Annotated in this window: 55 protein-coding genes (1 of these 55 only partly in view); 19 read left to right on the top strand and 36 right to left on the bottom strand. The window is 74.1% G+C overall.

Features of this window, described 5'->3' with window-relative positions:
• The 4 genes from ACFYU9_RS02445 to ACFYU9_RS02430 form a co-directional block, all read right to left on the bottom strand.
• Positions 1 to 166, bottom strand: partial view of an acyl-CoA dehydrogenase family protein gene (locus ACFYU9_RS02445; RefSeq protein WP_389341618.1) — the 5' end (the start) only. It extends 911 nt beyond the left edge of the window; 166 of the gene's 1,077 nt are visible here — the first part of the coding sequence; it begins with the start codon at positions 164 to 166; the stop codon falls past the left edge of the window.
• Entirely contained in the window at positions 163 to 1,371 is a 1,209-nt protein-coding gene (locus tag ACFYU9_RS02440; protein ID WP_389210135.1) for an acyl-CoA dehydrogenase family protein, read from the bottom strand. Before ACFYU9_RS02440 ends, ACFYU9_RS02445 begins: the two co-directional genes overlap by 4 nt.
• Positions 1,368 to 2,336 carry an NADPH:quinone oxidoreductase family protein gene (locus tag ACFYU9_RS02435; RefSeq protein ID WP_389341615.1) on the bottom strand — a complete coding sequence of 323 codons (969 nt, stop codon included), beginning with the start codon at positions 2,334 to 2,336 and terminating at the stop codon, positions 1,368 to 1,370. Before ACFYU9_RS02435 ends, ACFYU9_RS02440 begins: the two co-directional genes overlap by 4 nt.
• A 244-nt stretch (positions 2,337 to 2,580) precedes the next feature.
• Entirely contained in the window at positions 2,581 to 3,183 is a 603-nt protein-coding gene (locus tag ACFYU9_RS02430; RefSeq protein ID WP_389210131.1) for a helix-turn-helix domain-containing protein, read from the bottom strand.
• 66 nt (positions 3,184 to 3,249) lie between these two features.
• On the opposite strand from ACFYU9_RS02430, the gene ACFYU9_RS02425 reads away from it, so the two are divergent.
• Positions 3,250 to 3,405, top strand: coding sequence for a hypothetical protein (locus ACFYU9_RS02425; RefSeq protein WP_389341612.1), 156 nt, complete (start codon positions 3,250 to 3,252; stop codon positions 3,403 to 3,405).
• Positions 3,406 to 3,605: 200 nt separating this feature from the next.
• Positions 3,606 to 4,385 (top strand): VOC family protein, encoded by a 780-nt coding sequence (locus ACFYU9_RS02420; RefSeq protein ID WP_389341609.1) that lies wholly within the window; start codon positions 3,606 to 3,608, stop codon positions 4,383 to 4,385.
• 70 nt (positions 4,386 to 4,455) lie between these two features.
• Here the strand turns inward: ACFYU9_RS02420 and ACFYU9_RS02415 are convergent, their stop codons facing one another.
• From ACFYU9_RS02415 to ACFYU9_RS02360, 12 genes are all read right to left on the bottom strand, one after another.
• Positions 4,456 to 5,199, bottom strand: a complete 744-nt coding sequence (locus tag ACFYU9_RS02415) for a PIG-L deacetylase family protein (protein ID WP_389210127.1) — start codon at positions 5,197 to 5,199, stop codon at positions 4,456 to 4,458.
• A gap of 129 nt (positions 5,200 to 5,328) precedes the next feature.
• A complete protein-coding gene (locus ACFYU9_RS02410) occupies positions 5,329 to 6,222 on the bottom strand; it encodes an SIS domain-containing protein (RefSeq protein WP_389210125.1) in 894 nt (297 codons plus the stop codon).
• Between the two features lie 181 nt (positions 6,223 to 6,403).
• A complete protein-coding gene (locus ACFYU9_RS02405) occupies positions 6,404 to 7,720 on the bottom strand; it encodes an alpha/beta fold hydrolase (protein ID WP_389342948.1) in 1,317 nt (438 codons plus the stop codon).
• Positions 7,721 to 7,813: 93 nt separating this feature from the next.
• Positions 7,814 to 8,203 (bottom strand): VOC family protein, encoded by a 390-nt coding sequence (locus ACFYU9_RS02400; RefSeq protein ID WP_389210123.1) that lies wholly within the window; start codon positions 8,201 to 8,203, stop codon positions 7,814 to 7,816.
• Between the two features lie 159 nt (positions 8,204 to 8,362).
• A complete protein-coding gene (nadE, locus tag ACFYU9_RS02395; RefSeq protein ID WP_389210122.1) occupies positions 8,363 to 9,193 on the bottom strand; it encodes an ammonia-dependent NAD(+) synthetase in 831 nt (276 codons plus the stop codon).
• Between the two features lie 96 nt (positions 9,194 to 9,289).
• Entirely contained in the window at positions 9,290 to 10,417 is a 1,128-nt protein-coding gene (locus ACFYU9_RS02390; protein ID WP_389341606.1) for a sulfite oxidase, read from the bottom strand.
• Between the two features lie 208 nt (positions 10,418 to 10,625).
• Positions 10,626 to 12,215, bottom strand: coding sequence for a molybdopterin-dependent oxidoreductase (locus ACFYU9_RS02385; RefSeq protein WP_389341603.1), 1,590 nt, complete (start codon positions 12,213 to 12,215; stop codon positions 10,626 to 10,628).
• Positions 12,216 to 12,260: 45 nt separating this feature from the next.
• The gene (locus ACFYU9_RS02380; protein WP_389210115.1) at positions 12,261 to 13,178 is read right to left on the bottom strand and encodes an amino acid ABC transporter permease; all 918 of its coding nucleotides are present in this window, start codon (positions 13,176 to 13,178) and stop codon (positions 12,261 to 12,263) included.
• Positions 13,179 to 13,275: 97 nt separating this feature from the next.
• Complete coding sequence (locus ACFYU9_RS02375; RefSeq protein ID WP_389210114.1) at positions 13,276 to 13,941, bottom strand: amino acid ABC transporter permease; 666 nt, start codon at positions 13,939 to 13,941, stop codon at positions 13,276 to 13,278.
• A gap of 10 nt (positions 13,942 to 13,951) precedes the next feature.
• Positions 13,952 to 14,848: a glutamate ABC transporter substrate-binding protein gene (locus ACFYU9_RS02370; RefSeq protein ID WP_389210112.1), complete on the bottom strand. Its 897-nt coding sequence runs from the start codon at positions 14,846 to 14,848 to the stop codon at positions 13,952 to 13,954.
• A gap of 11 nt (positions 14,849 to 14,859) precedes the next feature.
• Positions 14,860 to 15,615 (bottom strand): amino acid ABC transporter ATP-binding protein, encoded by a 756-nt coding sequence (locus ACFYU9_RS02365; RefSeq protein WP_389341600.1) that lies wholly within the window; start codon positions 15,613 to 15,615, stop codon positions 14,860 to 14,862.
• Between the two features lie 150 nt (positions 15,616 to 15,765).
• The gene (locus tag ACFYU9_RS02360) at positions 15,766 to 16,461 is read right to left on the bottom strand and encodes an alpha/beta hydrolase (protein ID WP_389341597.1); all 696 of its coding nucleotides are present in this window, start codon (positions 16,459 to 16,461) and stop codon (positions 15,766 to 15,768) included.
• Positions 16,462 to 16,674: 213 nt separating this feature from the next.
• Here ACFYU9_RS02360 and ACFYU9_RS02355 point away from each other — a divergent pair, with 213 nt between their 5' ends.
• A complete protein-coding gene (locus tag ACFYU9_RS02355; protein ID WP_389210106.1) occupies positions 16,675 to 17,133 on the top strand; it encodes a Crp/Fnr family transcriptional regulator in 459 nt (152 codons plus the stop codon).
• Between the two features lie 63 nt (positions 17,134 to 17,196).
• Here ACFYU9_RS02355 and ACFYU9_RS02350 read toward each other — a convergent pair whose 3' ends face one another.
• A complete protein-coding gene (locus ACFYU9_RS02350; protein WP_389341594.1) occupies positions 17,197 to 17,754 on the bottom strand; it encodes a hypothetical protein in 558 nt (185 codons plus the stop codon).
• 47 nt (positions 17,755 to 17,801) lie between these two features.
• Positions 17,802 to 18,260 carry a GNAT family N-acetyltransferase gene (locus ACFYU9_RS02345; RefSeq protein ID WP_389341591.1) on the bottom strand — a complete coding sequence of 153 codons (459 nt, stop codon included), beginning with the start codon at positions 18,258 to 18,260 and terminating at the stop codon, positions 17,802 to 17,804.
• Positions 18,261 to 18,431: 171 nt separating this feature from the next.
• On the opposite strand from ACFYU9_RS02345, the gene ACFYU9_RS02340 reads away from it, so the two are divergent.
• The 4 genes from ACFYU9_RS02340 to ACFYU9_RS02325 all read left to right on the top strand — a co-directional run bounded on the left by ACFYU9_RS02340 (position 18,432) and on the right by ACFYU9_RS02325 (position 21,410).
• The gene (locus ACFYU9_RS02340) at positions 18,432 to 19,802 is read left to right on the top strand and encodes a diacylglycerol/lipid kinase family protein (RefSeq protein WP_389210100.1); all 1,371 of its coding nucleotides are present in this window, start codon (positions 18,432 to 18,434) and stop codon (positions 19,800 to 19,802) included.
• Entirely contained in the window at positions 19,762 to 20,433 is a 672-nt protein-coding gene (locus ACFYU9_RS02335) for a phosphatase PAP2 family protein (RefSeq protein WP_389210098.1), read from the top strand. Before ACFYU9_RS02340 ends, ACFYU9_RS02335 begins: the two co-directional genes overlap by 41 nt.
• Before the next feature lie 26 nt (positions 20,434 to 20,459).
• Positions 20,460 to 20,822 (top strand): zinc ribbon domain-containing protein YjdM, encoded by a 363-nt coding sequence (locus tag ACFYU9_RS02330; RefSeq protein WP_389210096.1) that lies wholly within the window; start codon positions 20,460 to 20,462, stop codon positions 20,820 to 20,822.
• 156 nt (positions 20,823 to 20,978) lie between these two features.
• Positions 20,979 to 21,410: a PPOX class F420-dependent oxidoreductase gene (locus ACFYU9_RS02325; protein WP_389210094.1), complete on the top strand. Its 432-nt coding sequence runs from the start codon at positions 20,979 to 20,981 to the stop codon at positions 21,408 to 21,410.
• Positions 21,411 to 21,423: 13 nt separating this feature from the next.
• Here the strand turns inward: ACFYU9_RS02325 and ACFYU9_RS02320 are convergent, their stop codons facing one another.
• The 9 genes from ACFYU9_RS02320 to ACFYU9_RS02280 all read right to left on the bottom strand — a co-directional run bounded on the left by ACFYU9_RS02320 (position 21,424) and on the right by ACFYU9_RS02280 (position 31,633).
• Positions 21,424 to 22,140, bottom strand: a complete 717-nt coding sequence (locus tag ACFYU9_RS02320; RefSeq protein WP_389210092.1) for a GntR family transcriptional regulator — start codon at positions 22,138 to 22,140, stop codon at positions 21,424 to 21,426.
• Positions 22,141 to 22,180: 40 nt separating this feature from the next.
• Positions 22,181 to 23,161 (bottom strand): ornithine cyclodeaminase family protein, encoded by a 981-nt coding sequence (locus ACFYU9_RS02315; protein ID WP_389341588.1) that lies wholly within the window; start codon positions 23,159 to 23,161, stop codon positions 22,181 to 22,183.
• Entirely contained in the window at positions 23,158 to 24,225 is a 1,068-nt protein-coding gene (locus tag ACFYU9_RS02310; RefSeq protein ID WP_389341585.1) for a proline racemase family protein, read from the bottom strand. The genes ACFYU9_RS02315 and ACFYU9_RS02310 overlap by 4 nt, the downstream gene beginning before the upstream one ends.
• Positions 24,222 to 25,226: a proline racemase family protein gene (locus tag ACFYU9_RS02305; protein ID WP_389341582.1), complete on the bottom strand. Its 1,005-nt coding sequence runs from the start codon at positions 25,224 to 25,226 to the stop codon at positions 24,222 to 24,224. Before ACFYU9_RS02305 ends, ACFYU9_RS02310 begins: the two co-directional genes overlap by 4 nt.
• Positions 25,227 to 25,287: 61 nt before the next feature.
• Positions 25,288 to 26,196: a dihydrodipicolinate synthase family protein gene (locus ACFYU9_RS02300; RefSeq protein WP_389210084.1), complete on the bottom strand. Its 909-nt coding sequence runs from the start codon at positions 26,194 to 26,196 to the stop codon at positions 25,288 to 25,290.
• Positions 26,197 to 26,270: 74 nt separating this feature from the next.
• A complete protein-coding gene (locus tag ACFYU9_RS02295) occupies positions 26,271 to 27,788 on the bottom strand; it encodes an FAD-dependent oxidoreductase (RefSeq protein ID WP_389341579.1) in 1,518 nt (505 codons plus the stop codon).
• Positions 27,769 to 28,080: a (2Fe-2S)-binding protein gene (locus tag ACFYU9_RS02290; RefSeq protein ID WP_389341576.1), complete on the bottom strand. Its 312-nt coding sequence runs from the start codon at positions 28,078 to 28,080 to the stop codon at positions 27,769 to 27,771. The genes ACFYU9_RS02295 and ACFYU9_RS02290 overlap by 20 nt, the downstream gene beginning before the upstream one ends.
• Entirely contained in the window at positions 28,077 to 29,240 is a 1,164-nt protein-coding gene (locus ACFYU9_RS02285; RefSeq protein ID WP_389341573.1) for an NAD(P)/FAD-dependent oxidoreductase, read from the bottom strand. The genes ACFYU9_RS02290 and ACFYU9_RS02285 overlap by 4 nt, the downstream gene beginning before the upstream one ends.
• Before the next feature lie 71 nt (positions 29,241 to 29,311).
• Positions 29,312 to 31,633 (bottom strand): collagenase, encoded by a 2,322-nt coding sequence (locus ACFYU9_RS02280; RefSeq protein WP_389341570.1) that lies wholly within the window; start codon positions 31,631 to 31,633, stop codon positions 29,312 to 29,314.
• Between the two features lie 191 nt (positions 31,634 to 31,824).
• Between ACFYU9_RS02280 and ACFYU9_RS02275 the strand changes: the two genes are divergently transcribed.
• From ACFYU9_RS02275 to ACFYU9_RS02265, 3 genes are all read left to right on the top strand, one after another.
• Positions 31,825 to 32,631, top strand: a complete 807-nt coding sequence (locus tag ACFYU9_RS02275) for a hypothetical protein (RefSeq protein ID WP_389341567.1) — start codon at positions 31,825 to 31,827, stop codon at positions 32,629 to 32,631.
• A 106-nt stretch (positions 32,632 to 32,737) separates the two neighbouring features.
• The gene (locus tag ACFYU9_RS02270; protein WP_389341564.1) at positions 32,738 to 33,331 is read left to right on the top strand and encodes a TetR/AcrR family transcriptional regulator; all 594 of its coding nucleotides are present in this window, start codon (positions 32,738 to 32,740) and stop codon (positions 33,329 to 33,331) included.
• 178 nt (positions 33,332 to 33,509) lie between these two features.
• The gene (locus tag ACFYU9_RS02265) at positions 33,510 to 35,579 is read left to right on the top strand and encodes a discoidin domain-containing protein (protein WP_389210070.1); all 2,070 of its coding nucleotides are present in this window, start codon (positions 33,510 to 33,512) and stop codon (positions 35,577 to 35,579) included.
• Positions 35,580 to 35,655: 76 nt separating this feature from the next.
• Here ACFYU9_RS02265 and ACFYU9_RS02260 read toward each other — a convergent pair whose 3' ends face one another.
• On the bottom strand, positions 35,656 to 36,921 hold the full coding sequence (locus ACFYU9_RS02260) for a YncE family protein (protein ID WP_389210068.1): 1,266 nt from the start codon (positions 36,919 to 36,921) through the stop codon (positions 35,656 to 35,658).
• A 287-nt stretch (positions 36,922 to 37,208) separates the two neighbouring features.
• Between ACFYU9_RS02260 and ACFYU9_RS02255 the strand changes: the two genes are divergently transcribed.
• From ACFYU9_RS02255 to ACFYU9_RS02245, 3 genes are all read left to right on the top strand, one after another.
• Positions 37,209 to 38,345 (top strand): hypothetical protein, encoded by a 1,137-nt coding sequence (locus ACFYU9_RS02255; protein ID WP_389341561.1) that lies wholly within the window; start codon positions 37,209 to 37,211, stop codon positions 38,343 to 38,345.
• Positions 38,342 to 39,010 carry a response regulator gene (locus tag ACFYU9_RS02250; protein ID WP_389341558.1) on the top strand — a complete coding sequence of 223 codons (669 nt, stop codon included), beginning with the start codon at positions 38,342 to 38,344 and terminating at the stop codon, positions 39,008 to 39,010. The genes ACFYU9_RS02255 and ACFYU9_RS02250 overlap by 4 nt, the downstream gene beginning before the upstream one ends.
• 180 nt (positions 39,011 to 39,190) lie before the next feature.
• Positions 39,191 to 42,097 (top strand): AAA family ATPase, encoded by a 2,907-nt coding sequence (locus tag ACFYU9_RS02245; RefSeq protein ID WP_389341555.1) that lies wholly within the window; start codon positions 39,191 to 39,193, stop codon positions 42,095 to 42,097.
• 104 nt (positions 42,098 to 42,201) lie between these two features.
• On the opposite strand, the gene ACFYU9_RS02240 is transcribed toward ACFYU9_RS02245, so the two are convergent.
• The 5 genes from ACFYU9_RS02240 to ACFYU9_RS02220 form a co-directional block, all read right to left on the bottom strand.
• A complete protein-coding gene (locus ACFYU9_RS02240) occupies positions 42,202 to 43,755 on the bottom strand; it encodes an ATP-binding cassette domain-containing protein (RefSeq protein ID WP_389210060.1) in 1,554 nt (517 codons plus the stop codon).
• Entirely contained in the window at positions 43,752 to 46,499 is a 2,748-nt protein-coding gene (gene lanKC, locus ACFYU9_RS02235; protein ID WP_389341552.1) for a class III lanthionine synthetase LanKC, read from the bottom strand. The genes ACFYU9_RS02240 and lanKC overlap by 4 nt, the downstream gene beginning before the upstream one ends.
• Positions 46,500 to 46,593: 94 nt before the next feature.
• Complete coding sequence (locus tag ACFYU9_RS02230; RefSeq protein ID WP_389210056.1) at positions 46,594 to 46,719, bottom strand: class III lanthipeptide; 126 nt, start codon at positions 46,717 to 46,719, stop codon at positions 46,594 to 46,596.
• Positions 46,720 to 46,875: 156 nt separating this feature from the next.
• Positions 46,876 to 47,001 (bottom strand): class III lanthipeptide, encoded by a 126-nt coding sequence (locus tag ACFYU9_RS02225; RefSeq protein WP_389210054.1) that lies wholly within the window; start codon positions 46,999 to 47,001, stop codon positions 46,876 to 46,878.
• Between the two features lie 182 nt (positions 47,002 to 47,183).
• Positions 47,184 to 47,945, bottom strand: coding sequence for an HNH endonuclease family protein (locus ACFYU9_RS02220; RefSeq protein ID WP_389341549.1), 762 nt, complete (start codon positions 47,943 to 47,945; stop codon positions 47,184 to 47,186).
• Between the two features lie 165 nt (positions 47,946 to 48,110).
• On the opposite strand from ACFYU9_RS02220, the gene ACFYU9_RS02215 reads away from it, so the two are divergent.
• Together ACFYU9_RS02215 and ACFYU9_RS02210 are read left to right on the top strand one after the other, a co-directional pair.
• A complete protein-coding gene (locus tag ACFYU9_RS02215) occupies positions 48,111 to 49,142 on the top strand; it encodes a sporulation protein (protein WP_389341546.1) in 1,032 nt (343 codons plus the stop codon).
• A 2-nt stretch (positions 49,143 to 49,144) separates the two neighbouring features.
• Entirely contained in the window at positions 49,145 to 49,369 is a 225-nt protein-coding gene (locus ACFYU9_RS02210; protein ID WP_389341543.1) for a twin-arginine translocase TatA/TatE family subunit, read from the top strand.
• On the opposite strand, the gene ACFYU9_RS02205 is transcribed toward ACFYU9_RS02210, so the two are convergent.
• A complete protein-coding gene (locus ACFYU9_RS02205; RefSeq protein ID WP_389342946.1) occupies positions 49,326 to 49,982 on the bottom strand; it encodes a phosphatase PAP2 family protein in 657 nt (218 codons plus the stop codon). The two genes, ACFYU9_RS02210 and ACFYU9_RS02205, sit on opposite strands and share 44 nt — an antisense overlap.
• A 54-nt stretch (positions 49,983 to 50,036) precedes the next feature.
• On the bottom strand, positions 50,037 to 50,711 hold the full coding sequence (locus ACFYU9_RS02200; RefSeq protein ID WP_389342944.1) for a DedA family protein: 675 nt from the start codon (positions 50,709 to 50,711) through the stop codon (positions 50,037 to 50,039).
• A gap of 165 nt (positions 50,712 to 50,876) precedes the next feature.
• On the opposite strand from ACFYU9_RS02200, the gene ACFYU9_RS02195 reads away from it, so the two are divergent.
• From ACFYU9_RS02195 to ACFYU9_RS02185, 3 genes are all read left to right on the top strand, one after another.
• Entirely contained in the window at positions 50,877 to 51,248 is a 372-nt protein-coding gene (locus ACFYU9_RS02195) for a BlaI/MecI/CopY family transcriptional regulator (RefSeq protein ID WP_389210044.1), read from the top strand.
• Positions 51,245 to 52,228, top strand: coding sequence for a M48 family metalloprotease (locus ACFYU9_RS02190; protein WP_389210042.1), 984 nt, complete (start codon positions 51,245 to 51,247; stop codon positions 52,226 to 52,228). The genes ACFYU9_RS02195 and ACFYU9_RS02190 overlap by 4 nt, the downstream gene beginning before the upstream one ends.
• Before the next feature lie 167 nt (positions 52,229 to 52,395).
• Positions 52,396 to 52,986, top strand: a complete 591-nt coding sequence (locus ACFYU9_RS02185) for an isochorismatase family protein (RefSeq protein ID WP_389341540.1) — start codon at positions 52,396 to 52,398, stop codon at positions 52,984 to 52,986.
• 123 nt (positions 52,987 to 53,109) lie between these two features.
• Here ACFYU9_RS02185 and lexA read toward each other — a convergent pair whose 3' ends face one another.
• Positions 53,110 to 53,781: a transcriptional repressor LexA gene (lexA, locus tag ACFYU9_RS02180; RefSeq protein WP_389210038.1), complete on the bottom strand. Its 672-nt coding sequence runs from the start codon at positions 53,779 to 53,781 to the stop codon at positions 53,110 to 53,112.
• A 126-nt stretch (positions 53,782 to 53,907) separates the two neighbouring features.
• Between lexA and ACFYU9_RS02175 the strand changes: the two genes are divergently transcribed.
• Positions 53,908 to 54,867: a hypothetical protein gene (locus ACFYU9_RS02175; protein WP_389341537.1), complete on the top strand. Its 960-nt coding sequence runs from the start codon at positions 53,908 to 53,910 to the stop codon at positions 54,865 to 54,867.
• Positions 54,868 to 54,932: the final 65 nt, after the last annotated feature.

The following is a 54,932-nucleotide window of genomic DNA, read 5'->3' as shown; positions in this document are numbered from 1 at the left end:
CGGCGGCGCCGATCTGGCCCGCGAGGGCGTCCCACAGACCGGGGACGTAGGGGCTCGGCCGCTCGATCCGGCCGAGCACGGTCTGCGCGTCGGCCCGCCCGGCGAGCAGCGAGCGGACGGCGGCGCGCAGGTCGTCCTCGGTCTCCGAGTAGAGGAGGTTCGTCATCGGGCGAGGTCCTTCCAGGCGACGTCCTTGTCGTTGCGCGGCTCCGGGGGCAGGCCGAGGACCCGCTCGGCCACGATGTTGAGCAGCACCTCGGTCGTGCCGCCCTCGATCGAGTTGCCCTTGGCGCGCAGATAGCGGTAGCCGGCGTCACGGCCGGTGAAGTCGACCAGGTCGGGCCGGACCATCGCCCACTCGCCGTACAACAGACCCTCGTCGCCGAGGAGTTCGACCTCCAGGGCGCTGATGGACTGGTTGAGCCGGGCGAAGCCGAGCTTCATGGCGCTGCCCTCGGGGCCGGGCTGGCCGGCGACGAGCTGCTGGCGCAGCCGTTCGCCGGTGAGCCGGGCGACCTCGGCGTCGACCCACAGGTCGAGCAGCCGGCGGTGCAACTCGTGGGTGCGCAGCTCGGGGCGGGCGCGCCAGGTGTCGGCGGCCTTGCCGATCATGCCGCCCTCGCGCGGGATGCGGGCGCCGCCGATGGAGACGCGCTCGTTCATGAGGGTGGTCTGGGCGACCCGCCAGCCGTCGCCGACGTCGCCGAGGCGGTGGGCGTCGGGGATGCGGACGTCGGTGAGGAAGACCTCGTTGAACTCGGCCTCTCCGGTGATCTGGCGCAGCGGCCGGACCTCGACGCCGGGGTCGGTCATGTCACAGACGAAGTAGGTGATGCCGCGGTGCTTGGGCAGCTCGGGGTCGGTGCGCGCGATGAGGATGGCCCAGCGGGCGACGTGGGCGCTGGAGGTCCACACCTTCTGCCCGTTGACCACCCAGCTGTCGCCTTCGCGCACGGCGCGGGTGCCGAGCGCGGCCAGGTCGGAGCCCGCGCCGGGCTCGCTGAAGAGCTGGCACCACACCTCCTCGCCGACCCACAGCGGCTTCAGGAAGCGCTCCTTGACCTCCTCGGAGCCGTAGGCGAGGAGGGTCGGGGCGGCCATGCCGAGCCCGATGCCGATCCGGCGGGGGTCGTTGTCGGGGGCGCCGGCGGCGGCGAGTTCGGCGTCGACGACGGCCTGCAGGGCGCGCGGGGCGTCGAGTCCGCCGAGGCCGGCCGGGTAGTGCACCCAGGCGAGGCCGGCGTCGAAGCGGGCGCGCAGGAAGTCGGTGCGGCCGGTGGTGGCGGGCGGGTGCTCGGCGAGCAGCCGCCGGGTGCGCTCGACGAGTTCGGCGGCGTCCGGGGCTCCGGCGGGGGCGGCCTGTCCGGTCACGCGCGGTCTCCTTCCGGGAGGACGACGAGCCGGCCGGTGGTGCGGCCCTCGGCGAGCCGCTGCACGGCGTCGGCGGCGGCCGCGAAGGGCACCCGCTCGCTGACGTACGGCCTGATCAGACCCTTGGCGGCGAGGGCGGTGAGGGTCTCGTGGCAACGCAGGACGGCGGCCGGGTCCTTGAGGTTGTACAGGCCCCAGTGGAGGCCCACGATCGAGTAGTTCTTCACGAGGGCGTGGTTGAGGGCGGGGGCCGGGATGGTGCCGCTGGCGAAGCCGACGACCACGATGCGGCCCTCGAAGGCGACGAGCTTGGCGGACTGCTCGTAGGCGGCGCCGCCCACCGGGTCGTAGATCACGTCGGCGCCGCGGCCGCCGGTGGCCTCCTTGACGGCGCCGACGACGTCCTCCGCGTGCCGGTCGACGACGGTGTCGCAGCCGAGGTCACGGGCGACGGCGGCCTTGTCGGCACCGCCGACGACACCGATGACGGTGGCGCCGGCCGCCTTGCCGAGCTGGACGGCGGCGCTGCCGACGCCGCCCGCGGCGGCGTGCACGAGGAGCGTCTCGCCCTCCTTCAGGGCGGCCCTGCGGTGCAGGCCGAACCAGCCGGTCTGGTAGCCGATGTGCAGGGCGGCGGCCTCGGCGTCGTCGAGCGCCTCGGGGGCGGGGAGCAGGGCCGCCGCGTCGGCGACGGCGTACTCGGCGAGTCCGCCGTACGGGAGGGCCGGGGTGGCGATGACCCGGCGGCCGTCCTCGGTGTCGGCGCAGATCTCGACGCCGGGGGTGAAGGGCAGCGGGGGCCGCACCTGGTACTGGCCCCGGCAGAGCAGCGCGTCGGGGAAGTTGAGCCCGGTGGCGCGGACCTTCAGGAGCACCTGACCGGGACCGGGCACGGGCCGGTCGGTGTCGTCCCGCTGCATCACCTCGCCGGGCTCGCCGTTCTCGTGCACTCGCCATGCCTGCATGCGGACGCCTCCAGCTGCCTCGTGATCCGTTCCGTACCGCGCGGTCGGTGCCGCGGCGGTGAGCGCATACTAAGCGGTCGCTTGGCCGAGCGGAACCAGGCGCCTGGACTTCCCCGGGACTTCTTGGAATGCAGGACTCCTCGAAGCCGGGACTCGGGAGGCAGGACGCCTCGGGAGTCGGGACGTCCGGGAGTGAGGACGCCCCGCGAGTCAGGACGCCCCGCGAGTCAGGACACCCTGGGAGTCAGGGCGTCTTGGCGGTCTTGGGGCGCGCCCGTACGTGCATCCGCTCGCCCTGCGGCCCGAACAGGCTCAGGAACTCCACCCGCCGCTCCCCCGCCGGCCCGAACCAGTGCGGGACGCGGGTGTCGAACTCGGCGGCCTCACCGGGCCCGAGCACCACGTCGTGCTCGCCGAGGACGAGCCGCAGCCGCCCGGAGAGCACGTACAGCCACTCGTACCCCTCGTGCACCCGGGGGTCGGGCACCTCGGAGCCCGGCTCCTCGATCACCTTGTACGCCTGGAGGCCGCCGGGCTGGCGGGTGAGCGGGTACAGCGTGCGGCCGTGCCGGACGATCGGCTTCGCCTTCACCCGCGGGTCGCCGACGGGCGGCGCGCCGACCAGCTCGTCGAGCGGCACCTGGTGGGCGCGGGCGATCGGCAGCAGCAGCTCCAGGCTGGGCTTGCGCTGCCCGGACTCCAGGCGGGAGAGGGTGCTCACGGAGATCCCGGTGGAGGCGGACAGCTCGGCCAGGGTGGCACCGCGCTCGCGCCGGATCCGGCGCAGCCGGGCGCCGACCTCGCTGAGCACGTCGTCGATGCGGTCGTCACGGTAATCCTCGGTCATGCCACCCATTGCAGAAACGGCAACTTCGTTTGTCAACCCGGCCAGGCTTCGGTCACCGTCGGCAGCATGAACGAGAACGAGAACGAGAACGCGTTCGGGAACGGGACGTACGACGCGGTGGTGGTCGGCGGCGGGGCGGCGGGCCTCGGCGCGGCCCTGGTCCTCGGCCGCTCGCGCCGCCGGACCCTGGTGATCGACGCGTGCGCGAGCGCCGTGCCGTGACGGCAGCACCGTTCCGCGACCGGAGCAGCGCCCGGAGCGAGCACCGACCGTCCCGGGAGCGGACTGGGCCGAGCGGATGAAAGCCGGGCGGTGCGGCTGCGCCGGACGGGGCCGAGGGTGAGGATCGGCCATGGTGGCCGGAACCCGACCATCCGCGGTCATGACACGGCCTCCCCACCCGGAAGGACGGGACACACCCCATGCTCGGTACGAACTTCTCCAAGGGCTCGCCCTGCTGGCTCGACCTCGGCAGCCCGGACACCACCGCCGCCGCCGAGTTCTACGGCCGGGTCTTCGGCTGGGACTTCGCCTCGGCCGGCCCCGAAGCGGGCGGCTACGGCTTCTTCCAGCAGGACGGCAAGACCGTCGCGGCGCTCGGGCCGCTCACCGAGGAGGGCGCGAGCAGCGCCTGGACGATCTACTTCCACACCCCGGACGCCGACGCGACGACCCGGGCGGCGCAGCAGGCCGGCGGCACGGTCCGGATGGCGGCCATGGACGTGATGGACGCCGGGCGGATGGCGGCGCTGACCGACCCGGCGGGCGCCCGGTTCGCGATCTGGCAGCCCGGCACGGTGCGGGGCCTGGACCGCGCCTCCGCGCCGAACACGCTGCTCTGGGCCGAGCTGCACGTGAAGGACCCGGAGGCCACGCTCGGCTTCTACAAGGAGCTGTTCGGCTGGCGCTGGGAGGAGATGCAGGCGCCCGGCATGACCTACCGGGTGATCTCGACGGCCGAGGGCGACCTCAAGGACGCCTCGTTCGGCGGCGCCGCGCCGCTGATGCCGGGCTCGCAGGAGGCGCGCTGGGTCCCGTACTTCATGGTGGAGAACGCGGACGCGACCTCGGCGTCGGTGCAGGAGAGCGGCGGTTCGGTCCTGATGCCGCCGGACGACGTGCCGGACGTCGGCCGGATCGGCTGGTTCGCGGACCCCTTCGGGGCGCCCTTCGCGGTCCTGAAGCCCTCGCCCACGATGTGAGCCGGGTGCGGGCCGCCGGCCGGAGCGGGAAGCCTACCCGCTCCGGCCGGCGCGCCCGTCCGGACGGGCACTATCGGGAGAACAGCTCGAAGGCCACCGCCGGGCGGTCGCCGAAGCCCGCCGCGGCGCGCGCGGTGGACTCGCTGACGAAGGCGCGGACGTAGTCCTCCGGCGCCTGGTCGGTGAGGGCCTCGATGTAGCTGCGGTGGGCGAGCAGGGAGCGGACGGCCCGGTCGAGGCCGGGGCGGGCGTCGACGGCGTGGGTCGGGGTGCTGGAGCCGGCGACGGCGACCCAGCGGACGCCGTCCCAGGGTTCGAGGCCCTGGCCGACGAGTTCGGGGAAGATCCAGCGGTTGCCCGCGTCCGCCGCCGCGTCCAGGGTGGCGCGGCCGACGGCCCGGTGGTCGGGCGTGTTCCAGAAGCCGCCGGGGCCGGGGCCCCAGATGTCGCGGTGGTTGAGGGTGATGACGAGTTCGGGCCGGTGGCGGCGGATCGCGGCGGCGATGTCGCGGCGCAGCCCGAGCCCGTACTCGATCATGCCGTCCTCGTGGTCCAGGAACTCCACGGTGCTCACGCCCACCACCGCCGCGCTGTCCCGCTGTTCCCGCTCGCGCACCGGGCCGCAGGCGGCCGGGGCGAGGGAGTCGATGCCCGCCTCGCCCCGGGTGACGAGGACGTAACCGACCTCCTTGCCCGCGTCCGTCCAGCCCGCGACGGCGGCGGCGCAGCCGTATTCGAGGTCGTCGGGGTGGGCGACGACGGCGAGGGCGCGCTGCCAGTCGGTGGGCATCTCTTCGAGTTGCGTGTCGCTCATGCGCGCAGAATACGGGCCGGGCAGGCCAACCTCCGCCTGCCCCACGGCCGTTCGAAGGCCCTGGGACGCGGGGCGCCGGAGGCGCCGGGCCGGGAATCAGCGGCCCCCCGATCACCCGGCCCCCCGGGTTCAGCGGGCCCCGGCGAGGATCACCGAGCGGGTGAGGTTGCGCGGCCGGTCGGGGTTGAGGCCGCGGCGGCCGGCCAGGGCGACGGCGAGGCGCTGGGCGCGGACGAGCGCGGCGACCGGGTCGACGGCGTCGGCGACGAACTGGGCGCCGGTGGCGTCGACCTCGTCGGCGAGGCCGGGCGGCACCGGGCCGAAGCACCACACCAGGCTGCCCGGGTCGCTGATGCTGATGGGCCCGTGCCGGTACTCCATCGCCGGGTACGACTCGGTCCACGCGCGCGCCGCCTCGCGGAGCTTGAGCGCGGCCTCGTCGGCGAGGCCGACCGTCCAGCCGGTGCCGAGGAAGGTGAACTGGCCGTGCCGTTCCCAGGCGGCGGGCAGCGGCTCGTACAGGGCGAGTTCGGCGTCCGCGATCGACGGGCCGAGGTCGACGCCGAGCCCGGCGCGCAGCAGTTGGAGCGCGGTGGTGGCGAACCGCGTCTGGACGACGGAGCGTTCGTCGGCGAAGGACAGGTCGAGGACCGTGTCGGCGTGGTGCCCGGCCGGGCTGTCCGGGACGCCGGTGAGGGCGAGGGCCGGGATCCGGCCGGCGGCACGGGCGAGGAGTTCGGCGACCTCGGTGGTGGTGCCGGAGCGGGTCAGCGCGACGATCCGGTCGTAGCCGCGGCCGAGCGGGGTCGGGTCGGAGGCCGGGAAGGCGTCGGTCTCGCCGGCGCCCAGGGACTCGCGCAGGGCGGCGTAGGCGCGGGCGATGAAGTACGAGGTGCCGCAGCCGACGACGGCGATCCGCTCGCCCTTCCGGGGCAGCAGCCCGGCCTGCTCGGCGGCGAGCGCGGCGGCGCGCCGCCAGCAGTCGGGCTGGCTGGCGATCTCGCTGTCGACGTGGGTGGTCATGTCCGTCCTCTCTCGGCGCGGTGAGCCGTCCCCCGGTCGCCCAGGGGGCTCGGACGGATTTCTATCCCGCGCGGCAGGGGCGCGCCATGAGCAATCGGTGATCGCCGCTTGGACTTTTGTGCGCGTCCCCGGCCCGTACTCCCGCCCGTGGGGCCGGGGCGCGTGGTCCGGGCGGGCGGGCTCAGACCTCGTCGCGCACGAGCGCGAGCAGCCGGTCCAGGACCCGCGGTCCGCCGGCCCGTACGCCGTCGTGCTCGAACTCGTCCGTCACCCAGGTGCGCAGGCCCCGGATCGCGCGCGCGGTCCGCAGGGAGTGGGCGGTGTCCACGTACATGTCGTCGTGGTAGACGGCGGCGGCGACCGGCACCTCGTTGGCGGCGAGCCGCGCCGGGTCGTAGAGCGGGGTCCAGTCGGTGCGGGCGGCGAGGTGTTCGGCGGTCTCGCGCAGCGGACGCAGGGCCGGGTCGGTGGCGAAGTGCCAGGGGTGGACGCTCTCGCCGGTGAAGAGCACCGGTCCGTCGCCGTCCAGCGCCCGCGCCGCGTCGAAGGCGGGGAACTCGGCGCGTACCCGCTCGGCGGCCCAGTCGGTGGCGCCGTGGCCGCGCGTGGCGCCCTGGGCGTAGATGGCCTCGTGCAGGACGGCGTAGAGCGGGTGTCCGGCGTAGGAGAGCTCGGCCCGGACGCCTTCGAGGAAGGCGTCCGAGAGCGCCGGGCCGGCCGGGGTGGGGACGAAGGCGTCCTCCAGGAGCAGATGGAGCTGGTGGGTGCCGGAGCCGCCGCCGAGGAGGATGCCGAGCGACTGGAACGCCTCCGGGGTGAGCCGTGCGCCGCCGGGCAGGGTGACCTCGTGCTCGTGGAGGTGGGCGGCGATGCGCCGGACCCGCTCGACGTCGTCGGGGTAGCGGGCGTAGTGGGCGGTGTTCTTCCGCAGGACCCGGGGGTAGGCGGCCCGGTAGACGTCGTCGGCGCTCGCGTCGAGCGAGGGCAGGCCGCCGGTGACGAGGACGGCGGCGAGGCCCTCGGGGGCGGTGGAGAGGTAGTTCGTGGCGCAGAAGCCGCCGAAGCTCTGGCCGAGGACGGTCCAGGGGGCGCCGCCGGTCAGCCCGCGGCGGATCAGCTCGCAGTCCTTGACGATGGAGTCGGCGCGGAAGTGCGCCAGGTGGTCGGCCTGTTGGCGCGGGGTGCCGCGCAGCGGCAGCGTCTGCCGGTTGGCGGGGGTGGAGCGGCCGGTGCCGCGCTGGTCGAGGAGGAGGACGCGGAACTCGCGGACGGCCCGGCCGAGCCAGGCCTGCGGGCCGATGAAGCGGCGGGCGCCGAAGCCGGGGCCGCCTTCCAGGTACAGCAGCCACGGCAGGCCCGTGCGGTGCGCCGCCTTCTCGCTCGCGACGACCTCGCGCCCGTAGACCTCGATGGTCTCTCCGTCGGGGCGGGCGTGGTCGAGGGGCACGGTGAAGCGGTGGTCCGTGAGGACGAGCCCGGGCTGACGGTAGGTGGACACGCTGGACTCGCTGGACACGCTGACTGCTCCCGTTCGTGACGCCCCCGCCGGGACAGTGGATCACACGGCGGGGGCGCGTGGGCAGGCGGGGGTTCAGCGCTGCATGATTGCCAGGACGTTCTGCGCGGGGTCGGTGAACCAGGCGATGCCCGCCGGGCCGTTGGGGTCCCGGACGATGCCCTTGTCGTCGGACTCGAAGCCGGGGTAGCGCTGGAACTCGACGCCCTTGGCGGTCAGCGCGTCGACGGTCGCGTCGATGTCGTCGACCTGGAAGTTGAGGATGGTGAAGCTCGCCGGGGTGTGCTGGTCGCCCTTCGGGTAGACGAAGATCCTCGCCCCGCCGGCGAGGGTGAGGAAGAGGACCTGCATGTCGCGGTCCGCCTCCTCCGCCACCTGGAGGCCCAGGGTCCCGCCGTAGAACAGGCGGGCGGAGTCGAGGTCGTCGACCGAGAAGCTGCTGAAGGCGGTGGTGCTGCCGAACACGCGCGGTTCTCCCTTCGCTGGAACGTCCGCTCCTGTCCGCAGACGTCCTCTCAGGGCACACCATGCTCCGCGCACCCGGCCGCGCCCGCCACGCGGACACGGCCGGATGGTCGTGCGCCTGTCACCCGGGGGTGAACGGCGCACGGCCTCCGCCGGGGCTCAGGGAGCGATCGGGAGGCGGCGCTTGTGGTCGGTCATCCGGTAGCGGCGCACGATCGACGCGAAGGCGCCCTCGCCGACCGGCTTGCCCTCCAGGAAGTCGTCGATCTCGTCGTACGTCACGCCGAGCGCGTCCTCGTCGGGCTTGCCCGGGTCGAGGGTCTCCAGGTCCGCGGTCGGGGTCTTCCACACCAGCTCGGCGGGGGCGCCCAGCTCGGCGGCGACGGCGCGGACCCGGCGCTTGGTGAGCCCGGTGAGCGGGACGAGGTCGGCGGCGCCGTCGCCGTACTTGGTGAAGAAGCCGGAGACCGCCTCGGCGGCGTGGTCGGTGCCGACGACGAGGCCGTCGTGGGCGCCGGCGACCGCGTACTGGGCGATCATCCGCTGCCGGGCCTTGATGTTGCCGTGCACGAAGTCCTGGTGGTGGTCGTCGCGGAAGCCGACGCCGGCGGCGCGGGCCGCGTCCAGGGCGGCGTCGCTGGCGGGCTTCACGTCCACCGTGAGGACCTGGTCGGCCTGGATGAAGCCGAGCGCGAGCTGCGCGTCGCGCTCGTCGGCCTGGACTCCGTAGGGCAGCCGCATGGCGTAGAAGGTGGCGTCGTGACCGGCGGCGCGGGCCCGCTCGACGGCGAGCTGGCAGAGCCGGCCGGCGGTGGTGGAGTCGACGCCGCCGCTGATGCCGAGGACCAGGCAGCGCAGGCCGGTGGTGGTCAGGCGCTCGGTGAGGAAGGCGACCCGGCGCTCGATCTCCGCGCGCGGGTCGAAGGTCTCGGCGACCTCCAGCTCCCGGGCGATCTGCTGCTGCAGGGCGGTGGTCTCCGGGTCGGTCACGCATGCTCCTCGGTCGTACGGCGGCTGGCCGCAGTCCGGGCGGCCCACCGTCGACTCTATCCGGCCGGACCCGCGAACCGGCCCTCAGGTGATCCCTCAGGTGACGCAGAGCACCTCGACCCGCTGGACCAGGTTGTTGCCGAATCCGCCGCGGTTCCAGGGTGCGGTGAGCGGCTGGGTGCGGCCGGCGGCGTCGGTGGCGCGGACGGTCAGCACGTGCGGGCCGGGGCGCGCGGTCCAGGTGGTGCGCCACGCGGCCCAGGCCCACGGGCGGGCCGGGTCGGCGGCGACCTCGGCGTCGGTCCAGGTCCGCTCGCCGTCGGCGCTGACCTCGACCCGGGTCACGGGCGCGTGCCCGGACCAGGCGCGGCCGGCGAGCGTGACGGGGCCGGGGCGGACGACGCGGGTGCGGGACATGAAGTCGGGGAAGCCGGGCGGGATCATCAGGGCGCGGGGCGCGATGACGTCGACGGGCTCGCCGGGGTCGTCGGCGCTTTGCCGGTAGCGGTAGGCGACGGCCTGCTGGAAGCCGGTGAACGGCGTGTCGGTGAGCGTGATCCCCCGCAGCCACTTCACCGACGCCATGCCGTACCAGCCGGGCACGACCAGGCGCAGCGGCCGGCCGTGCTGCGGCGGCAGCGGTGCGCCGTTCATGGCGTACGCCACCAGCACGCCCCGTGCCGGATCGGCGGCCACCTCCAGCGGCAGGCTGCGCCGGTAGTCCTGTTCCGTGCCCCGCTCGACACCGTGGTCGGCGCCGGTGAACACGGCCTCCACGGCGCCTTCGCCGATCCCCGCCTCGGCGAGCAGACCGGCGAGCGGGACACCGGTCCAGTCGGCGGTTCCGACCGCCTCGACGAGCCATGGCTGGCTGACGGGACGCGGATCGAGCCGCGCCCGCCCGTTGCCCGCGCACTCCAGGGTGACCCGGTGGGTGACGGCGGGCCGGGCCCGCAGCCCGGCCGCGTCGAGGCTGAGCGTCCGCCGCACCCGGCCGCCGACGGTGAGCCGCCAGTCCGCGGCCTCGGCCTCGTCGACGCAGGGGATGTCGTAGTGCACGAGCACGTAGTGCAGTCCGGCGGGCGTGGTGTCGTACCGGAGCGCTTCCAGCGGCAGCCCGTGGTTACGAGCCGCGAGCGCCAGCTCGGCGGTACTGACGCCCTCGCCGGCCCCGGCGAGCCGGCCGGGGGCGCTGACGTCACCGAGTCCGGGGGTGCCGTCCATGTCTTCATGGTGCGCCGGGCGGGCCGGGGCGGCATCCGGCGGGGGCGGGGGGATGTACGCGGCGGAGCGGCGGCGGGAGCCGTACGCGAACCGTACGCGGCAGAGCGGCGGCGTCCGGGGCGGGCCGGGGGGCCGGCGGCCTCGCACCGTGCGGGCGCGGACGCCACCCCGCCTCGGACTGCGCCGTCCCCGCACCCCCGCCGGCCCCTCAGCCCGCCGTGACCTCCACCGAGTGCCAGCCCGTCGCGCCGTCCGGCATCGTGTCGGCGCGCTGTTCGGTCTGGACGGCGCCGGTGCCGTCGGTGGCGCGGACGGTGAGGGTGTGGTGGCCGGGGGTGGGGTGCCAGCGGTGGACCCATTGCCGCCAGGTGTCGGCGCTGTCCGCGGCGCCGAGCTCGGCGTCGTGCCAGGGGCCGTCGTCGATCCGGACCTCGACCCGCGAGATGCCCCGGTGCTGAGCCCAGGCGACGCCCGCCACGGCGACCGGCCGGGGACCGGCGGCGATCTTGGAGAACGCCTTGGGGGTGTCGATGCGGGACTCGGTCTTGACCGGGGCCTGGGCGGCCCAGCCGCGCGGGACCCAGTAGGCGTCGTACGCGGCGAAGGTGGTCAGCTCGATGGAGGTGATCCACTTGCAGGCGGAGACGTAGCCGTACAGGCCGGGGACGACCATGCGGACCGGGAAGCCGTGCGCGAAGGGCAGCGGCTCGCCGTTCATGCCGAAGGCGAGGAGCGCGTCGCGGCCGTCCATGACGGTCTCGACGGGGCTGCCGATGGTCATGCCGTCGGCGGAGCGGGCGACGAGCTGGTCGGCCGGGCCGCCCCGGGACGGCGGGCGGACGCCGCACTCGCGCAGCAGGTCGGCGAGGCGGACGCCCAGCCAGCGGGCGTTGCCGACGTAGGGGCCGCCGACCTCGTTGGAGACGCAGGCGAGGGTGACGTCCCGTTCGACGACCTCGCGGCGCAGCAGCTCGGGCAGGGTGAAGACGCGTTCGCGGGGCACGCCCATGCCGTGGACGCGCAGCTTCCAGGCCGTGGCGTCGAGGCGCGGGACGACGAGGGCGGTGTCGACGCGGTAGAAGTCGCCGTTGGGGGTGATGAAGGGGCTGATGCCGTCGACGGGGAGCTGTGCGCCGGGCGGTACGGCGGGGGCGGGCGAGGCGGGCCGCGGCAGCCGCAGCGCCTCGCGGGAGGCGGAGGCGTTCTCCGAGCGGGTCGCGCCCACGGTGCGGGACAGGACGAGTGCGCCGGTGGCGCCGGCCACGACGCCCGCGCCGGTGAGCAGGAAGCCGCGCCGGTCCGGGACCGGGGCGGCGGGGCGCGGGCGGGTGAGCCGCCCGGTGAGCACGTACAGGAGCGCGGCGGCGACGGCCGCTCCGGCGAGCGAGGGCAGCGCGTCGGCGGCGGACGTGGAGTCGGGGCGGGTCACGGCGGCGAGCACACCGGCCAGGCCGAGGGCGGCCACCGCGGTGACGGCGGCGGGCAGGCTGCGCAGGGCGAGCAGCCCGATGAGGGCGGCGAGGACGGCGAGCACCACCATGATGCCGGTCTCCAGGACCGCCTTGTCGTTCTCGCCGAACGTGCGGATGGCCCACTCCTTGACGCCCGCCGGGCTGCGGTCGACGGCCCAGTCCCCGACGGCGGCGACCGGCCCGGCCTCCGGCCGGACGAGGACGGCGACGAGCGCGGCGACGGCGAGCCCGCCGTAGCCGGAGACGAGGCCGCCGAGCGCGGCGAGCAGACGGTCCGTGGGCGTGCGCGCGGGGGCTGCGGGGCGGGCCGGGGGTGTGGCGGTCATGCCCTTGATTCTCGGCACGGGAGGCGCCGGAAGTGAGCATTCCGGTCAGCTGCGGTCGGTTCCGCCCGCCTGCGGATGCTCGCCCGGCGCCGCCAGTTCCTCCACCGCCTCCGCGCCGACGACCGCGCCCGTGGACCTGCGGCCGCGCCGCAGCCGGCCCTCCAGCCAGGAGGCGAAGGTGGTGAGGGCGAAGTTGAGGACGATGAAGACGACGGCGACGACGGTGAAGGAGGCGATGGTGTTGGCGCCGTAGTTGGCGCTCATCGGGCGCACGGACGCGAGCAGCTCGGAGAAGCCGAGCATCGCGCCGCCGAGCGCGGTGTCCTTGACGATGACGACGAGCTGGCTGACGAGCGCGGGCAGCATGGCCGTGACGGACTGCGGCAGCAGCACGTACGCCATCGTCTGGCCCTTGCGCATGCCGATGGCCTTGGCCGCGTCGGTCTGCCCGGCCGGCAGGGCGAGGATGCCGGCCCGGACGACCTCCGCGAGGACGGAGGAGTTGTAGAGGACGAGTCCGGTGACGACGGCGTACAGCGGCCGGTTGTCCGGGCTGACGCCGGTGAACTGGGCGTACGCGGCATTGGCGAACAGCATCAGGATGAGGACCGGGATGGCGCGGAAGAACTCCACGACCACGCCCGCCGGCACCCGCACCGCGCGGTGGTCGGAGAGCCGGCCGACACCGAGGAGGGCGCCGAGCGGCAGGGCGATGACCATGGAGAGCGCGGCGGCGATCACGGTGTTCTTCAGGGCCGGCAGGAGGAAGGTCGTCCAGGTCTGGGAGTCGGTGAAGAACGGCGACCACTTGGCCCAGTCGAGCTGGTTCTTGTCGGCGAGGCTCGCCACCACCCACCAGACGACCGCGCCGACGGCGACGGCGAAGAGCAGGGCGTAGAGGACGTTGCGGCGGCGGGCGCGCGGCCCGGGGACGTCGTAGAGGAGGGTGGCCCCGTGCTTCATCCCGGCACCGCTTTCCTCGTTCCCGGCACCGCTTCGCTCGTTCCCGGCACCCATTCGCTCGCTTCCAGCACCGTCCTGGTCGCTTCCGGCACCGCCCTCACCGCTTCACCGCCACCTTCTTGGCGACCCAGCCGAGGAGCAGCCCGGTCGGCAGCGTCAGACAGATGAACCCGAAGGCGAAGATGACGGAGATGAGGATGAGCTGGGCCTCGTTCTCGATCATCTCCCGCATCAGCAGGGCGGCTTCGGCGACGCCGATGGCGGCGGCGACGGTGGTGTTCTTGGTGAGCGCGATGAGGACGTTGGTGAGCGGGCCGACGACGGACCGGAACGCCTGGGGCAGCACGATCAGCCGCAGCGTCTGGGTGAAGTTCAGGCCGATCGCGCGGGCGGCCTCGACCTGGCCGAGGGGCACGGTGTTGATGCCGGAGCGCAGCGCCTCGCAGACGAACGCCGAGGTGTAGGCGGTGAGTCCGAGGACGGCGAGCCGGAAGTTGATGACGTCGAAGTGGGTGGCGCCGAGGCTGACGCCCAGGGTCTGGAAGAGGCCGAGCGAGGTGAAGACGATGATGACGGTGAGCGGGATGTTGCGCACGATGTTGATGTACGCGGTGCCGAAGCCCCGCATCAGGGGGACGGGGCTGACCCGCATGGCGGCCAGCAGCGTCCCCCACACCAGGGAGCCGATCGCGGAGTAGAACGTCAGCCGGATCGTGGTCCAGAAGGCTCCCAGCAGGTCATAGCCTTGGAGGAAGTCGAACACGACGGCCCTCTCAGGTGACGATGACGCCGATCTTCGGCGCCGGTTCGTTCTTGTAGCCGGCCGGGCCGAAGTTCTTGTCGACGGCGGCCTGCCACGACCCGTCGGCGACCATCTTCTCCAGGGCCGCGTTGATCTTGGCCTTGAGCTCGCTGCCCTTCTGGACGCCGATGCCGTAGTTCTCGTTGCTCAGCTTGAAGCCGGCGAGCTTGAACTTGCCCTTGAACTCGGGCTGCGCGGCATAGCCGGCGAGGATCGAGTCGTCGGTGGTGAGCGCGTCGATGACACCGTTCTGCAGGCCCGTCAGGCACTCGGAGTAGCCGCCGTACTCCTGGAGCTGCGCCTGCGGTGCGATCTTCGTCTTGACGTTCTGCGCGGACGTCGAGCCGGTGACCGAGCACAGCTTCTTGTGGTTCAGGTCGGAGGGCTTGGTGATGGAGTGGTCGTCCGCGCGGATCAGCACGTCCTGGTGGGCCAGCAGGTAGGGGCCGGCGAAGTCGACCTTCGCCGCGCGCTTGGGGGTGATCGAGTAGGAGGCGGCGATGAAGTCCACGTCGCCGCGTTGCAGCAGCGTCTCGCGGTCGGCGCTCTTGGCCTCCTTCCACTCGATGTTCTTGGGGTCGTAGCCGAGCTGTTTGGCGACGTACGTGGCGACGTCGACGTCGAAGCCGGTGTAGGTGCCGCTCGGGGTCTTGAGCCCGATGCCCGGCTGGTCGAACTTGATGCCGACGGTGATCTTCTTGTTGTCGCCGCCTCCGCCGCCGTTGTTGTCACTGCTGCAGGCGGCGCCGGTGAAGGAGAGCAGGACGGCGGTCGCCGCGGCCGCGGCGAGCCGCCGGTTCCGGCGCGCGTTCAACGCGTGTGGCCGGCTCTTGCGGTCGTCCCGGCCGGTCCGGTTCATCGAGATCATGGTCCTACCCATCAGTGCTTGAGGATCTTGGACAGGAAGTCCTTGGCGCGCTCGCTGCGCGGGTTGCTGAAGAACTCGTCCGGCGTGGCCTGTTCGACGATCCGGCCGTCCGCCATGAACACCACGCGGTTGGCCGCCGAACGCGCGAAGCCCATCTCGTGCGTCACGACGACCATCGTCATGCCGTCCCTGGCCAGTTGCTGCATCACTTCCAGGACCTCGTTGATCATCTCCGGGTCGAGCGCCGAGGTCGGCTCGTCGAAGAGCATCACCTTCGGCTCCATGGCGAGCGCGCGGGCGATCGCCACCCGCTGTTGCTGGCCGCCGGAGAGCTGCGCCGGGTACTTGTCCGCCTGGGTGGCGACGCCGACCCGCTCCAGGAGCGTGCGGGCCCGCTCCTCGGCCCGCTTGCGGTCCGTCCCGCGGACCTTGATCTGGCCGAGGGTGACGTTGTCGAGCACCGTCTTGTGCGCGAAGAGGTTGAAGGACTGGAACACCATGCCGACGTCGGCGCGCAGCGCCGCCAGCTCGCGGCCCTCGGCCGGCAGCGGCTTCCCGTCGATGGTGATCGTGCCGGAGTCGATCGTCTCCAGGCGGTTGATGGCGCGGCACAGCGTGGACTTGCCGGACCCCGAGGGCCCGATGACGACCACGACCTCCCCGCGGTGCACGGTGAGGTCGATGGCCTGGAGCACGTGGAGCGGGCCGAAGTGCTTGTCGACGTCTTGCAGTACGACGAGTTCGTCCCCGCCGTCCGGGACGGGCATGGCTCTCTCCTGGGTCGCCTCCCCCGCTGGCCGCTGTTTCCTGCGCCCCATGCTCCGCCCTCCGCGAGGCGGGCGCACGCCGGACGGGGCCGGACGGGACCGGACGGACGAAGGACAGCGGACGGTGGAGGGAGGACGGAGGAGCGGTCCCTAGCCGACGGTGTCGCGGGCCGCGGCCTCGACGAGGTCGCAGACCTCGCCCGGGCGGGAGGCGAGGGAGGCGTGACTGGCGTCCAGCTCGATGGTCTTGCGCGGGTTGATCCGCTGTGCCATACGGCGCTCGTTGTCCGGGTGGATGGCGTGGTCCTGGGCCGAGACCTGGTACCAGCTGGGCTTGGCGCGCCAGGCGGGCGCGGTGACGGTGTCGCCGAAGGTGGAGCCGACCGGGGCCTTCTGGGTGACGGCCATGACCAGGGCCTCGTCGGCGGTCAGGTCCTGACAGAAGGTCTGGTGGAACTCGTCTTGCTTGATCCACAGGTAGCCGTCGGAGTCGGGGACGATGCTGTCGAAGCCCGCCGGCGGCATCTCCTGGCTGATCTGGCCGGGGCTCTCACCCGCGTCGGGCGCGAAGGCGGCGATGTAGACGAGGGCGGAGACGTTCGGCAGGTCGCCGGCCTCGGTGATGACCGCGCCGCCGTAGGAGTGGCCGACGAGGACGACGGGCCCGGCGATCTGCTTGATCATCTTGCGGGTGCGCTCGGCGTCGTCGGCGAGCGAGGTGAGCGGGTTCTCGACGGCGTGCAGCTTGTCGTAGCCGCGCCTGTGCAGTTCGACGATCACCTTGGACCAGTGGGCGGCGCCGCCCCAGAATCCGTGGACGAGGACGATCGAGGGCTTGTCTGCCATGCGGGGCACCCTTCGTGCGGGGCGGTGGGGATCTTCACGCTAGACGCAGGGTGACGGGGCCGCCACCGTCCGTCGCGGCCGTACGGCGTCCGTGTGAGTCCGGCGCCGGCGCCCGCCCCGTACGGCGCCGGCTGCCTGCGTACGCGCCGGGGCGGGCGGACACTGGAGGCGGAGGGGGCACGCGTCGCAGCCGCCGGTCCGAGGAGGCCCGCCATGACCACCGCCGCACCCAAGGTCAGCACCCTGCCGGCCGAGTACCGCGAACGCCTCATGGCCTACGCGGAGGACGTGTACTTCGAGTCCGGCGACCGGCTGTTCGAGGAACAGGACCACGCCGACCGGTTCTGGATCGTCAAGACGGGCGCGATCACCCTGGACGCCAAGGTGCCGGGGCGTGGCCGGCCGGTGATCGAGACGCTGCGGCACGGCGAACTGGTCGGCCTGTCGTGGCTGTTCCCGCCGTATCTGTGCCAGTCAGGCGCGGAGGCGATGACGCCGGTGCGGGCGTACGAGTTCGACGCCACGGCCGTGCGCTCGATGTGCCGCACGGACAACGATTTCGGCGCCCACGTGATGTTCTGGGTGGGCCAGATCCTCGCCCACCGCCTCCATGTGACGCGGGTACGGCTGCTCGACCTGTACGCGCCGCACGGGAGCGGGATCCTGGCGTAGGGGCCCTGGCGCCGGTGCCGGGGCGGTCCCGCCGGTCAGCCGTCAGCCGTCAGCCGTCAGCCGTCAGCCGCAGGTGAGCGTGAAGCCGCCGTGGTCGACGGTGACCTCGCCCGGATCGGGCATGCCGTTCGCGTTCGCGTCCTCGTAGACGGCCCGCCGGCGTTCCTTGATGGTGAGCGTGCCGACGGGGGTGCCGTCGGCCGCGTAAACGGTGCGTTCGTCCACGGAGTCGGCGCTCTCGACGGCGTGGTGCGGCGGCGCGAGGACGAACGTGTAGCGGTCGCGGTCGAGGTCGCCGCGCACGCTCCGCCCGTCGGGCAGCGTCATGCGGAAGTCGTACGCGCTGGTCCCGCGGACGACCAGCGTGCGGCCCGCCTTGACGACCGTGCCGACCGAATGCTCCGTGAGGGTGACGGAGCCGACGTCACCGGCGGGCAGACAGCCTTCGAGCGGCGCGTCGAAGCTCTCCGTGTGGGTCTCGTCGAAGCGGTCGACCACGAGCGGCACCGCGTGGGCGGGGGCGGGGGCGAGGACGAGCAGCCCGGTGGCCGCGGCGAGCGCGGCGGCGGGCGCCACGAGACGGCGCGGCGGCGCCGGGTTGCGGGTGGGGGCAGGGCTCATGGGGCCGACGCTAGTGAGGCGGCACGGCTCCGGCACCACGGGTGCGCTCAGGGAGCCGCGAGCGCCCGCACATGCCAGTCGGACAGGGTGCCGTCCGCGTGGCTGATCTGGCCCCGGCGGGTGAACCCGGCCCGGCGGGCCACGGCGGCCGCCTCGGTGCGGCCGGCCGGGGTGAGGATCACGGCGCGGCGGGCGCCTTCCGTGCGGGCGTGGTCGCAGGCCAGCAGCACGGCCCGGGTGGCGAAGCCGCGGCCGCGGGCGTCCGGGTTCAGGGTGAAGGCCAGGTCGGCGTCGGCGCCGGCGAAACCGGCGGCGGCGGGGCGCAGTTCGAGGGTGCCCACGGGCCGTCCGGCCCGGATGGCGAAGGTCAGGGCGGGGCCGTGCGGGCGCCAGCGTTCGGGCAGGTCGTCGGGCCGGGGCGCGGCGCCCGGGCCGGCGGGGGCGAGGGACGGGTCGAGGAGCGTCAGGACGACGACGCCGTCGCACAGCTTCACTTCATCGCGCATCCCAGCGATCTTGTCGTCAATCGGCGCGTGCCACAATCGGTATCCGGTCGGACACGCCGGGGTGGCGCGAGCACGCCGTCACCCGAACGGCCTCATGCGAGCGGTGCGGCTCGCCGAGTGGCACCAGGCTGGGGCACAGAACGCGGCGTCGGTGAGGGAAGGCGGCGGACGGTGAACGGTCGTCGGGCACAGGCGGGCACGCGTGCGGAAGCGCGGGCCCGGTTCTTCGCACGGTGCGCGCTGCTCGCCGCCGTGGCGGCGGTCGTCGGCCTGTTCGTGCCGTTCGGCGGCTCCGGTCTGGTGATCGTCATCAGCGGCCTGGCCGCGCTCGCGCTCGGCGCGGCCGGCGTGTGGTGGTTCCTGGCGCACCGCGGGGTGACCCGGGTCCTCGGCGCCCTGCTCGCGATCGCCGCGCCGGTGGCCCTGCTCTGGCTCTACATCCACGGCGGCCTGTGGGCGAGCGCCCTGCTCGCGCTGGCGCTGTGGGCCGTGGCCCTCGTCTGCGCCCGGACGGCGCTGCGCCGTTCCGAGCGGTCCCGCCGGCCCGTCCGCGCGGCGCGCCCCCGGCGCCCGGTGATCCTGATGAACCCGAAGTCGGGCGACGGCAAGGTGGAGAAGTTCGGGCTGGTCGAGAAGGCGGAGCGGCTCGGCGCCGAGGTGATCGTGCTGGGCCCGGGCCCGGACGGGGAGTTCATGGACGTCGCCGAGCTGGCCCGGACGGCGGCCGCCGGCGGCGCGGACCTCCTCGGGGTGGCGGGCGGCGACGGCACGCAGGCGCTGGTGGCGGCGGTGGCGGCAGAGCACGATCTGCCGTTCCTGGTGATCAGCGCCGGCACCCGCAACCACTTCGCGATGGACCTCGGGCTTGACCGCAGCGACCCGGCGACCTGTCTGAACGCGCTGACGGACGGCGAGGAGCTGCGGGTCGACCTCGGCGACGTGTCGGGGCGGCCGTTCGTCAACACCGTCTCGTTCGGGGTGTACGCGGATGTCGTGCAGCAGCCCGAGTACCGGGCCGCCAAGGCGGAGACCGCGCTGAACATGCTGCCCGACCTGCTCGCGGGCGGTACGGGCCGCCGTCTCGACGCGGTGGCCGGCCACGCGGACCTGCCCGGCCAGCAGGCGCTGCTGGTCAGCAACAATCCGTACGACTCGCCCGATCCGCTCGGCGGCGGCTTCCGGCCCCGCCTGGACACCGGCGCCCTCGGCGTGATCGGCATCCGGGTGGACGGCGCGGCCCAGGCGGCCGCGCTGGCGGTCCGGGGCGCGCAGTCCGCCGGTCTGAACGTGCTGACCGCCCGGCGGGTCGAGGTCACCGCCGAGGGCGGGACGATGGCGGTGGCGGTGGACGGCGAGGCGCTGACGATGCCCACGCCCGTCGTCTGCACCCTGCGCCCGCGCGCACTGCGCGTCCTCGTCCCGCGCGAGCGGCCCGGTACGCTGCCGGCGAGCGAGCCCCTGGACTGGCGCCGGGTCGCCACCCTGGCCTTCACCCGGAGCCATGGACGAGCCACCGACGGCCGAGGAGAGCCCCGTGACTGAGCCCCCGACCATCGAGCAGCCGTCGCCGCCGGTCCCCGAAGGGAAGCGGTCCGCGCTGCGGGCGGTGTTCTCGGATCTGCGCGCGATGGACGGCGCCGTGTACGCGGCGGTCGCCGCCACGCCGACCCCGGCCCTGGACCGCAGCCTGCGCCGGCTGTCGAACGCCGCCGACCACTCCAAGATCTCGCTGGCCATCACCGCGTCGCTCGCCCTCATGGGCGGCCGTCCGCGCCGGGCCGCGCTCGTCGGCGCCGGCGCCGTGGCACTGGCCTCGGCGACCACGAACCTGCTCGGCAAGCGGCTGGTGCGGCGGGCCCGGCCGGACCGGGAGGCGGCGCGGGTCTCGGTGGACCGGCAGGTGCCGATGCCGTCATCGGCGTCGTTCCCCTCCGGGCACACGGCCTCGGCGGTCGCCTTCGCCGCGGCCGTGGGGATGGAGCTGCCGGTGGCGGCTCTCCCGCTCGGCGCCCTGGCCTGGGCCGTGGGCTACTCGCGCGTCCACACCGGCGTGCACTACCCCGGTGACGTCGCCGCCGGTGCGATCGTGGGCCTGGCGGGCGCCGCGGCCGCGGTGGCGATCGCCGACGCGGCGCCGTGGGGCGACCGGGTGTTCGGCCGGATGCGCGGGTGACGGCCGCGGCGCTCTAAAATCAGGAGGTGAACGAGACTCTTCCCCCCTGCCCCGAATGCTCCGGCACCTTCACCTACGAAATGGGTGCCCTCCTGGTCTGTCCCGAGTGTGGCCACGAATGGTCCGCCGGTGCCGGCGCGTCCGACGCCGAGTCCGCCGCGGGCGGCCCCAAGGTCGTCAAGGACGCGGTGGGCAACGTGCTCGCCGACGGCGACACCGTGACCGTGGTCAAGACCCTCAAGGTCAAGGGCAGCCCCTCCGGCATCAAGGCCGGCACCAAGGTCCGCAACATCCGCCTGGTCGACGGCGTCGACGGCCACGACATCGACTGCAAGGTCGACGGCTTCGGCCCGATGCAGCTCAAGTCCAGCGTCGTGAAGAAGGCCTGACGCGCCGACCGTGCCCTGTGGGCTCTGCCCCTGAGGCAGGGCCGGGGCTCCGGTCGTGGTACCCGGTGGCCGGATCCCGACGTCCGCCGGGCCCGGTCGCACTCCGATGGCCCAGTCCGGGAACAAAGCCGCGCGTGACACGACTTGAGGACGGACATGACTTCCGCATCGTTCGATCCCCGTGCCCTGCTCGCCGAGAGCCGGCTCGGCGTCCTCGCCACCCTCAAGGCCGACGGGCGCCCGCAGCTCTCCCCCGTGATGCCGTACTTCGACGAGAAGACCGACACGCTGTACGTGTCGATGACCGAGGGCCGCGCCAAGACGGTGAACCTGCGGCGCGACCCGCGGGCGGCCCTGGAGGTGACCGCCCCGGACGGCTGGTCCTGGGCCACGGCCGAGGGCACGGTGACCCTCACCGGCCCGGGTGCCGACCCGCACGGGCCGGAGGTGGAGGCCCTGGTGGACTACTACCGGCTGGCCGCCGGGGAGCACCCGGACTGGGACGAGTACCGGGCGGCGATGGTCGCCGACCGGCGGGTCCTCATGCGGATGACGGTCGACCGGGTGTACGGCCAGCGCATCCGCTGAGGCGCCCGCGTTTTCAGCCCTTGCGGACGGGGCCCAGGCGGCCGGCCGGGCGCTCGACCGGTTCGTCGCGGGCCTCGGCCCACAGGGAGCGGACGTGGCCGAGGTGGCGCATCATGCACGCCTCGGCGGCCGCACGGTCGCCGGCGATCATCAGGTCGAGCAGTTCCCGGTGCTCCTCCGCCGAGGAGACCAGCTTGCCGGCCTCGTCGAGCCCGGTGAGCCCGTACAGCCGGGACCGCTTGCGCAGATCGCTCACCGTCTCGACGAGCCGGTCGTTTCCGGCCAGTCCGAGCAGGGTGAGGTGGAAGCGGCGGTCCGCCTCCAGATAGCCGATGAGGTCGTGCTCGCGGGCCTTGGTGACGATCTCGTCGGCGAGCGGGCGCAGTTCCTCCAGCTGTTCGCCGGTGGCGAGTTCGGTGACCCGGCCGACCGTGGGCACCTCGATGAGCATGCGCAGCTCGGTGCACTGGTCGAGCTCGCGCTCGCTGACCTCGGTGATCCGGAAGCCCTTGTTGCGGACGGGCTCGACGAGGCCCTCGCGGGCCAGGTCGAGCATCGCCTCGCGCACGGGAGTGGCCGAGACCCCGAGTTCGGCGGCGAGCCCCGGCGCCGAGTAGACGCTGCCCGGCCGGAGTTCGCCCGCTATCAGGGCCGCCCGCAGAGCGTGACCGACCTGGTCGCGCAGCCGCTCCTGGGCCTTGATGAGAGTGTGCTGCTTCAGGTCACCCACGCTGATCCTCCGATAACTCGCAGAGGCACAGCGTACAATGTCACGTTTCGCTGTCGGTGCCGTGTGCCAAGGTCGCCGCGCGGTACACGGCGACGGCCACCGCCAGGTCCTCCCAGGCCATGCCCACGCTCTTGAACAGCCGTGGCGCCTTCGGATCCGGCGGCGCCGCCCGGCCGCCGACCAGTTCGGCGAGGGTGCCGGCGATGTGCTCCGGGCCGATCGCGCCCTCGGCCTGCGGGATCAGCAGGTCCCCGGCCTCGCGCCGGGCCGCGGCACGCGACTCGACGTACACCGCGGAGCGGACCACGAGCGCCGTGTCGGTCTCGCGGGCGTCCGGCTCGTGCGAGCCGACGGCGACGACCGTCGCGCCGGGCGCCACGAGCCGCCCGTCGAAGAGCGGGGTGCGGGCCGTGGTGCAGCAGAGCACGAGGTCCGCGCCGGCGACGTCGGCGGCCGTGCCGGTACGGGCCTTCGGCACGCCGAGGCCGCGGGCGTGGGCGACGAGCCGCTCGGCGCCGTGGCGGGCGCGCTCGGCGTCGCGTGCGACGACGACCGCCTCCGCCACGTCCCGTACGGCGAGGACGGCTTCGAGATGCGCGTACGCCTGCGGGCCGGTGCCGAACAGGACGAGCCGCAGCTCGCCCCGCTCGGGCGTGAGATGACGGATCGCCAGGGCGGAGACCGCCGGGGTGCGCAGGGTGGTGAGCGCGGCGCCGTCGAGCAGGGCGAGCGGGCGCAGCGTCGGACCGTCGAGGAGGAGGTAGCTGCCGGTGATGCGGGGCAGCCCGAAGGCGGCCGGGTTGTCCGGCGCCACGCCGACGATCTTCACTCCGGCCCAGGAGCCGGCGGCCGCGGGCATGAGGAGCAGTTCGCCGGCGGGCACCGGCAGTGCGGTGCGCCCCGGTCCGGTCTCCGGGTCGACTCCCAGGCGGAGCGCCTCGGCGAGCGCGGCGACCGCCCCGGCCGGGGAGAGCAGCCGCCGTACGGCCTGCGCGTCGAGGTGGAGCAGGGCGGGGGTCACAGGCCGAATCCCGTGCCGAGGGTGTCGTCCGGGTCGAGCGTGAAGCGGTGCTCGCCGGTGCGGTGGGAGCTGCCGGTGACCTCGGTGACGAGGCCGGCGACCTGGCCGGTGGCCGCGCCGGGCACGAGCCGGCCGGTGAAGACCGTGCCGATGACGGACTCGTGGGTCAGCTCCCGGCCTTCCTCCAGGGCTCCGTCCTCGGCGAGGAGGGCGAGCCGGGCGGAGGTGCCCGAGCCGCAGGGCGAGCGGTCGATCTGGCCGTCGGCGAAGACGGTGACGTTGCGCTGGCGCGGCCCTGCCGGGGTGTCCGGCAGCTCCTCGTACAGGGTCACTCCGTACACGCCGGAGAGCAGGGGCCCGGCGGGATGCAGGGTCGCCGGGTGGCCGGCGAGCGCGGCCCTGATCTCGCCCGCGGCGCGGACGAGTCCGGGGAGCCGGGCCCGGTCGACGGTGAGGCCGAGGGCGCGGGCCGGGAGCGAGGCGTAGCAGGCGCCGGCGTGGGCGAGGTCCACCTCGACGGGGCCGAGGCTGGTGTCGGCCTTCACGCCGCGGCCGGTGACGCGGGCCGGGACGTTGCGGAAGGTGACGCCGGTGGTGCGGCCGCCGGCGCGGTGCACCGTGGCGGTGACCCGGCCGGACGGCACGTCGATGCGGACTTGGGCGTCGCCGTCGTCCGGCGCGGCGACCCGGCCGGAGTCGACGGCCCAGGCGCCGAGGGCGAGGGTGCCGTGGCCGCAGGCGGTCGAGTAGCCGTCCTTGTGCCAGAACACCACGCCGAAGTGGGCGCCGTCGTCGTCCGGCGGCACGACGAACCCGCCGTACATGCCGGAGTGGCCGCGCGGCTCCCGGGCGAGCAGCAGCCGCAGTTCCTCGTGCGGCAGGCCGGGGCGCGGGGCCGTGCCGTCCCCGCCGGGGCCGAGCAGGTTGGCACGGCGTTCGGCGACGGTGTCGCCGGGCGGGCACGGGAGCGGCGCGTCGGCGGCGGTGAGGTCGGTGATCCGGAAGGGTTCGCCCGCGGTGTGGTAGTCGGTGGTCCGCACCTCGGTGGGGCGCACGGTGCTCACAGCAGGAAGCCTCCGGGGAACGGGTCGGTCGGGTCCAGGAAGTACTGGGCGGTGCCGGTGAGCCAGGCCCGGCCGGTGACGGTCGGCACGACGGCGGGCCGGCCGCCGACGGTCGTCTCGCCGACGAGGCGGCCGGTGAACTCGGTGCCGATGAAGCTCTCGTTGACGAAGTCGGTGTGCAGCGGCAGTTCCCCGCGCGCGTGCAGCTGGGCCATCCGCGCGCTGGTGCCCGTACCGCACGGGGAGCGGTCGAACCAGCCGGGGTGGATCGCCATCGCGTGCCGGGAGCGGCGCGCGTCGGAGCCGGGAGCGGCCAGGTACACGTGCTTCAGTCCGGCGACGGCCGGGTCCTCCGGGTGCACCGGGCGGTCCGGGCCCGCGTTGACGACGTCCATGAGCGCGAGGCCGGCGGCCAGCAGGTCCTCCTTGCGGTCCCGGTCGAAGGGCAGGCCCAGGGAGTCGAGGTCGACGAAGGCGTAGAAGTTGCCGCCGTAGGCCAGGTCGTAGGTGACGGTGCCGTGGCCGGGGACCTCGGCCTTGAGGTCGAGGCCGACGCTGAAGGCGGGCACGTTGGTGAGCGTGACGGCGGTGGCCGCGCCGTCCTCGACCCGGACGTCCACGCTGACGAGGCCGGCCGGGGTGTCGAGCCGGACCGTGGTGACGGGCTCGGTGACGGGCACCATGCCGGTCTCGACGAGGACGGTCGCGACGCCGATGGTGCCGTGGCCGCACATCGGCAGGAGGCCCGACACCTCGATGAACAGCACGCCGTAGTCGGCGTCGGGCCGGGTGGGCGGCTGCAGGATGGCGCCGCTCATGGCGGCGTGGCCGCGCGGCTCGTACATGAGGAGGGTGCGGAGGTGGTCGAGGTGCTCGATGAAGTGGAGCCGCCGCTCGGCCATCGTGGCGCCGGGGATCACCCCGACTCCCCCGGTGATCACCCGGGTCGGCATGCCCTCGGTGTGCGAGTCCACGGCGTGGAAGATGTGACGCGTGCGCATGGGTCTCCCCCTGCTTCCGGTGAGTGGTGGCGGCTGTTCCGGTCGGTGGTGGGCCGTCGGATCAGTGGTGGCCGTCGGCCAGGGCCTTCTCGGTGGCCGAGCGCACGGCCGTCTCCGCCGCGCCGGTCAGCGGGAGACGGGGCGGTCGGGTGGCGCCGCCGGTGCGGCCCGCGATGTCCATCGAGAGCTTGATGGCCTGCACGAACTCCGTCTTGGAATCCCAGCGCAGCAGCGGGTGGAGCGACTTGTAGAGCGGCAGCGCAGTGGCCAGGTCGCCGGCGACGGCGGCGCGGTACAGCTCGGCGCAGGAGCCGGGCAGGGCGTTGGGGTAGCCGGCGATCCAGCCCACCGCACCGGCCAGGGCCAGTTCCAGGAGGACGTCGTCGGCACCGATCAGCAGGTCGAGTTCCGGGGCGAGTTCGGCGATCTCGTACGCCCTGCGGACGTCGCCGCTGAACTCCTTCACGGCGACGACGTGGCCCGCCGCGTGCAGCCGGGCGAGGAGGGCCGGGGTGAGGTCGACCTTGGTGTCGATCGGGTTGTTGTACGCGACGACGGGCAGACCGGCGGCCGCGACCTCGGCGTAGTGGGCGAGCACGGCGGCCTCGTCGGCCCGGAAGGCGTTCGGCGGCAGCAGCAGCACGGAGCCCGCGCCCGCCTCGGCGGCCTGCTCGGCCCAGCGCCGCGACTCGGCGCTGCCGTAGGCGGCGACGCCCGGCATCACGCGGGCCCCGTCGCCGGCCGCCTCGACGGCCGTGCGCACCACACGGGCGCGCTCCTCGTCGGTGAGGGTCTGGTACTCGCCCAGGGAGCCGTTGGGTACGACTCCGTCGCAGCCGTTCTCGATCAGCCAGCGGACGTGCTCGGCGTAGGCGTCGTAGTCGACGGACAGGTCGTCGCGGAGGGGCAGGGCGGTGGCGACCATGATGCCGCGCCAGGGACGGGTGGTGCTCCAGGTGGAAACGCTCATCGACAGCTCCTTTGTAGTGTGTGACATTTTACTGACTTCCACAGGGCGGCCACAAGACCGCGTACGAGAGTGGGTTACGTCGTTTCCGGAAGATCCGCCAGGTGGCGGAGCGGGACCGGGCAGGCCAGCGGCCGCCGGTCGGGGGCCGGACACGAGCCCGGGGCCGAGCCCGCCCCCGACAGCGCCGCGACCGCCGGGCCGCACATCCGGCCCTGGCACCAGCCCATGCCGGCGCGGGTCAGCAGCTTGACGGTGCGCGCGTCGCGCGCGCCCAGCTCGTCGACCGCCTCGCGGATACGGGCCGCCGGGACTTCCTCGCAGCGGCACACGTCCGTCGTCGCGGTCACCCACTCCGTCCAGCCCGCGCCCGGCCGGTGCGCGGCGGCCATCGCGTCGGCGAAGGCGCGCAGGCGGATGCGGCGGCGGCGCAGGGCGGCCGCCGCGCGGGCGCGCCCCGCGATGGCGTGGGCAGCCAACTCGCCTTCGCACAGCGCGAGTTGAGCGCCACCGATGCCGCCCGTCTCGCCCGCCGACCAGATGCCCGGCACCGAGGTGCGCAGCTCGTCGGTGAGGTCAAGCGCGACCGTGCCGTCCGCGGCGGTGCGGGTCGCGCAGCCGAGGGCCGTCGCGAGCGACAGCTCCGGGACCAGGCCATGCCCCACGGCCACCGCGTCGCACGGGACGCGGCGGCCCGTGCCCGGCACCGGCCGCCACTCCCGGTCGAGCCGGGCGACCGTGACGGCCTCCACCCGGTCGGAGCCGTGCGCCTCGACGACGGCGTGCCGGGTGAGCAGGCGGGTGTGGTGGCGCAGCAGCGCCGAGCCGTAGTGGGCGCCTTCGAGCAGCTTGGCCGGGTTGCGCAGGAGGGTGCCGGCGTGGCTCGCGTAGCCGCCGTACGCCGAGGCCTCGACCACGGCCGGGACGCGCGCCCCGGCGCTCGCGAGGGACGCGGCGACGGCGAGCAGCAGCGGGCCGCTGCCGGCCACGACGATCCGGCGGCCCGGGAGCACGAGGCCGCTCTTGAGCATGGCCTGCGCTCCCCCGGCGCCGACCACGCCCGGCAGCGTCCAGCCGGGGAAGGGGAGTTGGCGCTCGTAGGCGCCGGTGGCGAGGAGGACGGAGCGGGCCGTGACGCTCGTGGCGGTGCCTGCGCCACCGCCTGCGCCTGCGCCGGTGTCGGTGTGCGCGTCCTCGGTGGTGCGGGCGTGCAGGGTCCAGGCGCCGCCGGATCCGGGGAGGACCGCCCAGACGTGGTGGTCCGGGTGGTACGTGACGCGCCGCGCCGCGCGGTGCGCGTCGAGCCTGCGGACGCGGGACGTGAAGGCGCGCCACTCGTGGTGCAGCGCCTGTGGCCGGGCCGCGCCCAGTTCCGGCGCGGGATGCCGGTAGAACTGGCCGCCGGGGCGGGCGCCCGCGTCCAGCAGGGCGACCCGCAGGCCGAGGTCGGCGGCCGTCACGGCGGCCGCCAGGCCGGCCGGACCCGCGCCGACGACGGCGAGGTCGACGACCGGATCGGCGGCCGGGTCGACGACGGGGCCGCCGGAGGGGCCGGCGGACGGATCGACGGCGAGTTCAGCAGCCGAGTGCGGCACGGCCGGTTCCCTCCTGCGTGGTGACGGTGTCGCCCGGGCGGGCCGGGACGAGACAGGCGCGCTTGTTGGGGCGGCCGTTGACGGTGACGAGGCAGTCGAAGCACTGGCCGATCCCGCAGAACGCGCCGCGCGGCGCGCCCGTGGTGCGGCTGGCGCGCCAGGAGACGATGCCGGCCGACCAGAGCACGGCGGCGATGGACTGGCCCTCGGCGACGGGGAGTTCGCGGTCGTCGAAGGTGAGCGTGTACGTGCGGTGCGGGGCGCCGCCCACGAGGTCACGCGGGGTGGTCACGGGGTGGCTCCTTCGTGCGTGCCGAAATCACGGTCCGGTCGGAACGGGTGGGCGTCCAGCGGCGGTTCGGCCCCGGCCAGCCCGGCCGCGATCAGCGCTCCGGTGGCCGGCGCGAGGCCGATGCCCGCGCCCTCGTGGCCGCACGCGTGGTGCAGACCGGGGACGCGCGGGTCGGCGCCGATGGCCGGGAGGTGGTCCGGGAGGTAGGGGCGGAAGCCGTGGTAGGTGCGGATCACGTCGACGTCCGCGAGGACCGGGAAGAGCGCGGCCGCCTGGGCCGCGAGGCGGCGCAGGGCCTCGCGGGACAGCGTGCGGTCGAATCCGACGCGCTCGCGGGTCGCGCCGATCAGGACGGGTCCCGCCGGTGTGCCCTCGACGACCGCCGAGGACTGCAGCGACGCCGAGCCGCTGGCCACGTCCGCGATGTAGTCCGCCGCGTACACCTTGTGCCGTACGACGCGGGGCAGGGGTTCCGTGACGAGCACGAAGCCCCTGCGGGGCAGTACCGGCAGGTGCGTTCCGGCGAGGCGGGCGACCTCGCCGCCCCAGGTGCCCGCCGCGTTCACCACGGCGGGCGCGAGCAGTTCGCGGCGCGGGGTGCGGACGCCCCGGATCGCCCCGGCGGCGTCACGGAGGATCTCCGTGACCTCCTCGCCGAGATGGACCGGGACCCGGGCGGCGGCGAGCAGCCGGGCCGCCGCCTTGGCAGGCTGGACCTGGGCGTCCTGTTCGTACAGGAAGCCGCCGGCCTGCCCCGTGGCGAGGTGGGGTTCGAGCGCCGGGAGGCCGTCGGGCGTGATCTCGGCCGCGCTGACGCCGGCCGCCCGCTGGCCCTCGGCGAAGGCGCGCAGGGCCTTCAGGGTGGTCTCGTCGGGCGCCACGACGAGACCACCCTTCGGCTCGTACTCGATGTCCGGCGGGAGTGCGTCGGACAGTTCGCGCCAGAGTCTCGTGGACAGCAGCGCGAGGTCGAGCTCGGGGCCCGCCTCCTTGTCGGAGACGAGCAGGTTTCCTTCCCCGGCACCGGTGGTGCCGCCCGCGACGGGACCGCGGTCGACGACGGCGACGGAGAGGCCGGAGCGGGCCGCGTAGTACGCGCAGGCGGCTCCGACGACGCCGGCGCCGATGATCACGGCGTCCAGGGAGTGTCTCTTGGGCACGGCAGTAATATGTCACATTCTTCAGGTGGTGCCCAGGCCCTCGCGGGCCTGGGCGGGGATGTGAGGGGTGATCAGCCGCGGAGCGGGCCCTCGCAGCGGAAGCTCGACGTGCCCGCGACCCGGCTGGACCAGATCTCCACCGGGCCGAAGGAGCAGTTCATGTCGGCCAGGTTGTTGGACGCCGCGCCCGCGCGGTCCAGGATGAAGTAGTCCACGGTCTCGGACATGTCCTTGAAGACCCGGTCCTCGCTGTTCGCGTCCGCCAGGTTGGCGGTGATCCGGCCGGTGCACACGAAGCGCTTCTTGCCCGGGTCGCCGTTCTCGACGCAGTCGGGGTTGTTGTACGTCGCCGCGGCGAAGGACGAGCGGACGGCGGCGGCGGTGGCGTCGCGCAGCTGGTCGTTGGGCGTGAACGTGGTGTTCGGCACGTAGAGCCGGTCGACCTGGGCGATCTGCGCGTCCAGGAAGCGGTCGTAGGCGGCCTGGAGGCCGGCGTCGCCGCCGAGGCGGTCGCGCCAGGCGTCGTAGCCGGCGACGTCGTTGGCGCGCAGGTGGGTGTACATCTCGCGCAGCAGGCCCGGGCGTTCGGTCCACAGGAACTCGAAGAACGTGCCCGCGTAGTTGTAGAAGCGGAAGCCGTCGCCGTCGTAGGTGGCGTGCAGCAGCTGGCGCACGTTCATGCGCGGTCCGCCGCCGGCGGTGTCGTTGATGATGCCGCGGACCAGCGACTTGCGGACGGCGATGCCGTTGTCGCGGGTGGAGCCGTCGAAGAACTCGGCCGTGCCCTCGTCCATGGCCGTGGTGCGGTCGCCCTGGTACCAGGGACCCTCGCCGAAGAAGCCCGGCACCGCCCAGCGGCCGTTGAGGTAGTGGGTGTACTCGTGCCGGAAGAGCTCTTCGAGGGTGAGGCTGGAGTCCTGCGGCACGCGCCGCTGGTAGGTGTAGAACGTGGCGCCGTTCTCGATGTAGATGCCGCCGTTGTTGGTGGAGTAGCCGGTGAGCAGCGGGTGGTAGATCTCGTAGTCGGAACGGGAGGCGTAGAGCACGATGTTCAGGGTGCTGTTGGGGTCGCCGGCCAGCGGCTCGTCCGTGCCGAGCACCCGGTGGTACTGCGCCTTGACCTGCTTGCTCGCGTAGTAGAGCTGGTCGACGGTGGCCCGGTCGAGGGCGGTGCGGACCTTGATGCCGCCGTTGTCGTACGAGTACGTGTTGGGGAAGAGGCGCTTTTCGATGTCGGCCTTGCACACGCCGTAGGGCGCGCAGGCGTCGAAGTAGTTGAGCCAGGTCACGACCTTGCCCCACTGCTCGCTGCCGTAGCCGAAGTTCGACTCGACGGTGGGGAGCAGGCCGCCGAGGTCGGCGACGGTGGCGTCCTGGAGTCCGGCGATCTGGCCGAAGCGGCCGTACTCGGAGAGCGCGTCGCGGACCACCCAGGCGTTGGCCGTGCCCTTGAGGTGGGTGTAGCCGGCGAACGCCTTGAAGGTGGCCCGGTAGGCGGGGTCGGCCTTCGCGGCGGCCTGGAAGGCGGCGTCCTGGTTGCCCGGGTAGACGCCCAGGTAGTTCACGGAGAGCGCGGCGAGCGCGGCGCCCGCCCAGTCGGCGTCCCTGTTGGTGGCGGTGTGGGCGGCGTCCATGGTGGCGAGCACCTTGACGATGGTGCCGAGCTGGTGCTGGCGCAGGCCGGGGGCGCTGCCGGCGTAGAGGGCCTCGCGCAGGGTGCGGGCGTTGGCGGCGGTGACGTCGAAGGTGCGCGCGGCGCCCGCGAAGTCGGCGATGGCGCGGCGCATGGCGTCGACGGTCGGCGCGTCGGTGATGTCGATCTCCGGGCGCGAGTAGTCCTGGTAGGCGACCGCGTGGAGGTAGGTGAACATCTCCTCCAGGTGGCTGGTGTTGCGGCCGTCGTGGCTCGCGGCGAGTGCGGATATCCGGCGGGAGACGGCCTGCACATGGGCGTCGGACATGACCGGCGCGAGGCGGGCGTCCCAGGTCCAGACGAGGTTGCGCAGACAGCCGTCGGCGGTGACGGCCGGGTCGGCGAGGAAGTCCGCGAACTGCTCGGGCGAGAGGCCGGTGACGCCGTCGAGGGTGCAGGGGACACCGGAGGCGAGCGTGGCGCGGGCGGCGGTGACGGCCTTCGCCTTGACCGGGCCGGGGACCCGCGGCTTGGCGTTCGTGCCGCCGGGGGCGGGGGCCGGGGCGGCCTTCGCCGGGCGGGCGGTGGCGAGGCGGTCGACCTCGTCGAAGGGGTTGGCGCCGGTGCGCGCCTGGGGCGGGACCTGGGCCTGCGCCCGTGCGGGGACCGGGGCGGAGGTGGGGGCGGCCAGTGCCGTCGCCTGCGCGGCGGTGGCGAGGACGGTCACCGCGATGGCGGTGGCGAGGAGGGAGGTACGCAAGGCTCTGGGTCTCCTTGTGGGGGATGCGCGCGGTCGACTCCCTTGGCTCAGGCGGGAGTTGACGGACTGTGGGCCGTCAGCGCTGAGCTGTAAAATAGTAATGTGAAATTGCACTGACAAGGGTTGCGGCAGGACCAGTTCTCGGCGGGTCGTTCCGGGCGGGCACCGGCCGGGCTTTCTAGGCTCGCCGCGTGGACGGACGGGAGCGGCCGCCGGAGCAGACGCCGGAGCGGCTTCGGGAACAGGCGGACTGGCGGGCGGACGCGGCGCACAAGGTGGTGATGGCGGTGCTCTTCGCCGTGCCGATGCTGAAGCTGTCGTGGACGCTCGGCGGCGGCAGCCAGGCGCGGGCCGCGCTCGACACCATGGGCCCGAAGAACTGGCTCGACGTCGTCGTCGGCATGTTCCTCTTCGAGCCGCTGCTCTCCACCGTCCTCGGCGTCGTCGCCACCCACGCCTCCTACGTGGCCTTCACCAGGCGCGGCGGGGCCGCCGCCCACCGGGGCCGCCGCCTCCCCGCCCTCCTCGCCTCAGCCGCGATCGTCCCGGCCGCGCTCGCCCTGGTGGTCGGCGCCCTGAACGGCTGGGCCTGGGGCCTGACGGCCGGCCTCCTCGCGTACGCGATGCGCCTCGGCGTCCTGGTCGACGAGCACACGGGGCGCTACGTCCGCTCGCCCGCCGGCCCTTCCCGGCGCCGCCGCCCCGCCGGCGCCCTGCAGCACGGCGCCGACGTCCTGTGGGCGGCCGGTCTGGTGCTCTCGCTGGCCGTGCTGCCCTTCCTCTCACTGGCGGCGGCTCTCGACGGCCGTTCCTGGACGGGCGTCGTCCACTGCGACGTGAACACCGGTTCCGGCACCCACCGCGACCGGCTCATCGAGCTGGAGCGGCAGGGTGACGGCGTGGTCGGCTGGGCCGTCGCCGGGGGCGGCGTGGTGAACGGCCTGGCCTGCGCGGGCGACGCGGACGACGTCATCCGGCAGCCGTGGTGGCGCAGTTGACCCGGAGGCGGAACGCACCGGGCCGCATCCGCGTGCGCCCCCGCCCGGCCCGGCGCCGCTGCCGTTACCCTGGCGCCCCTGACGGGAGCGGACACGAGGAGGACGCATGGCACGGATGCCGTCGGCGGAGCGGCGCCGCCAGCTGGTCGCGGCGGCGGTCCGGGTCATGGCGCGGGACGGGGTGGGGCGGGCGACCACGCGGGCGATCTGCGCCGAGGCCGGGGTGTCGCTCAGCGTGTTCCACTACTGCTTCGACTCCAAGCAGGCGCTCCTGGAGGCCGCGATCGAGTCGATCACCGGCAGCTACGTGACCCGGGTGATGTCCGCGGTCGAGCCGAAGGGGACGCTGCGGGAGACCGTGCGGACCGCGCTCGGATCGTACTGGGAGCACGTGACGGCGCACCCGGCCGAGCACATGCTGACGTACGAGCTGACCCAGTACGCGCTGCGCGAGGCCGGCTTCGAGCATCTGGCGCGGGCGCAGTACACGCAGTACGTGGCATCCGCGACGACGCTGGTGGAGCAGGTGTGCGCGGCGCGCGGGGTGGTGCCGAAGGTGCCGGTGGAGGTGATGGCGCGGCTGCTCGCGGCGGTGATCGACGGGCTGACGCTGCAGTATCTGGTGCTCGGCGACGAGCGGGCGGCCGAGGCGCTGCTCGATGCGACCGCGGACCACCTGGTCACGCTCATCGAGGGCTGAGCGGAGGCGGGATGCCGCTGACGGTTCGTCGGCGGTTCATCAACAGGTCATTTGACCCGGACTCTTGACTCACTCGACGATCGCCGCGATCCTCGGCCCGAGAGCCGCCTGTTACCCACGGAAACAACGCAGGCGATTCGCAGCCCGGCATCCCCCATGACCGAAGGCATCGCTGACCATGATTCGACCATCACGACACGGGGCGGGCGGCCGGTTCGCCCTGGTGTCCCTGTTCATCGCCCTGGCCACCGTCGTCTTCGGCGCGGGGCCGGTCCCCGCCGCCGACGGCGGCAACTGGTGGGAGCCGACCGCCCGGCCGGCTCCCGACTCGCAGATCAACGTCACGGGCGCCCCGTTCAAGGGGACCGACGCCCAGGGCAAGGTGCGCGGCTTCATCGACGCGCACAACCACCTGATGTCCAACGAGGGCTTCGGCGGCCGCATGATCTGCGGCCAGACCTTCTCCGAGGCCGGCGTCGCCGACGCGCTCAAGGACTGTCCGGAGCACTACCCGGACGGCTCCGGCGCGCTCTTCGAGCACCTGACCGGCGGCGACAACGGCAAGCACGACCCGGTCGGCTGGCCCACCTTCAAGGACTGGCCCGCCTACAAGTCGCTGAGCCACCAGCAGAACTACTACGCGTGGGTCGAGCGGGCCTGGCGCGGCGGGCAGCGGGTCCTGGTCAACGACCTGGTGACCAACGGCCTGATCTGCTCGCTGCTGCCGCGCGACCGCGGCTGTGACGAGATGGACGCCATCCGGCTCGAGGCCCGCAAGAGCTACGAGCTGCAGGACTACGTCGACAGGATGTACGGCGGCCCGGGCAAGGGCTGGTTCCGCATCGTGACCGACTCCGCGCAGGCCCGCTCGGTGATCGAGCAGGGCAAGCTCGCGGTCGTGCTCGGCGTGGAGACGTCGGAGCCGTTCGGCTGCAAGATGATCCTGGACGTCCCGCAGTGCTCGCAGGCCGACATCGACAAGGGCCTGGACGAGCTGTACGGGCTCGGCGTGCGCAGCATGTTCCTGTGCCACAAGTTCGACAACGCGCTGTGCGGTGTGCGCTTCGACAGCGGCACGACCGGTGTCGCCGTGAACATCGGCCAGTTCCTGTCGACCGGCACCTTCTGGGCCACGGAGAAGTGCGCGGGCCCGCAGCACGACAACCCGATCGGGCTGTCCACCGTCCTGCCCGCGCTGGCGGAGAAGCTGCCGGCCGGGGTCACCGTCCCGTCGTACGCCTCCGACGCCCAGTGCAACAAGCGGGGGCTGACCAGGCTCGGCGAGTACGCCGTGAAGGGAATGATGCAGCGCGGCATGATGCTGGAGCTCGACCACATGAGCGTCAAGGCGGCGAACCGGGCCCTGGACATGCTGGAGGCCGAGGAGTACCCGGGCGTCATCTCCAGCCACAGCTGGATGGACCGGGACTGGACGGACCGGGTCTACGGACTCGGCGGTTTCATCGCCCAGTACATGTCCGGTGCGCAGGGCTTCATCGGTGAGGCCGGACAGAAGGCCGACCTGCGCAGGAAGTACGGCGTCGGGCTCGGCTACGGCACCGACATGAACGGGGTCGGCGGCTGGCCGGCGCCGGTCGGCGCGAACGCCCCGAACGCGGTGAAGTACCCCTTCCGCAGCTTCGACGGCGGCTCGGTCATCGACCGGCAGGTCACCGGCGAGCGCACCTGGGACTTCAACACCGACGGCGGCGCGCACAACGGTCTCGTGCCGGACTGGATCGAGCAGATCCGGCTCTCGCCGGGCGGCCCGGGCGTGGTGGACGAGCTGTCGCGGGGCGCCGAGTCGTACCTGACCACCTGGAAGGCGACCGAGAAGCACGAGATGGGCGTCAACCTCGCGTCGGGGCAGCCGACTTCGGCCTCCACGACCGAGTGGTGGAATCCGTTCGTCAACTACTCGCCGGGCCGCGCGGTCGACGGTGACACCGGCAGCCGCTGGGCCAGCGAGTGGAACGACAACCAGTGGTGGCAGGTCGACCTCGGCACCGAGCGCCGGGTGGGCAGGGTCACCCTGGACTGGGAGGCCGCCTACGGCCGTGGCTACCGGATCGAGCTGTCGGACGACGGCGCGAACTGGCGGACGGCGTGGTCCACGGACTCCGGCGACGGCGGCTACGACACGGCCGAGTTCGCCTCGCAGCCGGCCCGGTACGTCCGCGTGCAGGGCGTGCAGCGGGGCACCGGCTGGGGCTACTCGCTGTACGAGGTGAAGGTCACCCGCTCCTGATCCGCTGAGCGCGAGCACGGGCGAGGGGCCTGCCGGACGCCGACCCGGCAGGCCCCTTCGCCGTGCGCGGGGCGGGTCAGCCGGCCGCCGGACCGGTCCAGTCGGCGGGGACGCGGGCGAGACGGACCCGCTGCGGGTGGTCGCCGACGGCCACGGTGGCCACCCGCCGTCCCGTGGCGAAGTCGATCGCGGTGACCCGGTCGGCGCCGCTCTCGGAGATGACGCAGGCCTTGCCGTCGCCGCTGACCGTCGCCCAGTACGGCTTGCTCGCCTCGACCAGCGGGCCCTCCTGGAGGGTGGCCCGGTCGACGACGGTCGCGTAGTCGTCCATGGTCCCGGCGACGCACAGCTTGTCGCCGTCCGGGCTGATCGAGAGCCCGTGGTGGCGCGAGTCGTTGACCCAGGTGGTGCGGTCGGGATTGGTGGCCGGATTGCCGGGGAGCGTCTTCAGACGGGTGATGCGGTCGGTGGCGATGTCGTACTCGAGGAAGCCGTTGAAGAACGAGACCTGGAAGTAGATCTTCTTCTCGTCGGGGGTGAAGACGAGGGGCCGCACGGCGTCGGAGAGGTCGCCGCGCCCGAAGGCGTCGAGCCGCTCGCGCATGTCGATGACCCGCACGGTCTTGTAGGTGGCCGCGTCGACGACGGTGATCCTCCGGTCGCCCTTGGTCCAGTCGAGCCAGGGCGCGTCGAGGGCGGTGGTGACCTCGCCGATGGACATGTTCCACAGCAGGCCGTCCGAGGTGAAGACGTTCTCGTGGGGCTTGTCGCCGGTCTTGAAGGAGCCGAGCTGGCGGCCGGTGACGATGTCGAGGACGTGGACGGTGTCGGCGGTGGACGCGGAGACGGCGACCCGGGTGCCGTCGGGCGAGACGGCCATGTGGTCGGAGCGATAACCGGCCACCGGGAAGCGCCAGTTGATCCGCCCGGTGCGCAGGTCGATGGAGACGACGTCGGCGAAGCTGGGCCGGGAGACGACCATCGCGGTCCCGTCGGGCGTGGCGTACATGTCGTCGACGAACTGGTCGTGCCCCTCGCCCGGTCCGCTGCGGACGCCGAGGAAGTAGGCCAGCCGGATCGGGTCGAGGTGGATCTCGCGGAGGCGCTCCTCCTTGTCGGGGATCACGTTCACGCGTCCTACGCGGCCGAAGTCGCCCCGGGACGCGATGACATCGGCGGTGCCGTCCCAGTTGTTGCCGACGAACATCACCTCACGGAGCCCGCCGGCGGCGTCGTTGGTGGCGGCGGCCGGCTGGGCGGCGGCCCCGGTGCCGCCGAGCGCGGCGAGCAGGGCGAGGGCGGCGGCGAGGGCTGCGCCGGGGCGCAGGCGGGGAGAGGGCATGAAGGTTCCTTCTTCCGGCTCCTGACGAGGACTTACCCGAGGTAACCATGGACATGTCACACCGACAAGCCCTTGGCGCACCCCTCCCGCACCCCTCCCCCGCACCGCCCCGCACACCGGCTCGCGGCACGCGCACACCATCCGCACACCGTCTTCACACCCTCCGCAAAACGGCTGGTAGCGGCCCTGTCGACGGGTGCTCGCTGAGGCACAATGCGTGACGGCGACAACTTCTGGGGGGAACGGTGCGCAAGGTGAGCGGGACGATACGACGGTTACGGGCGCTGATGCCCGCGAACGGGGTCGGATCCGGCCTCCAACGGGCCCAGTCCTTCATGATCCTGACCACCCTCCTCTACCGGGCCAGCCACCTCACGGTCGGCTTCCTCGCCGTCGCCCAGCACCGCGCCGGCCACCCCGTGCAGTACGTGTGCCTCGCCGTGGCGCTCGCGCTGAGCCTGCTCGTCTACGGGGCCGCGCTGCGCCGCGGCTGGTTCGAGCCACGCCTGGTCTGGACCGATGTGCTGGTCACCGGCTGCGCGCTGCCGTACGCGCTGTACGCGTGGGGCGGGGTGCGGGAGACCCCGGCGATCGGCTGGGCGATGCTGCTCGGCGGCTCGGCGAGCAGCCTCGCGGCCATCGTCCTGAAGCGGCCGCACGCCCTCGCCGCGATCGCTCTGCTCGTCGTCACCCATCTGCTCGGCTACCACCTGGTGGGCGCGAGCGGCGCGGTGCTCGGCGGGCACCTCAACTCGCTGCTCGCGTCCGCGGCGATGACCGCCATCATGTGGTGGTACCTGCGCCGCCAGGGGCGGCTGCTCGACGAGGCCAACGCCCGCGCCCTCGCCGCGGAGCACCAGAAGGCGCGGTACGCCGAACGCCTCGACCACCACCGGGCGCTGCACGACACGGTGCTCGCCACCCTGACCACGCTCGCGAGCGGCGGTGTGGACGCCAACGCGCCCGAGGTCAGGGAGCGTTGCGGCCGCGAGGCGGCCTATCTGCGCCGGCTCATCCAGCAGACCGCCGACGAGGTCCACCACCCGGAGCTGGGCGCCGCCCTGGAGGACGCCGTCCGCTCGGCGGAGAGCCTGCGGCTGCGGGTCACCGCCCAGTACCACGAACTGCCCGCGGTGCCGCCCGAGGTGGCCGCCGCGTTCGCCGACGCCGCGCGCGAGGCGCTCAACAACGTACGGCGCCACGCGGGCACCAATCACGCCTATCTCACCGCGGCGGGCAGCGGAGAACGCGGGCTCCTGGTCATCGTGGTCGACCGGGGCCCCGGCTTCGACCCCGACGACTACGTGCCGGGCTTCGGCCTGCGCGGCTCGGTCTACTCCCGGCTGGCCGAGGTCGGCGGCCGGGCCGTCGTGGACACGGCGCCCGGCGAGGGCGTGCGGGTGGAACTGAGGTGGCCCGGATGACCGGTGCCACGCGGAGAACCGAGGGGACCGGGATGATCACCGTCGCCGTCGTCGACGACGACCGGATGCTCCTCGACGGCATGCGGTCCTGGCTCGGCCAGGTGCCCGAGCTGCGGATCACCGCCACCGCGGCGACCGTCGGCGCACTCCTCGACCTGACCGGCGACGTGCCGCCCGACCTCGTGCTGCTCGACCTGCTGCTGCGGGACGGCTCCGAGCCCGCCGACAACATCCGGCGGCTGCTGAGCGGCGGCAGCCGGGTCCTCGTGATCAGCACCGTGCCCGACCGGACCCGGGTCATCGAGGCGCTGCGGGCGGGCGCCGACGGCTATCTGACGAAGGACAACGACCTGCCGACCCTGGTCTCCGCGATCAAGGACATCGCGGCCGGTCACGGCGCCCACTCCCCCGAACTCGCCTTCGCCTGCGCGCACGACACCAGCCCGGCCCGACCCCGGCTGTCGCCGCGCGAACGGGAGATCCTGCTGGACTACGCGTCCGGCATGACGCTGAAGTCGGCCGCCCGGCGGGCCGGCATCACCGTGCACACGGCGAAGGACTACCTGGACCGGGTCAAGGCCAAGTACCGGCAGGCCGGCCGCCCCGCCTACACCAAGATCGACCTCGCCTGCCGGGTCCGCGAGGACAGCCTCGAAGGGGGCTGACGAAGGCCGGGGGACACGCAAGCCCCCCAAACGGACGGCTGCAGGGGGCAGGGGCCCCCTTCCTATCGTCGTCCACGGCGACCGCGCGGCGGCACCCCCAGCCTCCCCGCGCGGCGCCACCATCTTCGACGCCGGCCGCCCGGCTCTCCTCCTCTTCTCCCCCACTCCCTGGAGAGGCAGATGACCCAGCCGCACGCCTGTACCACCCCGGCCCCCGTGCCCCCTCCCGTCGGGGGGCGGGAGGAACTCGAGGGCCGGGGTTCCGAGTCGGCGCACCTCGCCGGTCTCCTCGGCTCCGCCCGCGCGGGACGCGGCGGGGCGCTCTTCGTCACCGGCGGGCCGGGCTGCGGCAAGACCCGCCTCGCCGCCGAGGCGCTCGATTCGGCCACGGCGGCGGGCATGGTGACGGCCCGGGGACGGGCCGCCACGGTGACACCGTCCGATGTGCCCTACCGGCCGCTGACCGAGGCACTGCTGACCCTCGGCCGGACCGGACCGGCACCGGATCCGGCGGAGCTGGGGCGGTACGGGCCGGTCCTGGCCCGGCTGGCGGACGGCACGGCACGTACGGGGGTCGCCGCCGTGTCTCCGCTGGTCGCCGCGGAGGCGGTGCTGCGGCTGCTCGCCGCGGCGGGCCGGGGACGGGGGCTGCTGCTCGTCCTGGACGACCTCGACGCGGCCGACACCGGCACGCTCGCCGTCGTCGAGTACCTCCTGGACCACCTCGGCCCGCTGCCCGTCGCCCTCCTGCTCACCGCTGGCAAGGGCCCCGGCCCGGCCGCCGCGCTCGCGGCACGGGCCCGGCGCAACGGGACCGCCACCACGGTCGAGCCCGCGCCGCTGGGCCTGGAGGACATACGACGGCTGATGCCCGGCGCGGATGCCGCCGACGCGCTGCGGGTGCTCCACGACAGCGCCGGCATCCCCTTCTTCGCGACGGAGCTGGCGCGCGCGCCGCGCGGCGGTGCGGTACCCGCCGCCGCGGCGGAGTGCGTACGCGGCCGGGCCGCCCGGCTTGGCACGCCCGGCGGCGAAGTCCTCGGCCTGGCCGCCCTGTTCGGCGAGCGGTTCCCGCTCGCGGTCGTACGGCAGGCGGCCGGCCGCCCGGACCGCGAGATCGACGCCCTGCTCGCCGCCGCGGTCGACGCCTCGCTGCTCGTGCCGGACTCGGCGGAACCCGAGTGGTACGCCTTCCACCCGCCGATGGCCGCCCGGGCCCTGCGCGAGGGGCTCACGCCCGGCGAGCGGACCGGCCTGGCGCGCCGCGCGGCACGGGCCCTCGCCGCGCTGCACCCGGGGCTGCCCGGCGCGTGGCGCGCCCACGCCGCCGCACTCCACGAGCGGGCCGGCGATCCGGTGGAGGCCTCCCACCACTACGCCGAGGCGGCGGAGCGTGCCATGGCCGACAACCGGCCCGGCCGCGCCCTGGAGCTGCTGCGCCACGCCCACGATCTGCTCGACCCGGCCGCGTCGCCCCGGCCGCACGCCCACGTGCTCTCCCGGCTCCTGGACACCGCGCTCCGCGCCGGCCGGCTCGACGTCCTCCCCGCCTGCGCGGCGGAGCAGCTCGCCGCCCCGGCCGGCCCGGCCGGAGCGCCGTCCGCGTCCCTGCCGGCCCCGGGCCCGCTGCGCGCCACCCTGCACGCCGGCCTCGCCGAGCTGCACGCGCTCGCCGGCCGCCCGTCGGAGGCGGTGCGGGAGCTGGACGTGGCGCGCTGGCAGCTCGGGGACGGCGCCGACGACGACCACACGGCCGTCGTGGAGCTGGCCGGGGCGCACGTGGAGCCGGGGCGGGTGGCGCCCGAACGGCTGCGGACCGCCGCCGGGTCCGCGCGCCTCGCGGCCGACGCGGCGCGCCGCGGCGGGCTGCCCGAGGCCGCCGGCCGCGCCCTGCTGGCGCTCGGCCGGCTCACCGCGGACCGGGACGAGCAGGCCGCGCGCGACGCCTTCGCGCAGGCCCGGGGCCTCGCCGCCGCCCATGGCCTCGGCCCGCTGCGGATCGCCGCCGACTCCTGTCTGGCCCGGCTCGACCTGCGGTACGAAGGACTGACGGCCCCCGTCGAACGGGCCCGCCAGGAGGCGGCCGCGGCGGAGCTGCTGCCCGTCGTGCACGAGACCGGGTACGCCCTGGCGCTGGACCAGGTCCGGCGCGGGTCGTTCACGGCGGCCGGCGAGCTGATCCGCGAGGGCGCCGCCGAGGCCTCCCGGCAGGGTCTGGGCCGGGCCGAGGCGATGTGGCGGCTCGCCGAGGCCGTGCTCGCCGCCCATCAGGGCCGCAGGACCGAGCTGTGCGAGGCCCTGGCGCGCCTCGCGCCGCTGGTGGACGCGGCGCCCGGGGTGCGGGCGCGGGAGTACGGGCTGGCGCGGGCGTTCTGCTCGCTCCTGGAGGAGGACCACGAGGCCGCGGAACGGGAGTTCGCGCAGGCCGTCGCGTACGACGCGGAGAATCCGGCCGTCGGCGACCTCGGCCGCCACGGTCCGGCGCTGCTGCTCGGCGTGCTCGCCGGGCGGATGGGACGGCCGCACCACGTCGAGGTGGTGGCGGCGGGCGCGGCCCGGGCGGGCTGGAACCGGCCGTTCACCGGTCTGGCGCACGCGGTGCTGCTCGGCCGGGAGGGCCGCCCGGGCGAGGCGACGGCCGCCGCGCGGGCGGCGCTCGCCGCGGCGGAGCCGTATCCCGTGGCCAGGCACCTGGGGCTGCGCCTGGTGGCGCGGGCGGCGTACGAGGACGGCTGGGGCGCGCCGGTGGACTGGCTGCGCGAGGCCGAGGAGCACTTCCACGGCGCCGGGCTCGCGGCGGTCGCGGGCGCCTGCCGGTCCCTGCTGCGCGGGATGGGCGCGCCGGTGCGGCAGCGGCGTTCGGGCACCGAGCAGGTGCCGGCGGGCCTGCGGCGGCACGGCATCACGGTGCGCGAGTTCGAGGTGGCCCGGCTGCTCGCGGAGCGCTTCGGCAACCGGGACATCGCGGGCCGGCTGCACATCTCGCCGCGCACCGTCGAGAAGCACGTGGCGAGCCTCCTGCAGAAGACCGGCCACCCCAACCGCCAGGCCTTCGCCTCGGCGGCCCGCGAGCTGGTCGCCGGCTGAGGGGCCGGTCCGGCGGATCGGGGCCGTCCCTTGACCCTGATCCGCCGGACGGGCCCTGGCGGGGTGCCCCGCCGATCGAGCCCGGCGTGATCGGCGGGGCACCGCTAGCTCCGTGCCCCGCTGACGGCGGCGCCGACGGGGGCCAGGTGGATCACCCGGTCGAAGGTGCGGTCGAGGTCCTCGTCGCCGTGGTGCACGACCAGCAGCGCGCGGCCCGCGGTGCGTTCGCGCAGCAGGCCGAGGACCAGGGCGCGGCCGTGGTCGTCGAGGTTGGCGAAGGGCTCGTCGGCGAGGTAGACGTCGGCGTCCTCGGCGAGCAGGACGCCGATGCCGACGCGCTGGCGCTGTCCCGACGACAGGTCGGAGGGCAGCTGGCCGGCGAGGGCGTCCAGGGCGAGGGCGCTCCGCAGGGCCGGGTCGGTGACCAGGTCGCGTACCGGCAGGGGCGGCAGGTCGACCGGGGTGGTGAGGGCGGCGACGCGCGGCGGCAGGGTGACCGTGCCGCTGTCGGGGGCGAGGGTGCCCGCGATGACGTGCAGCAGGGTGGTCTTGCCGCAGCCGTTGGGGCCGCGCAGCAGGGCGTGTTCGCCGGCCCGCAGCTCGACGTCGGGCAGTGCGACGGTCGCGCCGCCGTCCGCCCCGTCGGTGGAGCCGTAGCGGATGCGCGCGTCCCGGACCCGTACCAGCGCGCCCTCCTCGTGGTACGGGGTCCGCAGCGCGGCGCGCAGGTTCTCGACGCGCTGGAGGACGGCGGTGCTGCGGCGGGTCTGCGGGATCATGTTGACCAGGTCGAACAGGCCGGTGACGGCCCGCCACAGGGAGTTGACGAAGGCGAGGAAGCTGCCGAAGGTCATCCGGCCGCTGAACACGAAGAACGCGCCGATCACCATGGACGCCGTGTCGGACAGGTTCATCACGAGGTCGCTGAGGGTGCGCTGGCGCTGGCCCAGGCGGTAGTTGGTGAGCGTGATGCCGAGGAAGCCGCCGAGCGCCCGCTGGTTAGCGGCGCGGGTGCCGGGCAGCAGCGCGGACAGGCCGCGCAGGGCGTGGAAGGCCTCGAGGGTGCGGGTGAGGGTGTTGACGTAGCGCGCCTCGGCGTCGCGCTCGGCCTCGGTGTTCTTCGCGATGCGCTTGGCGAGCCGGTTGCTGACGAGGACCAGCGGCGGCACGATCACCAGGAGGATCAGGCTGGCCTGCCAGGAGAGGTAGAGCAGCACGCCGAGGAAGACGGTGGAGGACACCGCCTGGCGGGCGATGCGGATGGCCACGTCGATCGCCGGCAGGACGCCCTCGCGGACGTCGTTGTGGATGCGGCTGACGTAGGAGGCGTGGCCGGTCTCGGCGAGTTCGCGCCCGTCGAGACCGAGGGTGCGGGCGAGGAGTTCGGTCTCCAGGGCGAGGACGACGCCGTTCTCGTAGCGCTTGCGCCGGACGGCGACCGCGTAGCCGGCGAGGTTGAGGCTGAGGCCGAGCAGCAGGTAACAGCCGCCGAGGAGCAGGAAGCGCCGGAAGTCGGCGGTGAGGATCGCCTGGTCGAACAGGGCCTTGAGCAGCAGCGGGTGCAGCAGGGCCTCGGAGCCGGCGGTGACGGCCTCGGCGACGAGGATGACCGCGAACGGGGTGCGGTGGCCGAGCAGGGTGCGCCAGAGCTGCTTCACCGCGCCGCCCCGGGTGCCCCGTCGGCTCCGCCGAGCTCGTCGAGGAGGAAGTCGGGCCGTCCGCCGTGGTTGGCCCGGTGCAGCACGCGCAGCACGCCCGCCGAGCCGGTGAGGTAGTCGGTGGAGCAGCGCAGCAGGCCCTCGCCGGGCACGCCGAGCAGGGTGGCCCCCTCGGCGGAGGGCTCGCCGGCGGGTATCCGGAAGCGGGCGCCGGGCTCGAAGAGGAAGACCCGGCGGACGTAGTCGAGCTGGCGCAGGGCGGTGTCGCGGAAGCCGGGGTCGCCGGTGAACTCGGCGGCGTCCAGGAGCGCGTCGGCGATGCCGCTCATGCCGAAGCAGTAGCCGGGGAGCACCGAGTGGCCCACGTCGAGGCCGCGCAGCACCTCCCGGGCGTTGTCGAGGTCGCCGTAGCGCAGCAGCACCTGCGCGACGCCCGCCGAGCCGACCTCGACGTACGGCTCCATGGTGCCCTGGTGGTCGAACATGATCGGCCCGCCCTCGTCGTCGATGGGCTCGGCGTGCTGCATCTCCCAGGCGAGCGCCTCGCGGCCGATCCGCAGGTACCGCTTCTCGCCGGTGACCTGGTGCATGCGCAGCAGGAACAGCGCCACTCCGGCCTGCCCGAAGCCGAGGCCGGTCAGCGGCCGTTCGGGCGAGAAGGAGTTGAGCCAGTAGGCGTGGCCGTCCTCGCGCCGCGCGGTCTCGCACAGCACCTGCGCGCAGGCGCGGGCCGCGGCGAGGTGGTCGGCGGCGGCGTCGGCGTCCCCGGCGTGCAGGTGGAAGCGGAGGTTGGTCATGCCGAGCCCGGCGAGGCCGTAGTAAAAGGTGTGGTCGGGCTCGGCGCCGGGTGCGTGGGCGCGCCGGTTGGCGTGCGCGAGCAGCTCCGCGGCCTCGGCGGAGAGGCCGAGGGTGTCGGCGGCCCAGGCGATGCCGGCGAGGCCGCTCATCAGCCCGTCCGGGTAGGCGGACAGATTGATTCCGGCCAGTCGCTCGCGCAGCCACTCCCGCCACTCGGGGCGTACCGGCTGTCCGGAGGCGTGCAGCGACCACAGCACGCCACTCGCGCCGAAGCCGAGGCTGAGCGGGTTGGTGACGTGCGCGAACGGGTCGACGGGGAAGAGGGTGGCGCGTCCGGTGTCGGCGACGGCGGCGGCGAAGGCCGCCACGCCGGCCTCGGCGCGCACCAGCGCGGCGGGGTCGACGGTCCGCGGGCTCGGGGTGCGCACCTGGTCGACGAGGCTCTCGTCGTCGCTCAGCGCCTCGATGAGCTCGGTGGGCGTGATGCGGGCCGCGGCGAGGTCGGTGATCAGCTCGTGGACGCGGGGCGGCCAGCCGAGGCCGTCGAAGTAGAGGCGGAAGACGTCGAGGACGTTGTCGCGGAGGTACGACATGGCGGCGATGGGGAAGACGAAGTACGCCATGGTGGTGGCGAGCGCGAACAGGTCGCCCTCGAAGCCGTGCGCCTTGTAGGTGTGCTTGGAGAGGCTGAAGCCGGGAGTGAAGAGCTCGACCGGCCGGTCCAGGCCCTCCTCGGCCCGGCCGTCCGCCGTGGCGGCGAGCCGGCAGGCCTCCAGGTCGACGACCGTCACCTCGTAGGTGTCGGAGTCGATGAGCAGGTTGGCGGCGGTGAGGTCGCCGAGGATGACGTCGCGCTCGTGGGCGGCGCGCACGGCGCGGGCGAGGCTCCGGAAGACGGCGAGGTAGATCCGCAGGAATTCCTTGGACTTCTCGACGTCGAAGCCGGGCCGGGCCAGCGGGTTGCGTTCCAGGAGCACCGAGCGGATGTCGGTGCCCTCGATGAACTCCTCGGCGATGAAGTGGTGTTCCCAGTGCTGGAACTTGGTGATGGGCACGGGGAAGCGGCCGGTGCCGTCGAGCCGCTTCAGGAAGGTCCACTCGCGTTCGAGGATGTCGAGGGCGTCGTGGTCCTGCCGCGGGTTGGGGTTGGTGTGCGGGCGGGCCTCCTTGAGGACCACCTTGCGGTCGCCGTCGGCGGTGTCCTCGGCGGTGTAGACGCCGCCGGCGTTGGAGAACTGGATGGCCCCGGTCACCCGGAAGCGCCCGCCGAGCAGCCCGTCGTCGTCCTCGTCGTCCTCGGGCTTCCAGTCGTCGAACGGCCACGGCACCCAGTCGGGGTGGGCCTGGCCGGGCAGCCGGCTGTCGCGTACGGGCGTGCCGTCGGGTCCGGTGATGTGCGGGACGCGCCGGCCGAGGGCGTCGACGGTGTGCGTGTCGAGGAACTGGCCGTAGCGGAAGTACAGCGCCTTGCTGTCGCGGTAGCGCAGGTCCGAGAGGACGTACGCGCCCTCCGCGCCGTCCAGGAGCACGGCGAGGTCGGCCAGGACCTCCTTGAACCGCTCCTCGTCGCGCGGGTAGATCGTGACGAGCTTGCCGCCGCTGCCCCGGGCCATGCCCTTGGAGTTGAGCATCTCGAAGATGTTGAGGTCGAGGGCGAGCTTGAAGTCGATCCGGTGCTCGGTGAGATAGCCGATGACGGTCGCCGCGGTCTCGTACACGGTGCGATGGGTCGCGGACACGTGGATCTTCCAGCCCTGCGCCGGCAGGTCCGGGTCGAGCCGGTGGCTCCACCAGATGCCGCTGCGCGTGAACCGCGCCCGGATCCGCTCGTCGAGCCCGGCGAGGAAGTGGTCCTCCCGCGGGACGTAGTGGACGTCGAGCGGGTCGAAGGACAGCGTGTTGTTCCACGCGAAGAGGAAGCGGTTGACCCATCGTTCGTTGCGCATCTCAGCCTCTGTTCAGCCCTTGTGGTCGGTGTGGACGCACGGCAACCGCGCGGGGGCGCCGGTGTGCGCCCCCGCGCAGACCACCGCCGGGGTACTACTCCGGCTGCGGCTCGCTGGTGTCCTTGTTGCAGCAGTTGCTGGCGGAGCTGGTGCAACTGCTGAGGCCGGCAATGGTGGAGACCGTCGCCTCGATGTTCTGGAGCTTCAGGACGCTGCTCATGAGCCGTCTCCTTCGGATGCGAGGGGATGCCGGTGCCGGCCGGCCCGCCGGTCCGGCCTGCCGTTCGGCACGCGGCAGCCTTTGTGGTCGGCGCGGACGCACGGGATCCGCGCGGGGGCGTCCGTGTGCGCCCCCGCGCGGATCGCCGTCGGGTTACTACTCGGTGGGCTTGGTGTCGTCCTGGCCGCAGCACTGGCTGCCGGAGCTGGTGAGGCTGACCACGGCGGCGGCGTTGGTGGAGGCGGTCGCCTCGATGTTCTGGAGCTTCAGGACGCTGCTCATGAATCTCTCCTTCGAATGCGAGTGGATATCGGTGCCGGTCGGCCGCTCGGCATGTGCCCAGTCAACTCGGCGTGGATCACTCGCACATGGGAGATCCGCCCCCATAATGCGCGGCGGCCGCCCCCAGGAACACGGTTCCCCAGGGCGGCGCGAATGGTGGTGTTTGACCGGACGGATTCCGGTCAGGAGCCGCAGGTGTCCAGCATCCTGCCGAGCATGGTCTTCTCGGCCGCGGTCACCGTCAGGCCGTAGGTGGACTTCACCGAGGTCCAGGCCCGGCCGTAGGCGCACCAGTCGGACCGCAGCGGCGGCTGCCACGCGTCGGGGCCCTGGTCGCCCTTGGAGCGGTTGGAGACGGCCGAGACGGACAGGAGCTGGGGGTGGGTGAGGTCGTTGGCGAACGCCTTGCGCTTCTCCTGGGTCCAGCCGCTCGCGCCGGAGCGCCAGGCGTTGGCGAGCGGCACGGTGTGGTCGATGTCCAGGCCGGACGCCTTGGCGAAGGTCTTGCCGTCGTAGGCACTGACCCAGGTGCCGGAGACGGCGCGGCATTCGGCGTCGCGCTTGACGCCCTTGCCGTCGCGCGCCAGGACGGTCTCGCGGGTGTTGCAGCTGTCGCCCTGTTCGGCCCAGTGCGGGAACTTGTCGCGGCTGTAGCCCGTCATGGATCCGCTGGGGGCCACCTTGAGGCCGGCGAGCCGGCTGCGGGCCTGGGCGGCGGTCGGCATGCCGGGGAGCGTGCCGTCGCCGGCCGAGGCGCCGCCGGGCGCTCCGGTGGGTTCGCCTGCGGGGGTCGCGCCGCCCGAGCGCGCGGGTCCCGCCGTGCGCGACGGCTTCCCCTTGCCGTCCGGTCCGGACGAGCCGTCACCCTGTCCCGCGCATCCGGTGACGGCGAGCAGTGCCGCCGCGATGAATGCCGTTATGTACCTGCTCTGCTGACGCCGCATGAGCCGAATCGTTCCCTCCGTTTGCCGCTGCTACGCGCGGCAGCGTATCCGTTCGAGTACGGGGAACAATGCAGGCACCAGCGATGCTCTACAGTCTCGTAGAAGAACCGCGGAGCACGTGAGGCACGCGGCGCATCGGCATGCGACGAAGGAGTGGACGCCACGATGGTGTTCAAGAGACTGCTCGGCTCGCTGGGTGTCGGCGGCCCCGCCGTGGACACGGTCCTCGATCCCGGCCCGGTGACCCCCGGCGGCCCGCTCGGCGGCCAGGTCCATCTCCGCGGCGGGGACAGCGACTTCACGATCGAGCACATCACCCTGGAGCTGGTCGCCCGCGTGGAGGCCGAGCACGGCGAGGGCGAGTCGGAGGGAACGGTCGTCTTCGACCGCCATGTGGTCGGCGGCGGCTTCCGGCTCGGCGCGGGCGAGCAGCGCACCGTCCCGTTCTCCGTCCCGCTGCCCTGGGAGACGCCGGTCACCGAGCTGTACGGGCAGGGCCTCGGCGTCGTCCTGGGCGTGCGCACCGAGCTCGGGGTCGCCGGGGCCCGCGACAAGGGCGACCTGGATCCGCTCGCGGTCCGCCCGCTGCCCGCGCAGGAGGCGGTCCTGGAGGCCCTCGGACAGCTCGGCTTCGGCTTCCGCTCCGCCGACCTCGAACTCGGCCGGATCGGCGGCACCGCCCAGCGGCTTCCCTTCTACCAGGAGATCGAGCTGTCACCCGGGCCGCGGTACGCGCACCAGGTGAACGAGCTGGAGGTGACCTTCCTGGCCGGGCCGGGCGGCCTCGACGTCGTCCTGGAGGCCGACAAGCGCGGCGGGTTCCTGTCCGCGGGCCACGACGCGCTGTCCCTGTTCAGCGTCGGCCACCACGACGCCGGGTACGCCGGGCACACCGACTGGACGGCCCTGGTCGACGGCTGGATCCGGGAGCTCCTCGACCGCCGCGCCGCGCACGGCCACGGTGATCATCACGCGGGGCACCACGACGGCCATCACGGCGGTCACCACGGCCACCACGGGTATGACGAGCACGACGGGCACCGCTCGGGGCCCGGCATGGGCACCGCGATCGCGGCGGGGGCGGCGGGGCTGGCCGTCGGCGTCGTCGGGGGCATGGTCGCCGCGGAGGTCGTCGACGAGGTGGGCGACTTCTTCGAGGGCGACGACGAGGGTGACGACGAGGGCTGGGAGGACTGACCGTGTTCGGTTTGAGCGAGATAGCGATCCTGCTGATCATCGCGATCGTGGTGCTCGGCCCGAAGAAGCTGCCCGACCTCGCCCGCAGCGCGGGCAAGTCGGCGCGCATCCTCAAGAGCGAGGCCCGGGCGGCCAAGGACGCCGAGGACACCGAGGGCGTCGAGCCCCGGGCCACCTACCAGGTCAGGCCGACGCCTCCGGGGCAGGACCCAGAGCGAACGTCCTGACCGGTCGCGGGATCGCCCCGGCAAGGGCCGGGGCGAAGCCCCGCACGAGCAGTCCGAGCGACATCGCGACCGCGGCGCCGACGGCGAGCCCGGCGGCGATGTCGTGCGGATAGTGGGCGCCCACCCACACCCGTGAGGCGGCCATCGCCAGCGCGCAGACGCTCGCGACCAGGCCGAGCCGCCGGGAGACGAACCAGAGGGCGACCGCCGCGGCGGCGGCGATGGCCGCGTGGTTGCTGGGGAAGGACCAGTCCCCGGTCGCGGGGCACGCCTCCAGGGTCACCACGTGCAGCGACTGGCACGGCCGCAGCTCGCGCACGAGCAGCTTGAGCGCGGAGCTCACCGCGAAGGCCGCGACCGTGACCACCGGCGCGGCCAGCGCCCGCACCGCCCGGTCCCGGTCGCCCCGGCCGCGCGCCCGCCACCAGCCGTGGACCATGAGCACGGCGAAGAGGGCGAGCCCGTAGGTGGAGTAGGCGTCGGCGGCCCGGTCGAACCAGCCGGGAGCGGCCTGGGCCGCGTGGACGACGTCGAGGTACGCCGGTCCGTCGATGGCGGCCCCGTCGAAGGTGTTCCCGGGCGCGGGAGCCGCCTGGGACGCGAGCGCCGCCATGGGCGGGGAGAGCACGGCGGTCATGGGATTCATGGGGGGCGTGAGGGGCATGGGTCAGACGCCCCCCTCGGCGCGGCGGGTCCGGCGGGCGCGGCGCAGCTCCAGGGCGACGGGGATCAGCGAGACCACGACGACCAGGGCGATGATCGGCAGCAGATAGCGGTCGATGCTGGGCACGGACGCGCCCAGCGCGTAGCCGGCGAGGGTCACGCCCACGGTCCACAGCAGTCCGCCGAGCACCTGCCAGAGCGCGAAGGTGCGGGCCGGGACGGCGAGGACGCCGGCGAGCGGGTTGAGCACCGTGCGCACGATCGGCAGGAAGCGGGCGAGGACGATCGCCTTCGCGTGTCCGTACCGCTCCAGGATCTCGCCGGCCCGGGCCGTGCCCTCGGCGATCTTGCGCGAACGGGTCCGGGCCAGGAAGGCCGGTCCGGCGCGCCGGCCGAGGAGATAGCCGGTCTGGGCGCCGGCGAGCGCGCCCGCGATGGCGGCGAGCAGCACCCAGGGCAGCGAGAGGTGGCCGGGCGCGGTGGCGGAGCCGGCGCAGAGCAGTCCCGCGGTGAACAGGAGCGAGTCGCCCGGCAGGAAGAAGCCGATGAGCAGGCCGGTCTCGGCGAACAGGACGAACGCGATGCCGAGCGTGCCGAAGGTGGCCAGCAGGGAGTGCGCGTCCAGCGGGTTCACCGCGAGCGCGGTGAGCGTGGGTGCGGCGGCAAGCGGCAGGGGCATCGGCTCGGCCCTTCGTTCTGGAGCGATGGTGCGGCGGCGGTGGAGGTGCTGCGGTGCGGTCGTGGGCGTGCCCGGGCGGGCGGGGGTGACGACCACGTATCCTTCGTCTACAGAACAGTAGTCGGTCTACAACACTGTAGACGAACATCTGGAGACGAAGGTTCCATGGCGGAGACGGAGAACGAGCGGCGGCCCTCGGGCGAGCTGGAGGCCAGTGTGCTCGCGGCGCTCTGGGCGGCCGGCGGACCGTGCACGGCCGCCCAGATCAGGTCCGCGATACCGCAGCCGCTCGCCCGCACCACGGTGGCGACGCTCCTGGCCAGGCTGTACGAGAAGGGCGCGATCGACCGCAGCCCGGCCGGGCGCGGCTTCGTCTATCACCCGATCGAGGACTCGCACGGGCTGACGGCCCGCCGGATGCGGCGCGAGCTGGAGCAGGACGCCGACCGAGGACTGGTCCTCGCGCGGTTCGTCGAGGGGCTGAGTCCCGCGGACGAGGCCGAGCTGCGGCGCCTTCTGGAGGGCGGCGGATCGTGACCGTCCCGGCGCTGCCGGCCCTGGTGCCGCTCCCCCTGCTGCTGCTCCCGCTGCTCCTGCCGTGGGGGCTGCCGCCGCTCGCCCGCCGGGTGGCCGAGCGGGTGCGGCCCGACATCGCGCTGTGGACGGTGACCGCCGCGGCCGCCGTCCTCGCCCTCGGGGTCGTCGCCTGCCTGGGCGCGCTGCTGCTGCCGCTCGCCCTCGCCGTGCCGCCGCTCGCCCACCTCGCCGAGCTCGCGCGCCCGCTCGACACCGGGCCGCGCACCCTGGTCCTCGGCCTCTCCGTGCTCGCCGCCGGGGCGCTCGCCGTCACGACCGCCGTCACGGTCCGCCGGGCCGCGCGGGAGGCGGGCCGGTTCCGGGCCGCGCACGCGGACGTGGCCGGGCTGCCGCAGGCCGGCGGCCTGTGCGTCGTCGACGACCCGCGCGCCGACGCCTACGCGCTGCCCGGCATCCCGGCCCTGCCCGGCACCCGGCGGCGGCCGGAGCGGATCGTGGTGACCTCCGGCATGCTGCGCGCCCTGAGCGCGCCCGAACGCGAGGCGCTGCTGGCCCATGAGCGCGCCCACCTCGCCGGGCGCCACCACGTCTTCCTGGCCGTGGCCCGGTGCGCCGGCTGGTGCCACCCGGCGCTCGGCGGCGTGCTGCGGCAGGTGTCGTACGCGGCGGAGCGCGCGGCCGACGAGGCGGCGGCCCGGCGGTCCGGGGACCGCGGGCTGACCGCGCGTGCGGTCGGCCGGGCGGCGCTCGCCGCCACCCGGGACCGCGCGGACGGGCCCTCGTTCGCCGCCCGGGCGGTCGGCGGCCCCGTCCCCGCGCGGGTCAGGGCGCTGCTCGGCCGGGCGCCGACCCGGCGGCTCGCGCCCGCCCTGCTCGCCATGGCGCTGCTGTGCGGCGCGGCCGCCGGGTCCGCGACCGCGGGCCTCACGCTGCTGCACCGGGACGTCGAAGTCGCCCAGGGCGACGGCGCGGAGCTCTGACCGGCGGCCGCGCGGACGCGGCGCCGCGGCGATGTCCGGATCTGCGGATCACATGACATTGCCGCCGTCAGCGGGTGGTTCGTAGCGTGGAGGGGCGCGGTCGACCGGGGTCCGGAAGCGGACCGGTGGCCGCGCCCCTTCCCCGACCCACCCTGAGAAAGGGCGTCATGCCGACCACCACCCTGCGCGCGCTCAACGGCTTCGACGAGACCCCGGCCTCGCTGGCCGACGCGACGCTGATCCTGATCGACTACCAGAACACCTACACCCGGGGGGTCATGGAGCTGACCGGCTGGGAGGCCGCGCTGGAGGCCGCCGCCGGCCTGCTGGCCCGGGCCCGGGCCGCCGGTGCCACCGTGATCCACGTCGTCAACGACGGCGGCGAGGGCACCCCGTACGACATCCGCGCCGAGATCGGCCGGATCCATCCCCGGGTGGCTCCGGCCGAGGGCGAGCGGGTCGTGGTCAAGACGGCGCCGGACGCCTTCGTCGGCACCGACCTCGGCGAGCACCTGGACGCCGCCGGGCACGAGGACGTCGTCGTCGCCGGGTTCATGACCCACATGTGCGTCGCCTTCACGACGGCCGGCGCCTTCCTGCGCGGCAACCGCCCGACCGTCGTCGCCGACGCCTGCGCGACCCGTCCGCTGGCCGCGCCGGGCGCCGAGGTGTCCGCGCGGCAGCTGCACGACGGCGCGCTCGCGACCGTCGGCGACCTCTACGGGGTCGTCGTGCCGACGGCGGCCGCGCTGAGCTGACGGCTCGGAGCGTGCGGGCCGGGCGACGACGGGCTCGGCGAGCGCGGGGGCCTCGCGCGTGGGGGCCCGGCGCGGAGGGGCCCGGCGCAGGTGGCCCAGCACACGTGGCCCGTCGCGGTGGGTTCAGAGCGTGCGGAAGACCGAGACGACCTTGCCGAGGACGGTCGCGTCGTCGCCGGGTATCGGCGCGTAACTCGGGTTGGCCGGCATCAGCCACACGTGCGGGCCCTGGTGCGCGAGGCGCTTCACGGTGGCCTCTCCGTCCAGCAGGGCGGCCACGATGTCGCCGTCGTCGGCGGTGTCCTGGGCGCGGACGACCACGACGTCACCGTCCTGGATGTGCGCGTCCCGCATCGAGTCGCCCACGACCGTCACGGCGAACAGCCGGCCGGCGCCGACGACCTGGGCGGGCAGCACCAGGGTGTCCTCGACGAGCTCCTCGGCGGTGATGGGCACACCGGCCGCGATCCGGCCGACCAGCGGCACGGCCACGGCCTGCCGCTCGGCCCGGCTGCCGTCCGGGCCGGCCGGGGCCCCGGCGTCGGCCACCACGTAGGCGCGCGGGCGCTGCGGGTCCTGGCGGAGGAAGCCCTTCTTCTCCAGGGCCCGGATCTGGTGCGAGACGCTGGAGGTGCTCAGCAGCCCGGCGGCGGAGGCGATCTCGCGCATCGACGGCGGGAAGCCGTGGTCCTGGGTGTGGGAGCGGATGATGTCGAGGATCTGCTGCTGCCGCTGGGTCAGCCCGTCGTCGTTGGTCCGGGTGCCCGGCGGCCGGCCGGCACGGTTCCTGCTCATCGTCGGCCTCCGTCCTTCCGCTCTTCCGCTTGCGCCGATACTGCACACTAACCCGCCGCACTGACATCGCAGCAGGTCGGGTCCACCGGTCGGACCGTTGTCGGTCCCGGCTGGTACCCATGAGTCATGATCGACATCATTGACGTGGCACCTCTCGGCCGCACGCTGCTGGGCGCGGGCGCCGGCCTTCGCTGGACCGGGGCGGAGCTGCGCGCTCTCGCCGGCCGGCTCGGACTCTCCGCGGACCACATGGCGGACGGTCCGCTGGAGCTGGTGGTCCCGGTGAGCCGGCCGGACGCCGGACCGCTCGCGCAGGCCCGGGAGTTCCGGCGGGTCGCGGACGCGCTGCGGGCGGTGCTCGGCGACGCCACGCACCTCGGGGCGCACGGCCACACCCGCCCGTTCGGCCGCCGGACCGACCCGGTCTGGGGCCGCCCCTTCCTGCGCTGGTGCGAGGACGGCACCACGCTCGAACTGCGGGCCGGCGCGGCCGGGCCCGAGCTGGTGCTCCAGCCCACCGGCCCGTGGGAGGAGTGGTACGCCCTGTCCGGCACCGGCTTCACCGGCACCCTGGAGAGCTCGGGCCAGGAGCTCGACCATCCGAACTGGGAGGGGCACGGCGACGACTGGGAGAGCCTGCGGTCGTCGCTCGGCGCGTTCCTGCGCACGCTGCCGGCGGAGACCGTGGCGCTCGGCGTGGCCCACTCGATGCCCCTGTACGGGATGATCGACGACCGGGGACCGCTGCTCTTCGACATCGTCTGCGACGACCGGCTCTTCCTCGGTTTCACCGAGTACCGGGTCCGCGCGCAGGCGACCGGCGAGCACGCCGCGGCCCTCGGCTGGACCCGCCGGGAGTCCCTGCCGCCCGGTCACCTCGCCGACGCCCTCGACGGCGAGCCGCCGTGGCGCGTGGCGGCGGGCGGCCCCGGCGAGGTGGACGCCCCGGAGATGTCCGCGCTGCTCGTCCGCACGGCGAGGGCGGCCGGGGTGGCCGGGCCCGGGGACCTCATCCTGGGCGGCGAGGGCGAGTTCCGGCACCCGTACCGCTTCCGCTTCCCGGGTCTGGCGATGCGGGTCGGCTGACACGCGGCCCGGCCGGCCCGGCCGGCCGACCTGGTCCGAACTGACCGCCCCGGGCTCGCCGGCCC

Origin of the sequence: Streptomyces sp. NPDC004327 (assembly GCF_042873935.1) — a bacterium.
GTDB lineage: Bacteria > Actinomycetota > Actinomycetes > Streptomycetales > Streptomycetaceae > Streptomyces.
This window is presented reverse-complemented; position numbering and strand designations above follow the sequence as displayed.

What these genes read in the sequence shown, in the direction of transcription:
- ACFYU9_RS02435 (WP_389341615.1), bottom strand. Translation starts at nt 2,336, where the DNA reads ATGCAGGCATGGCGAGTGCACGAGAACGGCGAGCCCGGCGAGGTGATG.
- ACFYU9_RS02430 (WP_389210131.1), bottom strand. Translation starts at nt 3,183, where the DNA reads ATGACCGAGGATTACCGTGACGACCGCATCGACGACGTGCTCAGCGAG.
- ACFYU9_RS02425 (WP_389341612.1), top strand. Translation starts at nt 3,250, where the DNA reads ATGAACGAGAACGAGAACGAGAACGCGTTCGGGAACGGGACGTACGAC.
- ACFYU9_RS02420 (WP_389341609.1), top strand. Translation starts at nt 3,606, where the DNA reads ATGCTCGGTACGAACTTCTCCAAGGGCTCGCCCTGCTGGCTCGACCTC.
- ACFYU9_RS02415 (WP_389210127.1), bottom strand. Translation starts at nt 5,199, where the DNA reads ATGAGCGACACGCAACTCGAAGAGATGCCCACCGACTGGCAGCGCGCC.
- ACFYU9_RS02410 (WP_389210125.1), bottom strand. Translation starts at nt 6,222, where the DNA reads ATGACCACCCACGTCGACAGCGAGATCGCCAGCCAGCCCGACTGCTGG.
- ACFYU9_RS02390 (WP_389341606.1), bottom strand. Translation starts at nt 10,417, where the DNA reads ATGGACGGCACCCCCGGACTCGGTGACGTCAGCGCCCCCGGCCGGCTC.
- ACFYU9_RS02385 (WP_389341603.1), bottom strand. Translation starts at nt 12,215, where the DNA reads ATGACCGCCACACCCCCGGCCCGCCCCGCAGCCCCCGCGCGCACGCCC.
- ACFYU9_RS02380 (WP_389210115.1), bottom strand. Translation starts at nt 13,178, where the DNA reads ATGAAGCACGGGGCCACCCTCCTCTACGACGTCCCCGGGCCGCGCGCC.
- ACFYU9_RS02370 (WP_389210112.1), bottom strand. Translation starts at nt 14,848, where the DNA reads ATGATCTCGATGAACCGGACCGGCCGGGACGACCGCAAGAGCCGGCCA.
- ACFYU9_RS02365 (WP_389341600.1), bottom strand. Translation starts at nt 15,615, where the DNA reads ATGCCCGTCCCGGACGGCGGGGACGAACTCGTCGTACTGCAAGACGTC.
- ACFYU9_RS02360 (WP_389341597.1), bottom strand. Translation starts at nt 16,461, where the DNA reads ATGGCAGACAAGCCCTCGATCGTCCTCGTCCACGGATTCTGGGGCGGC.
- ACFYU9_RS02355 (WP_389210106.1), top strand. Translation starts at nt 16,675, where the DNA reads ATGACCACCGCCGCACCCAAGGTCAGCACCCTGCCGGCCGAGTACCGC.
- ACFYU9_RS02350 (WP_389341594.1), bottom strand. Translation starts at nt 17,754, where the DNA reads ATGAGCCCTGCCCCCACCCGCAACCCGGCGCCGCCGCGCCGTCTCGTG.
- ACFYU9_RS02345 (WP_389341591.1), bottom strand. Translation starts at nt 18,260, where the DNA reads ATGCGCGATGAAGTGAAGCTGTGCGACGGCGTCGTCGTCCTGACGCTC.
- ACFYU9_RS02335 (WP_389210098.1), top strand. Translation starts at nt 19,762, where the DNA reads ATGGACGAGCCACCGACGGCCGAGGAGAGCCCCGTGACTGAGCCCCCG.
- ACFYU9_RS02325 (WP_389210094.1), top strand. Translation starts at nt 20,979, where the DNA reads ATGACTTCCGCATCGTTCGATCCCCGTGCCCTGCTCGCCGAGAGCCGG.
- ACFYU9_RS02305 (WP_389341582.1), bottom strand. Translation starts at nt 25,226, where the DNA reads ATGCGCACGCGTCACATCTTCCACGCCGTGGACTCGCACACCGAGGGC.
- ACFYU9_RS02300 (WP_389210084.1), bottom strand. Translation starts at nt 26,196, where the DNA reads ATGAGCGTTTCCACCTGGAGCACCACCCGTCCCTGGCGCGGCATCATG.
- ACFYU9_RS02270 (WP_389341564.1), top strand. Translation starts at nt 32,738, where the DNA reads ATGGCACGGATGCCGTCGGCGGAGCGGCGCCGCCAGCTGGTCGCGGCG.
- ACFYU9_RS02265 (WP_389210070.1), top strand. Translation starts at nt 33,510, where the DNA reads ATGATTCGACCATCACGACACGGGGCGGGCGGCCGGTTCGCCCTGGTG.
- ACFYU9_RS02260 (WP_389210068.1), bottom strand. Translation starts at nt 36,921, where the DNA reads ATGCCCTCTCCCCGCCTGCGCCCCGGCGCAGCCCTCGCCGCCGCCCTC.
- ACFYU9_RS02255 (WP_389341561.1), top strand. Translation starts at nt 37,209, where the DNA reads ATGCCCGCGAACGGGGTCGGATCCGGCCTCCAACGGGCCCAGTCCTTC.
- ACFYU9_RS02250 (WP_389341558.1), top strand. Translation starts at nt 38,342, where the DNA reads ATGACCGGTGCCACGCGGAGAACCGAGGGGACCGGGATGATCACCGTC.
- ACFYU9_RS02245 (WP_389341555.1), top strand. Translation starts at nt 39,191, where the DNA reads ATGACCCAGCCGCACGCCTGTACCACCCCGGCCCCCGTGCCCCCTCCC.
- lanKC (WP_389341552.1), bottom strand. Translation starts at nt 46,499, where the DNA reads ATGCGCAACGAACGATGGGTCAACCGCTTCCTCTTCGCGTGGAACAAC.
- ACFYU9_RS02230 (WP_389210056.1), bottom strand. Translation starts at nt 46,719, where the DNA reads ATGAGCAGCGTCCTGAAGCTCCAGAACATCGAGGCGACGGTCTCCACC.
- ACFYU9_RS02225 (WP_389210054.1), bottom strand. Translation starts at nt 47,001, where the DNA reads ATGAGCAGCGTCCTGAAGCTCCAGAACATCGAGGCGACCGCCTCCACC.
- ACFYU9_RS02220 (WP_389341549.1), bottom strand. Translation starts at nt 47,945, where the DNA reads ATGCGGCGTCAGCAGAGCAGGTACATAACGGCATTCATCGCGGCGGCA.
- ACFYU9_RS02215 (WP_389341546.1), top strand. Translation starts at nt 48,111, where the DNA reads ATGGTGTTCAAGAGACTGCTCGGCTCGCTGGGTGTCGGCGGCCCCGCC.
- ACFYU9_RS02205 (WP_389342946.1), bottom strand. Translation starts at nt 49,982, where the DNA reads ATGGCGGCGCTCGCGTCCCAGGCGGCTCCCGCGCCCGGGAACACCTTC.
- ACFYU9_RS02200 (WP_389342944.1), bottom strand. Translation starts at nt 50,711, where the DNA reads ATGCCCCTGCCGCTTGCCGCCGCACCCACGCTCACCGCGCTCGCGGTG.
- ACFYU9_RS02195 (WP_389210044.1), top strand. Translation starts at nt 50,877, where the DNA reads ATGGCGGAGACGGAGAACGAGCGGCGGCCCTCGGGCGAGCTGGAGGCC.
- ACFYU9_RS02185 (WP_389341540.1), top strand. Translation starts at nt 52,396, where the DNA reads ATGCCGACCACCACCCTGCGCGCGCTCAACGGCTTCGACGAGACCCCG.
- lexA (WP_389210038.1), bottom strand. Translation starts at nt 53,781, where the DNA reads ATGAGCAGGAACCGTGCCGGCCGGCCGCCGGGCACCCGGACCAACGAC.
- ACFYU9_RS02175 (WP_389341537.1), top strand. Translation starts at nt 53,908, where the DNA reads ATGATCGACATCATTGACGTGGCACCTCTCGGCCGCACGCTGCTGGGC.